Source organism: Streptomyces sp. NPDC035033 (genome assembly GCF_040636735.1).
Lineage (GTDB): Bacteria > Actinomycetota > Actinomycetes > Streptomycetales > Streptomycetaceae > Streptomyces.
The window spans coordinates 56,552-114,222 of record NZ_JBEZUZ010000005.1 but is presented as its reverse complement, the minus strand read 5'-3'; the positions used below and the strand labels follow the sequence as shown (position 1 = coordinate 114,222).

Here is a 57,671-nt window from a genome sequence, read left to right as displayed (position 1 = left end):
GAAGCTGGTGAACGTCGAGTCGGCCATCGACTCGGGCCGCAACGCCATGGAGATCCACGCCGCCGCCGGCCTCTTCACCGACCGGCCCGTCGAGCGCTACCTCCGCGACGCGCACCACATCTTCGCCCCGGCCGGCACCTCCGACGTCCAGCTCCTCCGGCTGGGCGAGGTCGCCCTCGGCCAGGGCAAGGGCAGTTGGTCGGAGCGGCTCTCCGAGGTGGTCCGCACCCCGGCGCCGGAGCCCGTCCACGCCTGACGGCAGCCGTGAGGGCCCGTACGGCGGGTGCCGTACGGGCCCTCACGGCCGCGCGGACGCGGGTCAGAACACGCCGTCCTCGCGGCGGTGGATCTGCTCGACCAGCTCCGCCGCCATCGCCTTGATGGTCTCCAGGCCGGACCGGCCCCACGGCCGGACGTCGGTGTCGACCACGCAGATCGTGCCGAGCGCCACGCCCGTGCGGTCGATCAGCGGCGCGCCCATGTACGAGCGGATGCCGATCTCGTCCACGACCGGGTTGCCGGCGAAGCGCGGGTAGTCGCAGACGTCCTCCAGGACGAGCGCCTTGCGCCGGACGACCACGTGCGGGCAGTAGCCGTGGTCCCGGGCCATGAACCGGCCGACGCCGCCCGCGCCGGCCGCGGTCGCGCCGAGGTCGCTGCCCGCGTGCGAGCCGCCCGGGGTGTGCAGACCGGCGAAGAACTGCCGGTTCTCGTCGATGAAGTTGACCATCGAGTAGGGCGCGCCGGTCATCTCGGCGAGCCGGTGGGCGAACTCGTCGAAGGCCGGGTCCGGCCGCTCCCCGAGGCCGAGTTCGCGCAGCCGCCGGACCCGGTCCGGGGCCTCCTTGTCGATGGGGGTCAGGAGGAGGTGACCCGTCGGGTCGTAGGTCATGGGGTGGCTCCGAAGCTCGGCTCGCTGGCCGGGGTCGAGTTGAGGAGGTGCTGGACGAGGGTCAGGAGCGTGCTGATGCCGGAGCTGGAGATCCGGGCGTCGCACAGGACGATCGGCACCGCGGGGTCGAGGTCGAGCGCCTGCCGGATCTCGTCGTGGTCGTAGCGGAAGGCGCCGTCGAACTCGTTGACCGCCACCACGAAGGCCATGCCGCGGCGCTCGAAGAAGTCGATGGCGGAGAAGCAGTCCTGGAGGCGCCGGGTGTCGGCGAGGACGACCGCGCCGAGCGCCCCTTCGGAGAGCTCGTCCCACATGAACCAGAACCGCTCCTGGCCGGGGGTGCCGAAGAGGTAGAGGACGTTGCGGTCGTCGAGGGTGATCCGGCCGAAGTCCATGGCCACGGTGGTGGTGGACTTGTTCTCCACCCCCTCCAGGCTGTCGGTGGCGGCGCTGACCGAGGTCAGCAGCTCCTCCGTGCTGAGCGGTTCGATCTCGCTGACCGCGCCGACGAAGGTCGTCTTGCCCACGCCGAAACCGCCCGCCACCAGGATCTTCAGCGCGGCGGGGAAGGGGTCGGCGGGAAAACCGTCATGGCGTTCAGAGCCGCTGTCGTAGGCCATCGAGCACTGCCTCCAGCAAGGAACGGTCGGATGGATTGGCGTGGAAGCGCGGGGCGCGCGCGGTGAGGGCCCCGCAGTCCACGAGGTCGGAGAGGAGGACCTTGGTGACGACGGCGGGGAGCCTTAAGTGCGCCGCTATCTCGGCGACCGAGGTGGGCCCGTCGCACAGCCGGAGGGCCAGGCTGTGCTCGGGGCCCATGTGGGGCTGCGGGGCGGAGCCGGTCGCCATCACCAGGGAGAGCAGGTCGAGCGAGGCGGTGGGCCGGGTCCGTCCGCCGCTCACGGTGTAGGGACGGATCAGCCGGCCGGCCGCGTCGTCGAGCCAGGGCCCTTCCTGCGGGGGAGACGCGTTCACTGACCGGCGCCGCCCGCCGCCGCTGCCGCCTGCCGGGCGGGCGTCACCAGGTACGGGCGGACGCTCTTGACCAGCATCGCCATCTCGTAGCCGAGGACGGCGGCGTCGGCCTCGCGACCGGCGAGGACGGCCAGGCAGGTGCCGGAGCCCGCGGTGGAGACGAAGAGCAGGGTGGAGTCGAGCTCCACGACGACCTGGCGGACCTCTCCGCCGTCGCCGAACCGGACGCCGGCGCTGCGGCCGAGCGAGTAGAGCCCGGAGGCGAGGGCCGCCATGTGGTCGGCCGCGTCCGGGTCGAGCCCGTGGACGGATTTCACCAGACCGTCGGAGGAGAGCAGGACCGCGCTGCGGGTGTAGGGGACCCGCTGGACCAGACCGCTCAGCAGCCAGTCGAGATCCGAGGAATGGCCGGTCGGCACATTGCTCGCCATTGTGTGTCTACTCCTTGTGCGCGTCGCCGTGACGCAGCGACTCCTGGGGGGTGGGCTGGGATTCGGCGAGGCCGATCCCACGCTGGAAGGCGGCCATCAGGCCGGGGTCGTGCAGGGCGTGCTCCTCGGCCTGGCGGGCCTGCGGCTCGTCGCGCAGCTGCGGGACGAGGTGCTCCTGGGCGCGCCGCTTGGGGAGGTCGGGCCGGCCGGGGGGCTCCGCGCGGGGCACGGCCGGGCGCGGCGCGGCGCCGGGGCCGAAGCCCTCGGGGGCGGCGCCGTGCTCCGGGTAGCCGTGCGCCGCTCCGTCCCGGACGGGGACGAAGGGGTTCGGGGCGGGGGGCTCCGGGGCGGCGGGCGCGGGGGGCGCGACCGGCGCGGGAGCCCGGTGGGGGTACGCGGCCAGGGCCGGGGCCTGCGCGGGTACGGGGGCGGGGGCGGGGCTCTCGGGGCGCGGGAGCGGCGCGGCGGGGGCGCCGGCCCCGGGGTGCGCCGGCCGGTCGTGCGGCTGCGGGGGATGCGGCTGCTGGGGGTGCGGCTGCTGGGGCAGGAGCGGGATGCCGCCGGTGGCCTCGGCGGGCTGCCGCTCCTGCGGGGCGAGGCCCTCCGGGTCGGCGCCGAGGAGGCCCTGCGGGAGGACGAGGACGGCCTGGATCCCGCCGTAGATGTTCGACTGGAGGCGGACGGCGATGCCGTGGCGCCGGGCCAGCGCGGAGACGACGAAGAGGCCGATGCGGCCGTCCTGGAGCAGATGGGCGACGTTGACCTGGTCGGGGTCGGCGAGCAGGGCGTTCATCTTGTTCTGCTCGGCGACGGGCATGCCGAGTCCGCGGTCCTCGACCTCGATGGCCAGGCCGGCGGTGACGTACTGCGCGCGCAGCAGCACCGTGGTGTTCGGCGCGGAGAACACCGTGGCGTTCTCGACGAGTTCGGCGAGGAGGTGGATGACGTCGGCGACGGCGTGGCCGCGCAGGGTGCCGTCGATCGGCGGGACCAGCTTGACCCGGGGGTACTGCTCGACCTCGGCGATGGAGGAGCGCAGCACCTCGGTCATGGTGACCGGGTTCGACCACTGGCGGCGGGAGATGGCGCCGCCGAGGACGGCGAGGTTCTCGGCGTGGCGGCGGATGCGGGTGGCCAGGTGGTCGACCTGGAAGAGGCCCTTGAGCAGGTCGGGGTCCTCGACCTCGTTCTCCAGCTCGTCGAGGAGCTGGATCTCGCGGTGGACGAGGGACTGGAGCCGGCGGGCGAGGTTCACGAAGACCTCGACCTTCTGCTCGTTGCCGACGCTGCTGGAGAGCCGGGAGGCCTGGACGACGGCGGCGACGGCGGCCTCGTGGGAGCGGGCCAGTTCGGCGCCGAGCCGGTCGAACTCGTCGCCGCCGGCGTCGGGGAGGGCCGGCCGGGGGGCCGGGTCCTCGCCGCGGCGCAGCTGTTCGACGAGGGCGGGCAGTTCGGCCTGGCCCCGGGCGGTCTCGCGGCGCAGCGCGGCGACGCGGTCGAGCACGGCCCGGGCGGCGCGGTCGGCGCCGAGGGCGGCGGCGGTCACGGAGGCGACGGTGAGCGCGGCGGCGCCGGTGAGCGCGGCCCAGAGGCCGGGCGTCGGGGTGGTGCCGGTGGAGCGGAGGGTGAAGAGGACGGCGGCCGCGCCGCCGAGGGCGACCGCGACGGCGGGGAGGACCGAGGTGCGCAACAGCTGGGGCCGTATGCGGACTTCGGCGGGGGCGGCCGTCGCGGGCCTGGCCGGGGAGGTGCCGGTGGTCGTGGTGCGGGCGCCCGAACGGCCGTGCCGCCCGCCCTCGCGGCGGTCGGACCGCGGGGCGGGTGCGCGAAGTTGTGACATGGGTGTCCTTGGTACGTGCCCGGAAAACGGCGTACTGAGGGGAACTTTGGGGTACGGGGGGCTGGGGGTGTGCGGGGAGGGTACGGGTGGGGACGGCAGGTGCGATGAGCCTACCGATGATCACCGACCACACACTGTAGTCGTCAACCGTTCGTGTGGGGTGCGCAGTTGGCAAACTTGCCCGTAGACCTGGGAAGTCTGGTATCGGCGACGGCATGACCGGCCGAGATCGATTGGCTGAAAGTCGCCGACATGGCGAGAGAGCGGCCGGGAGCGGAACCGTACGAAAGAGGGCGGAGGCGCCCATCGGCCCCCTCCCCCTGCGGAAATCCCTCCGGCCCGCCCAGGACCGGAATCTCCCGGCGGGGTGCGCTCCGGCCGTTTCCGCCGCCCTCCGTCACGGAGGGTGCGCGCCCTCCGGCGACCCGCCCCCGCCCACCCGGCCCGCGGACGGGGAGCCCGGCCGGGCCCGAACCGTAACCGTCGGTAAGACCGGAACCGGCCACGCCGACCGGTCCGCCGCCGGGCTGGGATCCTGGGGGCATGAACGCTGAAGACCCGGCCTCCCGTCCACTGCTCCTCGTGGACGGGGCCAACGTCGTGGGGTCGGTGCCGGACGGCTGGTGGCGCGACCGGCGCGGGGCCGCCGAGCGGCTGCGCGACCGGCTCGCCGCGGCCGGCGGCCCGGCCGACGGCCCGTACCCGGGGCCGTACGAGATCGTGCTGGTCGTCGAGGGACGGGCCCGGGGCGTGGCCTCCGTGCCGGGGGTGCGCGTCGAGGAGGCGCCCGGCAGCGGCGACGACCTGATCGCCGGGCTCGCCCGGGAGGCTGCCGGCCGGCCGTGCCTGGTGATCACGGCCGACCGCGAGCTGCGCCGCCGGGTGGAGGAGGCGGGAGCCCGCTGCGCGGGACCCCGCAGCCTCCCCGCACCGGCCGACCGGGAGCGGTGACCGGCCGGCCGGAGGCGCCGGGCCGACCGCCGCAGCACGGGGGCGGCGACGCCGGGACGACCGCCGCGGCACGAGGCCGGAGGCGCGGCACGAGGCCGGAGGCGCCGGGCCGACCACGCCGGAGCCGATGACTCCAAGACCGATGTCTCCAAGACCGATGGCACCGGAGCCGACGACGCCGGGGCCGATGTCACCGGGGCCGGTGACGCCGGCGCCGGCGGCCCTCGGACGGTCGCGCTCCACCGAAAGTCCCGTGGCGTCCCACGGGCCCCGGCCGTCCCGGGGTTGTTTGGGCCGGGCGCCGGCGGTGAAGCGAAGCCCATGGAGAACCTGCTGCGACTGATGATCGCCCTGAGCGGCTCGGCGCTGATCGCCTACGCCGTCGTGCGCGCGGCGGACCTGACGACGCGCCAGGCGCACGCCCGGCGCCCCGGTACGCCCCTGTGGGAGCTGCTGCGCCGCTGTCGCACCCCCTTGTTCGTGGTCCTGTTCACCCTCCTGCTCGGGTGGGCGGTGCGCGCCACCGGCTGGACGCCGGCCCAGGACCACGCAGGGCCCGTCGACCGGATCCGGGTGCTGTGCCTGATCGGCAGCGGCGCGTGGCTGACGATACGGGTCGCCTCCGCCCTGGTGGAGTCCTCGTACGCGCGCTACGCCGGGCGCACCCTCGACCGGGCCCGGGTCCGCCGGGTGCGGACCCAGGTCACCCTGATCACCCGGGTCGTGTCGGTGGCCGTCGGGGTGGTCGCCGGCGCGGTGGCGCTGGTGACCTTCCCGTCCTTCCGGGCGCTCGGCACGTCGCTGCTCGCCTCCGCCGGCATCATCGGCATCGTGGCCGGCGTGGCGGCGCAGTCGACGCTCGGCAACCTCTTCGCCGGCTTCCAGATCGCCTTCGGCGACATGGTGCGGATCGGCGACACCGTCGTCGTCGACGGGGAGTGGGGCCTCGTGGAGGAGATCACCCTGACCTTCCTCACCGTGCGCACCTGGGACGAGCGGCGGGTCACGCTGCCGGTCTCGTACTTCACCTCGCGCCCCTTCGAGAACTGGTCCCGGGGCGGCGCCGAGATGACGGGCACGGTGTTCCTCCACTGCGACCACGCCACACCGGTGCCGCGGCTCCGGGCGCACCTGCGCGCCTTCCTCGACGAGTGCCCCGGCTGGGACGGACGCGGCTGGGACCTCTCGGTGACGGACACCTCCCCCACCGGGATCACCGTCCGGGCGCTGGTCACGGCCAAGGACCCGGACGAGCTGTGGACCGTGCGCTGCGCCGTGCGCGAGGAACTCGTCCGCTGGCTCGCCCGGGAGCACCCGGCGGCCCTGCCCCGGATCGTCACGGCGCCGGTCCCGCGGCAGGCCGAGGGGCCGCCGCCCGTCGCCGGGTGACGGCCGCCCCGGCCGCGGGGGGCGCCTCAGCCGCGGCCGTCGCCGCCGTCCTTCCGCTCGTCGGGGGTGGACCAGGAGTCGTCCCGGGGCGCCCCGGGCTGCGTCCGCGTGGGGTCGCCGACGGGCCGGCGGCGGTGCGCGACCCGGCGGCTGCCCCACCAGAAGGCGGCGAGCAGCAGGACGACGACGACCGCGCCGATGACGAGGCCGAAGCCCAGGGCGTTCGATCCGGCCGACGCGAGGACGTGCTCGGCCGCGGGCGGAAGGGAGGCGGAGGAGATCATGGTCGCCTTTCGTTGGGACGGACGGTCGGCCGGACGGGCGTCGGCACGCCGGCCCGCGCGACCCGCGCGGGTGAGGCCACAGGACGCGTCTGTCCCCCTCCGCCCGCCCCAAACGCCCTGATTGATCCTTTTCCTCCGGCCCACCGCGACGGGTTCGGGCAAGCTGGGGGCATGAGCGACCTGCACGGCGCCGCCGTCGTCCTGCGCCCCTCCGTCCCCGAGGACGTGCCCGCCCTGGCCGCCGTCCGCGCCACGCCCGAGGTGCGGGCCCGGTGGCGCGGCGGGGACGACCTGGCCGGGGAGGTCGCCGCCGACCTGGAGGATCCCGCCACCCACTGCCTGACCGTCCGGCACGAGGGCCGGGTCGTCGGCATGATCCAGTGGTACTCCGAGGAGGAGCCCGACTACCGGCACGCCGGGATCGACCTCTTCCTCGACCCGTCGGTGCACGGCCGGGGCCTGGGCACCGACGCCGTCCGCACCCTCGCCCGGCACCTCGTCGACGACCGGGGGTACCACCGGCTGGTCATCGACCCGGCCGCCGACAACGCGGCGGCGATCCGCTGCTACGAGAAGGCCGGGTTCCGCCCGGTCGGGGTGATGCGCCAGTACGAGCGCGGCGCGGACGGCACCTGGCACGACGGCCTCCTGATGGACCTGCTGGCCCCGGAACTGGTGCGCTGACCCGCCGCCCGCCACGACGGGAACGCGCGACCGCCCCGGCCCGCTGAGGACCGGCCCGGCCGCGCGTACCGCCGCCGCCCGCCGTCAGCGGTCTCCCGCGAGGTCGAAGTGGGCCCGCAGGCCCTCGGCGGGGGTCATGTGGATGTCGAGCCAGAAGCCGTTCTTGATCCTTGAAGCCAACAGAGACCCAACGGCCCATCGGCGGGTACCGATCCACCGCTCCTCTTCGCTCCCTGAGCGCGTTCTCGCGAACTCCCGTCCGACCCGTCGCGAGGCGACCGGATACAGTGCGCGAGACAGCAGCCAGGTCGGGGAGGGAAGCGTGACCGACACCAGCGACGCCCGTCCCGCCGAAGACGAGGCGCGAGTGCCGCGGCAGAGCCGCCTGCACCGCCTGATGCGTTACGTCCCCCTGATCGCCCCCGTCCTGCTGTGGGCCGTGCCCTGCTGGGTGCTCCTGTACGGCGGCCAGCACTGGCCACTGCCCGTCAACCTGCTCGGCACCGCTCTGTTCGTCCTCGGTCTCGTCGGGATGCCGTTCGCGATGGCGCGCGGCCACGGACGGCGCCAGCAGGATGGGGCGGCGATCATCGGCGACACCCTGCTGGGCGCGAGCTGGGTCCTGTTCACCTGGTCCGTCCTGCTCGGTGCCCTCCTGCGGCTCGTCCTGACCGTGGCCGGCGTCGGCGAGGGCCAGGACCGGGCCCGGATCGTCACCTGGGCCGTCCTCGGCGTCACCACCGTGCTGCTCGGCTGGGGGTACGCCGAGGCCCGCCGCGTGCCCCGCGTGCGCCGACTCGACGTACCGCTCCCGCGGCTGGGTCCCGGGCTTGACGGCTTCCGCGTCGCCCTCATCACCGACACCCACTACGGCCCGCTGGACCGGGCCCGCTGGTCAGCACGGGTGTGCGAGACGGTCAACACCCTGGAGGCCGATCTGGTCTGCCACACCGGTGACATCGCGGACGGCACGGCCGAACGCCGCCGCGCCCAGGCCGCACCGCTCGGCACCGTGCGGGCGACCCGGGCCCGGGTCTACGTCACCGGCAACCACGAGTACTACAGCGAGGCCCAAGGCTGGGTCGACCTGATGGACGAACTGGGCTGGCAGCCGCTGCGCAACCGCCACCTGCTGCTCGAAAACGGAGGCGACACCCTCGTGGTCGCCGGCGTGGACGACGTCACCGCCGAGTCCTCCGGTCTGGCAGGCCACCGCACCCACCTCGCCGGCGCCCTGGACGGCACCGACCCCGACCTGCCCGTGCTGCTCCTGGCCCACCAGCCCAAGTTCGTCGATCAGGCAGCGGCCGCCGGCATCGACCTCCAGCTCTCCGGCCACACCCACGGCGGCCAGATCTGGCCCTTCCACCACCTGGTCCGCCTCGACCAGCCCACCGTCGCCGGCCTCAGCCGGCACGGCGCGCGCACCCTCCTCTACACCAGCCGCGGCACCGGCTTCTGGGGCCCGCCGTTCCGCGTCTTCGCCCCCAGCGAGATCACCCTGCTCGTCCTCCGCTCCCCGCACCCGCCCACCTGCTCGTAGCACGGAACGGGCCGAACCGTCCGCCAGGACGGAGCGGGCCGGAGGATCCGCACCCGGGACGAAACGGAGGACCAGGGACGCCGGCACCCGACGCGGCACCGACACCCCTTGTCCCCTCTCCCCCTCGCCCGTCAGCCGGGGCCCGCGGGCCTCCGCACCAGCGCCCAGGTGAAGGCCATGGTGAGGCTGCCGGGTCGACCGGTGGAGATCCATTTCTGGGGGGTGGGGATGGTGCGGCTCATGAAGCGGCGGATCGTCTTCCGGTCGTCCGGCCTGATTCGGCGGGAAAGCCGGGTGCGGGAGGTGTGCTGGACGGGGTGGAGCCAGTGAAGGAGTCGCGCGCAACAGGAAGGGCCGCACCCCTTGCAGAGGTGCGGCCCTCGTCACTGCGCGAGCTCCTGATGCGTCACGTCACCAGGTGCCGGGCGCTGCGTACCAGCCGCGGATCCCGGGGTTGATCGTCCCCTCAGCGTTGCCACGGAAGGTGAACACACGCGTCTCGCCGTTGCCGTAGTTGTAGGAGACGGAGATGTCAGGTCGACCGTCGGCGTTCGTGTCGCCCGTGACCAGGTTCCCGGTGCTGTTGACGTACCAGTCTCCCGGGTCGGTGGTGTACGGAGTCGTGAAGGCGTCGAAGCCGCCGTCCGGGCGGGCATAGGAGAGCCGGAACTCGGTGCGCCCGTCGTCGTGCCCGTACGTGATCGCGAGATCGTCACGGCCGTCCTGGTTGAAGTCGCCCGTGGTCAGCTTGCCCCGGCTGCGCTCCCAGGCGCCGGCCGGAGCGGACCAGGAGCCGACGTACGAGTTCAGGTGACCATCGGCCTTCGCCGTGAAGGTGAAGAGCCGGGACTCGCCCGTGCCGTAACCGTAGAAGGCGACGATGTCGTCGCGGCCGTCGCCGTTCGTGTCACCCATCGTGTAACTGACGGAGGACGTGTACCAGGAGTTGACGCCGGTCTTGAACGACAGCACCGGGTTCTCGAAGGTACCGTCGGCGCGGGACAGCGCCCTGAAGACGCCCAGGACGCCGTCGCCGTAGTCGTACAGGAAGGTGAGGTCGTCGCGGCTGTCGCCGTTGAGGTCGCCGGCGAGCATCGTGCTCCTGGACCAGGTCCACTGACCGGTCGGCAGGTCGATGCTCGTGCGCTGAACGGGGCCGCCCTTGGCCTGGCTCAGGAAGGTGAACGCCTTGACCCGTCCGTCCGCGTAACCGTAGAAGCCCACGAGATCGTCACGGCCGTCCCCGTCGAAGTCACCGGCTGCCCACTTGCTGCTGTCGTAGTACCAGTCGCCCGGGTCGTCCGTGACGTAGTACGCCTTGGGCGGGGTGTGCGCGTTGTCGGCGTTGGCCTTGGAGACGTAGAGGCCCATGCCTCCCTTCTCGTAGTCGTAGACGGTGAACATGTCCGTCCTGCCGTCGCCGTTGTAGTCACCGGCCAGGTCGGTGCGCAGGTGCGCGGTCCGGTCGGTGAAGGCGTGATCCGCGATGTGACCGGTCTGCCGGTTCCAGCGGATGTACCCCTTCTCGAAGTTCGTGCGCTTGCCGCCGTAGACCTCGTACTCGATCGAGGTCGGAGGGCCGAGAGGCCCGCTGTAGCCGCCCGTGCTCAGCCAGTGGGTACGGATGGCGTTGGAGACGGGCCAGACCACGGCGCCACGAGCGCCGAGGTAGCGGTAGAAGGAGTGGTTGTCCGTGGTGGAGTTGCCCGAGCGGAAGTGCTGGGCGAGCGGGCCCAACGACCCCACTACCGCTTCGTCGCCGGTCGGGTAGCCGTAGACGGCAGCCCCGCCGAGCCTCACGTACTTGTCGTATATGGCACCGGTGATCGCCTGGTACCCGAGGCCACTCCGCCAGTAGATGGCGCTGGAGACATTCCCCTTCCTGAAGGTGATGGAGTAGCCGCCGTCGACACCGGTCGGACGCTCGTCCGAGGTCGGGTAGCCGAGGTACCCGAGTTCACGGCCGTTCGCGTTCCATTTGCTGAATGCCCCCCGGGTGATGGACCAGGCACCGGTGTTCTCGCTCCAGGAGATCGCACGGTCCGTCACCGTCGTGCCGGGGGCGGCAAAGTTGACGTACCGGCCGCCGTCGCTGACAGTGACCATGCCTGCCACGGGCTTTCCGAACTCGGGGCCGAGCGACTCGTACTTGCCGCGGATCGGTCCACAGAGCGAGACGGTTCCGCTGCCGGACGCGGCGGGGAAGCCCTTGCAGTCGGTCCAGTCGTAGCCGGTGGTGGCGAGGGCGCGCTCCAGACCGAAGGCCGAGCCATCGGTGTAGGTGCGACCGGGGAACTCGACCGTCCGACCGGCCCCGTCACGCGACCAGAGGTCGGCGTGGCCGTTGCCCTCGAAGTCGCCGGACGAGGTCAGGTGCGGGTACGTCACGCCCTTGAAGCCAGTGGCGATGGAGGTCTGGCGGACCGCCGCGTTGCTGTACACGCTCAGGTCGGCCAGCATCGTGCTGTCCCGCTCCGATTCCGGCAGCAGGCGGCTCGTGTACTGGTGGATCGTGCCCTTGACGGTGTCGCGGGCCCAGACCTCCGGCAGACCGTCGCCGTTCACGTCGCCCGGGGACATGATCGTCATGTCCTGCCAGTCGGCGTTGCCCAGCTCGATCGCCGGTCGGCTGAGGTCGACGAGGTCGAGGTATTCGCTGCCGCGGGTGCCCAGGTAGAGGTAGAGCCTGGAGCCCTCCTTCACGAGCAGATCCGGGTGGTCGTCCATGGTCGACTTGCCGTCGCGAACCTTGCTGAGGTAACTGCCGTCGTCGTTGAAGCTGCCGACGGAGACGATCTGCGTGGCGTTACGCCAGTGATTGTCCTCGCTTTCGGCGACCTTCAGCAGTCGTCGCCTGTCGACCGTGGTCTTGATCGATCCATTGCCGTCACCCTTGTAGGCCCACAGCTCGAAACCGCCTTCACCGGCGGGCGCCGGCTGCAGGGCGAGGACGTCCTCGTAGTAATCCGACGCGTCCCAGTTGCCACCGTTCGTCACAGGACCGGCGGCGAAGGATCCCCTGCTCGCCAGCTCGCCCGTGCCGAAGGTGCCGTCCCCACGGCCCGGATAGGTCCAGAGGGCCCCGGTGCCGGGGTCGACGGTCACCAGGTCGATGGTGTTGTCGCCGTTCATGTCGCCGGGCCTGTCACGGGTGGCGGAACGGGTCGGGAGGAACTGGTACGCCCTGATGGAAGAACGGTTGTTGGCCGCATCCTCGCTGCGCACGTAGAGATACTGCGGGCCGGCGTTCAGCGGCCTGAGGCTGACGGTGACCGAGCCGCCGGTCGCCGAGGGCCGGAGCGATCTCTCCTTGGTGTCGAAGTCGGTCCAGTACACGTACTCGACCACGTCGTTGGCCGTGCCGGTGAGGTTGGACTCGAACTTGAAGGTGCCTGTGGTGCGGGCGGGCATCACACACGTCCCCGTGGGCTTGCCACCCGCACAGCTCTGCTCGACGTCCTCGGGAAACTCGAAGGAGCTCACCTTCGGCGGCTTGGCCGGACCGACGCGGTCATAGGTGAAGTAGCAACGCCCCGCCTTCGGGCTGTCGCCGACGCCGTCGTCGACGGTCGCCTCGTACCAGTACTGAGTGGACGGCAGGGTCGTCCCTGCGGGGATCCGGAGCTGCGCGACCCCGCCGCTGCTCGCGTCCCTCGTGACCGGTGTGGCGCCGGTCTTGCCGACCTGACCGTACTTGAACTCGACCCTGAGGTCGTCGTTCTCGTCGTCCTCGAACCCGAACGCCTTCAGGACGATCTCGTCGGTCGTCCCGATGACACCACCCGCGCAGGGAAGCGACGGGTCGATGCTGAGCCGAGGCCTGGTCGGAAGGGTGTTGTACTTCGTGGAGAGCCGCGCGGTGTCCGGATCGAACTTGCGCCACGAGACGTCGACTTCGGACGACTTGGCGGTCAGCACGAAGACCCAGTTGCCCCAGCCGTCGGCGACGGCGTCGGAGATCGCGCCCTTGACGTCGAACTCGACGAGGTTGGCCGTGCTGTCAGGGCAGTTGCGGCCTCCGAAGGACGCGCCGGAGGAGTCCGCCAGGGCGCCCCATGCCGGCTGGTTGTTCCAAGTGATGTCCTTCGGCAGAGTCTTTCCGACGGTCTTCACCAGGACGTTACCGGAGTTGCAGGACCAGGACCCGGCGTGCGTCTGCTTGATGCGCAGCGTCGATTCCATGATCTGCTTGCCGGACAGGTTGTTGATGGGGATCCGGAAGTAGGTGTTGGCCCGGACGGTCCCGCCGTTCTGCTCGTCGGTCGCGACGCCGACACGGGCCTCGTCCGTCAGAGTGCCGCTGTTGTAATAGACGGTGTCGCCGGTACCCGGGTACGCGGAGTGCTTGTAGGCGATCGACCAGGCGTTCTTCCAGGCGTCCGGGCCCCACACGGGGTCGATGACGACGGGGTACGTGGTCTTCGGGTCGTCCAGCAGGCCCGCGTCCGGGACGAGGGTCAGCTTTCCGTCGCCCAGCTTCACACCCAGCTTGGCCTGCTTGCTTCCCTCTACGGCGCCTTCCAGCGTGTCCTGGAGCGAGCGCGCGGCCGACGGCATGGCGTTCTTCGGCGTCTTCGGGTCGATGGCAGCGCTGTGCTCCGAACCGGAAGAATCCCACATGCTCGGCTGCGGAGCGACGAAGACTGCGGCACCCGACGGCGTCTCGGCATGGATGTCACCGGAAGCGGCCCGGGTCATCTTGAGGCCCTTGGCCCTCAGGCCGAAATCAACGGACCGGACGGCCGGGTTCTTGGCCGCTGCGGGCGTCTTGACGACGAGCGTGTGCGAGAAGGTGACCTCGTCCGCCGTCGCCGTCAGGTCCACGCCCGGAAGGACGTTGGCGTAGGTGGCGGTGTTGCCCTCCACCTTGGGCTTCGGGAGCTTCCCGTGCGGCCAGGTGAGGTCCACGTTGCGGCCGTCGCGGACCATGGTGGCGAAGACGTCGTCGCCGCCCCCGGAGAATGAGACGGACATCGCCGAGGCCTTGGGGGCGATCCGGCCGTCTGAGCGAGTCGCCAGGTCAGGGTTGATATCGACGAGTTCGCTGCCCTGGTAGACACGTACCGGCAGGATCGCACGGTCGACCCTGGCCGTGCCGTCCGGGTTGACGAAGACCTCGTCGGTCTCCGTGCGCCAGGACGTGAGCTCGACGGGCTTTCCGCTGCGCTTGGCCTCCTTGAGGGCCTTCTTCGTCTCGGCGTCCGGTCCCGGCTGGGGGTCGGCGGCCACCTCGGCGGCCGTCGCCTCGTCAGCGGCGAGGCTCGGGTGCGCCATGGCAAGGAGGCCGGGGAGCATCGCCGCGGCGGCGACTGCCGAAATCCCTCTGCGCACGACCCCCCCGGGGTCAGTCCTTCTGGACCTGATCTGTCTCATGGAGTGAGATCCATACCATTCTCGATCGCGAATTCCAGGACGTGAGACCGCCCCTCCGCCTCCGACTTGTGGAGACAAATCCCCCTCGGGCGGCATCACCGAAATTCGAACGTAATCATTCAGGCTGCTTTCTAGCAGGCCTCAGTGACGTGCAGTCAAGTCACCATGTCGACTTGACATACTCGGACCTCCTCCACCGGAAAAAATCCTCGGCTCGGCACCGGAAACCCGGCTTCGGCGTGAATTGCCGCGCAACCTCACTCATTGCGCTTGGACGCCTTGACTAATATGCGCCAGCTCACGTGATCAACGATTTAAGGGGTGGGGGTCAACGTGCCGCTTCGGCATGCTCAAAAACTTTCCAGACATAGATCTCGAACATGGCGTTCCGGACTTTCGGCGCTTGCGCTGGCCATCGTGGCATCAGGGGCGTCTCTCTCCCCCGTCGCCGCCCAGGCCTCGGATTCACGGAGGCTGCCGGAGCTCCAGAAGGTCACGGACGTCCCGGCGGCTCCCACGCCGCCCAGAACGCCGGTTCCGTCGCCGGACACGAACAGCCGACCCGCGGTGAAGCGGGTTCCCAAGGTTCGCTGGCCGGACCCCGCCACGGCTGTAGCGACCGTGCCGAAGGCCACGGCCGCCCGCTCCTCCGCATCCGTCGCCCTGGGGATACCCGGCAACCGGGGCAAGGCCGCCCCGGCCGGTCCCTCGGCGCGCGCCGGTTCGCTCCCCGTCCGGGTCGCCTTCGGCGACAAGGGCGCCGTCAAGGGAGCCGTCGCTCCCAAGGCCGACAGCCCCGCCGTGACGGCCAAGATCTCCCTGCACAGCCAGGCGACCACGCGCAGGGCCGGTGTCCGGGGCATCCTGCTGACCGTCCAGCGCACCGACCTGGGCAAGGAGGCCAACCCGCTCTCCGTCGAGCTGGACTACCGCTCCTTCGCCGACGCCTACAGCGCCGACTGGGGATCCCGGCTGCAGTTCAGCCAGCGCCCCGCGTGTTCGCTGACGACGCCGCAGAAGCCCGAGTGCCAGGGCTCCATCCCCCTGCCGAGCACCAACGACGCCGAGACCGGCACGCTGACCGGCACCTTCGCGGCGCCCGCTGCGAGCAGCGGGGCTGTCGTCCTCGCCGCGACGGCCTCGGCCTCCGGCTCCAAGGGCACCTACACGGCGACCTCCCTGAGCCCCACGGGCTCCTGGTCGGCCGGCGGCTCCACCGGTGACTTCTCCTGGACCTATCCGATCGAGGTTCCCCCGTCGCTCGGCGGACCCGGCCCGTCCACGGCGATCGGGTACAACTCGGGCAGTGTCGACGGCCGCACGCTCGCGACCTCGCAGCAGCCCTCCTGGATCGGCGACGGCTGGGACACCGGGTCGAGCTTCATCGAGCGCACGTACGTGTCGTGCGCCGAGGACCGCAAGGCGGGCAGCGGGTTCAACAACCCCACGACCCACCCGACGGGTGACCTCTGCCAGGGCCCCCCGATGGTCACGCTCTCCCTCAACGGCTCCTCCACCGCGCTCGTCCTGGACGACAACCCCGACCCCAAGGTCAAGAAGTGGTATCCGGCGAACCATGACGGCTCCAGCGTCGAGCTGAAGACGGGCACGGTCAACGGTGACAAGGAGGGGGAGTACTGGGTCGTCACCAACACCGAGGGCGTCAAGTTCCACTTCGGTCTCAACCGCCTGCCCGGCTGGGCGGACGGCAAGAGGGAGACCAACTCGGCACTGAACGTTCCGGTCTACGGCAACCACGCCGGCGAGCCTTGCCATGCCGCCACCTACGCAGCCTCGGTCTGTGATCAGACCTACCGGTGGAACCTCGACTACGTCGTCGACCCGCGCGGCAACGCCCTCACCTACTGGTACGAGAAGGAGCGGAACTACTACGGCTCCAACGTCACCGCCACCGGCACCTCCACCGCCCGGCTCTACGACCGCGGCAGCTACCTGAGGCGCGCCTCGTACGGCCTGCGCTCGGACAACCTGTTCGTGATCTCGCCCGCCGAGGTCGGATACAGCACGCGTGAACGCTGCCGGGTCACCGAGACGTTCGACTGCGCCGAGGGCAAGCTCACCTCCACGGCCTCCAGCGACATCGCCGCGAAGTGGCCCGACGTGCCCACCGACCAGATCTGCGACGCCGGCGAAGTCTGCAAGGACCGGTACTCGCCCACCTTCTTCACCCGCAAGCTCCTGCGAAGCATCACCACCAAGGTCCTCAAGGGAGGTGTCCACGTCCCCGTCGACGTCTGGACCCTGGACCAGGACTTCCAGTCCACCGGTGACGGCGCCGTCAGCGGCGAGTACCCGCTCTGGCTCAAGAGCATCCAGCGCTCCGGCCAGAACGGCACGGCGATCGACCTGCCCGCCGTGACGTTCGTCGGTACCCAGCTGCCCAACCGCGTCGACAACAACGACGACGGCAATCCGCCGTATCTCCGCTGGCGCGTGAAGCAGATCAACACGGAGACCGGCGCCCGCACGGTGGTCAAGTACGCGCCCACCGAGTGTTCCAGCGTTCCGGGCGCCGTCAATCTCCCCGCCTCGCCCGACACCAACGGCCTGCGCTGCTTCCCGGTCGTCGTCGAGACGAACGACCCCACCGACCCGACGGGTCTGAAGAAGAAGTACTCCACAGACTGGTTCCACAAGCACCGTGTCGACCAGGTCCGCGAGGAGGACAAGAACGGCACCTCGCCGACCAGCGAGGTCAACTACACCTACATCGGCAGCCCCGCCTGGGCCTACGACGACGCCAGCGAGCTGACCAACAAGCCTGCCCGCACCTGGTCCGTCTACCGCGGCTACTCCAAGGTCAAGGCCGTCCACGGCGTCTCCCCCGACGTGCTCACCCGCACGGAGACCCTCTTCTACCGGGGCCTCGACGGTGACCTCAAGGCGGACGGCACCCGCCGCTCGGAATCCATCGTGGCCTCTGACGCCAGTTCGGTCGCCGACCACCGGATGCTCGCGGGGCAGGTCAGGGAGACGCAGTATTTCAACGGGGTCTCCGGCCCCCTGAGCTCTGCGACCATCAACACCCCTTACCTGAAGGGCCCGATCGCCTCCCGCGACCGCTCGGCCACCGGGGCCTCGGCCCTCGAGTCCTGGATCCAGGGACAGAAGTCGACGTCCTCCCGCACGATCCTGTCGGGAGGCCGACCGGACCGGAAGACCGCCGTCGAGCACGCATACGATGCCGAAGGCCGGATCACCTCGACCTGGTCCAAGGGGGACACGTCCGTCGCCGACGACGACACGTGCACCCGGTACGAGTACCTCGACGATACGGCGAAGTGGTTCAAGTCCCAGCAGACCAGGGTCCTGACCGTCGCCGCGACCTGTGACCCCGACATCGTCGTGGGACCCGACAACGTCATCTCCGACGCCAAGGTCCAGTACGACGCCGTGGGCAACGTCGTGAAGACGGAGTCGCTCTCCGGCTTCACCAACGGAACCCCGCAGTACACCACCCAGGGCACCTCCACCTTCGACGCCAACGGCCGCATCACCTCCGCGACCGATGTCTACGGCAAGGTCACCGAGACGGCCTACACGCCGGCCACCGGGGCCGTCGTGACCAAGATCGTCACGACCAACGCACTCGGTCACACGGCCACCACCGAGCTCGACCCCGGGCGCGGTCTGCCTCTCGTGCAGACCGATGCCAACGGCCGCGACACCGTGATGCAGTACGACGCGCTGGGCCGGACCACCAAGGTCTGGTCGCCCGACCGCGACCCGCTCACCATGACGCCGGACGCGGAGTTCACGTACACCGTCGGCCAGAACGCACCGGTCGTCATCACCAACAAGAGGCTCCTGGAGGACGGTTCCTACCGCGTCTCCTACGACTTCTACGACGGTGCGCTCCGCCTGCGGCAGACCCAGAACCCCGCGATGAACGGCGGCCGGGTCATCACCGACACCTTCTACGACAGCCTCGGCCGCGTCTGGAAGGAGAACGCGGGCTACTACAACAGCACCAGCGGCCCGGTCGCCACGATGTTCGATCCGGACGACAACGTGGTTCCGTCCTCGACGGTGACCAAGTACGACGGCGTCGGGCGTCCTGTCGAGACCATCGCGCGCCACAAGGGCAACGAGACCTGGCGGACCACGACCACCTACGGCGGTGACTGGACGGCCGTCGATCCGCCGTCCGGCGACACGCCGACGATGGCGCTGATGGACGCCGCGGGCCGCAAGACCGAGCTGCGCCAGTTCAAGGGGGACTCACCCACCGGCGCCTACGACAGGATCATCTACAGCTACGACCGCAAGGGACGGCTGGAGAAGGTCACCGACCAGATCGGCAACGAGTGGTCGACGACCTACGACGTCCGCGGTCGTGTGAAGACGACGACGGACCCCGACAAGGGCACGTCCACGATGGTGTACGACCAGGGTGACCGGGTCGTCTCCGTGACGGACGGCCGGAGCCCGGCCCGGACGATCGCCATGGCCTACGACGCGCTGGGCCGCGTCACGGCCACCCACGAGGGCTCGCTCAGCGGCCCGAAGCTGACGTCGCGGACGTACGACACGGTTCCCGGCGCGCTGGGTCTCCCGGCCTCCTCGACCCGTTACGTCGGCACCAACGCGTACACCCAGGCGGTCACCGAGTACGACACCGAGTACCGCGTCAAGAAGACCGCGGTGACGATCCCGGCCAGTGAGGGCAAGCTCGCGGGCACGTACGCGTACAGCAACACGTACACCCCGCGCACCGGTCTCCCGCAGACCATGACGTCGCCGGCGGTCGGTGATCTTCCCGCCGAGCGGGTGTCCATCGGTTACAACACCCTGGACACCATCGACACCATGGCGGTCGGCACCACCACCTTCGTGGCGGGAACCGAGTACACCTCCCTCGGTGACGTGGTGCGCACCCGGGTCGACGACGCGGGCAGGCAGCTGATCACCAGCAACCTGTTCGACGAGCAGACCCGCCGGGTGATCCGCACGACGCACCACCAGGAAGTCGGCACGGTCGACACCGTCACGCTCAACGACGTCCTCACCGACTACGACAACGCAGGAAACGTCACCCGCATCACGGACAAGGCCGGCAACACCCCGACGGCCGCGACCACCGACGTCCAGTGCTTCGCCTACGACCATCTACGGCGGATGACCGACGCCTGGACGGCGTCCGACGCATGTGCGCTGAAGCCCGGGGAAACCGGTCCCGGATCGGCGCCGAAGGTCGGCGGTCCCGACGCGTACTGGCACTCGTACACGTTCGACGCCGCCGGCAACCGTCTCAGCGAGACGAAGCACGACCCGCTCGGCAACACCGCGAACGACGTCAAGCGCACGTACACGTACGCCGAAGACCTGGCCACGAAGAGCCGTCTCGCCAAGGTCTCCACGACGGGCCCGCAGGGCGCGAGCGAGGAGACGTACGGCTACGACGACGCGGGCAACATGACGTCCCGTACCTTCCCGACCAAGACCCAGAGCCTCCAGTGGGACGTGGAAGGCCATCTGGAGAAGGTGACCGCCGGCACGGATCAGTCCTCCTACGTCTACGACGCGGGCGGCAACCGTCTCATCGAGCGGGAGGCCGGTGGGACGACCCTCTACCTGCCGGGCACCGAGCTGAGGCTCAACGCCTCGGGCGCGGTCGAGAAGACCACCCGCTACTACAGTCACCCGGCCGGCCCCACCATGGTCAAGGTCGCCGAGAAGGGCACGGTCAAGACGTCGTTCCTCCTCGCGGACCGCAACGGCTCGTCGACGACGTCGGTCGACGCGGACACGAAGACGGTGACGCGCCGCAAGTTCACGCCGTTCGGCGAGAACCGCGGCACGGCCCCGTCGGTGTGGCCCGACGACAAGGGCTACCTGGGCGGTGCGAAGGACGCGACGGGTCTGACGCACCTCAACGCCCGCGAGTACGACCCGGCACTGGGCCGGTTCATCTCGGTCGACCCTCTGATGGACATCGCCGAGTCGCAGACGATGAACCCGTACGCGTACGGGAACAACAGCCCCATCACGTTCTCGGACCCGTCGGGCCTGGCCTCGTGCGACGGCAAGGGCGGCTGCGGCGCGCCCATCCAGACCGAGGGCAAGGACTCGCCCGAGGAGGTCTACGAGGACTACGAGACGCACCAGCTCGGCTACACCCTCGACACCACCCCGCCGCCGCCCCCGCCGACCACTTCCACCAGTGAGGGGGAGGTCAAGAAGGCCAAGCAGCTGCTGAAGAAGTCCAAGACGGACGTCGTCCTCGAGATCGCACTGACAGTCGCCAAGGGGATCAGCGGCTTCGACGACATCAAGGCCTGCCTCGGCGGCGACGTCTGGGCCTGCGGATCGCTCGCCCTGGACGCGGCCATGCCGTTCGCAGGAAAGGCCAAGCGCACGGTCAAGGCGCTCGAGGCCGCCTGGAAGATGTACAACCGCTGGGAAGACGAGGTCCGCTGGGCCGTCGACGTCATGCGGCGGGCGGACGAAGACGCCGTGGCGATGGCGAAGTACGCCGAGGAGTACGCCGCTTGGAGGAAGACCGCCGACGCGGCGATGGCCGCGTCGAAGAAGGCCGACGAAGTGGCGGCCGACGCGGCGAAGAAATCCGGAGGCGGATCGGGGTCCTGCCCCATCAGGAACAGCTTCACCCCGGAAACCCGGGTCCTCCTGGCCGACGGCACCACCAAGCCGATCAAGGACCTGCAGCCGGGCGACGAAGTCCTCGCGACGGACGAGAAGACCGGCGAGACGGCGGGCAAGGACATCACGGCGACGATCGTGGGCGAGGGCGAGAAGCACCTGGTCCGCGTCACGATCGACACGGACGGCGACAAGGGCGGGGCCACGGCCACCCTCACGGCCACCGACGGCCACCCCTTCTGGGTTCCGGCCCTCGACAAATGGATCGACGCCAAGGACCTGAAGCCCGGCCAGTGGCTCCGCACGAGCGCCGGCACCCACGTCCAGGTCACCGCGGTCCGCGCCTGGACCCAGCCGGCCAGCGTCCGCAACCTGACGGTCGCCGACTTCCATACGTACTATGTGCTGGCCGGAGCCACGCCGGTCCTCGTCCATAACTGCGGCGACGGAGTGGTGTCCAATAGCAAGCCGGATGATCTGCCATTCGAACAAATGGCAGCCGATTTCGAGGGGGTGTCCGCAATGGCGGCTGGCTCTGCCGAGTTCTCGCAGGCAGTCGCAGGCGGCGGCAGGTACCTCTGGACGGTTGGGCAGCAAGGTAACCTGAACATCGTTCGCGACTTGCCTGGCATCCATCACACGATAGCCAGTGGCGGGTCTCCGGTCGTCGGTGCTGGGCAGATCACCTTCGGAAGTGGCGGCAGAGTCACTTCGTTTGACAACTGGACGGGCCACTACACACCGCCGTGTGCCCGATGCGCCGCTTCGTTCATCAACCAGGGGGTTGACGCCTTCGCTCAAGCTGGCATCAGGATTCCGTTCGCGGTTATTCGAGACGCTGGCGGGAGGGCGCCGTAAATGAGAGTGGATTCCGATCTCCGCGAGATGCGGGGCGTCCTTCAAGGGAAGCTTGCCGACTGGGTATGCCGTCGCTTCCCTGACGGCGCTTCGTCGCAGTGGTGGCTATCAATCTTCGAGTCCTTGGAGGCCAGCGCCTCTCCCTTCCGAGAGTTGGCCCCGGACCGACGCGCAGAGGATCTCAATCTTGCCGCAGAGGCCATACTGGTGGCTGTCAAGCTTGGTGGTGTGAGGAGCGCGATCGGTGCCTACTGGATGCTCAGAGTCGCAGCACTATCCCTGCGACTCGATCCTCCGGTCGCCGATCTTCCACAAATCCTCACGCCGGACGGTTCTGCAGCGTGGGCGCTGCGACAGATTCCCCTCACACGTGAACGCACGATCGAAGAATCGGAGACTCGAAAGAGCGAGCACCTTAACGCCGGCAAGGAGTTCTATGCGCCCGTCGGGGGTGAATTTACTCTGACAGGCGAGGTAGCGTTCTCTGGACTGCAAGATGTAGAACTCATCCTGTCCGCTCTCCCGTGGGTCTGCTCTCACCTCAAAGACAAAGAGATTGAAAGCAACGTTCACTCCTGGCTGGAAATCCGGGGGAGCTTGTAAGGATTAAGGTCCCTCTCGGGAAGGTCTCCTGTTCCGCCCGGTTAGGGAGCGGATTCCGGACATACGGAGAACTGCCGCTGGCCAGACGCCAGCGGCAGTTTCTCTGTTTGACGGCACGTCAGCGGACGCCAGCAGCAGCGGGCGGGCCACTGAGGTCGCCATAGGTCGGATTCAGGGCGACGCCCAGGATGTCGATGGCTTGGCGTTGGATGCGTAGGCGTAGACGCCGATGTGGGCTCAACCAACAGCTCCTTGATCACGACGAGGTCGACGCCCTGCTCCAGAAGCAGGGTCGCGGTCGATTGGCGCAGATCGTGAACGCGGATGCCGGAGTCCGACACAGTCGAGAAGGCCGCGGAAGCGGCGGGGGAAGTCGGCCGGGTCGAGGGAGCCACCAATCGGTGTGGTGAAAACCAGGCCGTGGTCTCTCCAGGCTGACGCTGCTGTCTCACGTTCCCTCGGCAGAGCGATGCGGCGTTCGTTCGCCGGAGAGATCGCACGTGCGGGGCGTTGGAGGGAGCGTTGGACTCGGGCCGTTCCGGTCGTGAGGTCGAGGTCTTCCCAGTGAAGGCCAAGCGGTTCGCCGTTACGGGGGCCGGTACGGATGGCGACTTCGTCCTTTTTGGCAATCAACGCACTCGTCTCGCCCTCAAGCGAACCGCTCCGCGCCTGAAGCCGTCGCGCGGCGCGGAACTGCTGCCGTTCGGCGGTCAGTCCGCCCTTTGTGGATGCCGCAGCATCCGACCAGCCCTCTGCCTCTACGACACCATGAGTTCGACCTCAGTCGCGGTCACTCGCTCGCGCCGTGTTCCAGCCCACCAGTTCCGTGGCCTTGTCCGTGATGATGCCGTCCACGCCCAGATCGGCCAACTCGCTCCAACGCTTCGGGTCGTCGACCGTCCAGACGTTCACCTTCACGCCCGCGGCGTGAAGATCCTTCACCACCTCGGGGCGCGTCTTCAGGGCCTCGTCGGAGACGTTGTACGCGATCACGTCGAGGTCCTTGGCCACCGCCACCGGGTCCGCGTCCAGCTTGCCCTGCAGGAAGGCCATCGGGACCTGCGGGGCCAGCTTGCGGACGTGCTTCAGGGACTCCGGGAAGAAGCTCTGGACCATCACCCGGTCCATCATCCCCTCGTCCCTCACGGTCTGGATGATGCGCTCGATGTCCGCCTTGCCGCGCGTCCCGGTGATGTCCAACAGGAGTTTCCCGCCCCGCTCCCGCAGGTCCGCGAGCTGGGCGGCCAGTGTCGGTATCCGGGTTCCTTTGTACTGCGGCGCGAACCAGGAACCCGCGTCCAGGGCGTCGATCTCCGCCGAGGTCAGCTTGCCGATGTTGCCCTTGCCGTTGGTCGTCCGGTCCACGGTCGCGTCGTGGAGCACGTAGAGGCCGCCGTCCCGGCTCGGCCGGACATCGTTCTCGATCCAGTCGGCTCCGGCCCGGCGCGCCACCTCACCCGCGACCAGGGTGTTCTCCGGGGCCACGGCAGAGGCTCCCCGGTGAGCGATCACCTCTGGTACAGACGGTACGGAAGCGGTGGCGGACGCCGTGTCTCGGTCGGTCACCAGGAATGCGGCAGTCACCGCCGCGGCAAGAGCAGCGGCGGATACGGCTGCGACGCGACGTCGTCGGCCTCGTATAGGAGTCACGCTGGCGGACCCTAACACGGTGCCGGAGCCGGCCATGTCCGAGGCCGATTCCGTTGGCGGACGCGGGGCCCTTCCCGGATCAACTCGCCTCGGCCCCCTCCTGGAACCCGAGGGCGGCACGCGACCCGCCCGTCACCCAGCGGCTTGTCGCGCGAGGCACCGCAGCGGCACGGCGCGACCCGGTTCCGCACCTCGTACGCGTGCCCGTCGGCGCCCGTCTCCTGGACCCCGCCCACACCCGACGGCCTCCGGACACGCCTTGCACGGAATCCTCGGCCACGGCGATGGACGGCGAGATCCCGGCTCCTCACGCCACCCGTCCGGCACCATGACGCGACCAGCGCCGCAGCGCCCGCCGTCGCAGCTGTTGCCAGTTCTTGAGGCACGTCCTCTCCGGTCCCCTCCATCGGTGACAGCGACCGGCCCCATGCGTTCCCCTCACCCCCCGCCCTCATGACCACGGAGCGAAACAAGGATGCAGAAACCCCGTCGGCGAACCGGCGAGGCTCCTTCCGGCGCGTGCTCAGGAACCCACGATGTGTGTACGGGCAACAACCGAGGACGAACCCGCTCTGGTCGGCGAGGGCACAAACCGTGGGGCTCTTACCGAAGGCTCCCGCCGAAGCGGACCGTCCGGAGCACACAGCACGTGAACACGCTCCTCGTCCGAGAGACGAGCCGGCAGGACCACGACCCTGCCCAGCTCGTCCTCGCCCGCCGTCAGCGGTCTCCCGCGAGGTCGAGGTCGGGCGTACGGGGCCCGGCGGCGCCCCGCGCCGGCCGGGGGTCGCGCCACGGGCGGTCCAGGGGCCGGGAGACCACCCGCCACCACGGCTCGGCCGGCACCTTCCCCGCCGGCTCGAACGGCTCGCCGGGCCGCGGCAGCGGCACCGTCTGCCCGGCCTCCTCGGCCACGTCCTTCGTCCACTCCCCCGGCTCGGCCCAGGGGTGCGGCGCCAGGTTGAAGGTGGCCCAGTGGACGGGCAGCAGCACCCCGCCGGGCGCCCCGCCCTGGAGGTCCAGGTGGGCCCGCAGGCCCTCGGCGGGGGTCATGTGGATGTCGGGCCAGAAGCCATTCTTGATTCTTGGAGTCGACAGAGGCCCGACGGGCCGCCGTTTCGCGGCTTCGCCCCCCAGCGAGATCGTCCTGCTCGTCGTCCGCTCCCCGCAGCGCTGAACGGGCCGGCACGTCCGCCGGGCCGGAGCGGGCCGAAGGATGCGCCCCCCCCGGGACGAAAGGGGCCGACCCGGGCACAGCCGTCATGGGGCGGGGGCATAACGCACGATCGTCGTCCCACATGCCTCCGCGTACACCTTCAATGCGTCCGCCATACCGGCAACACCCACCACGGAACAGGTACCGCCAGCAGCGGCGACGATCTACGAGCACGGGGGCTCCGGCTCGTCGGCCTCCTCCGCGCCTCCGGTCTCACCGCCTCCCTGACCTCCGTTCCCGCTGCGGAAGGTCCCCTCTTCACTCCGTTCTGCCACGCCCGCGTCGAGGCCCAGCAGCGCCTCCCGCTCGGCCTCATCGGCGGCCAGGTCCCAGCGCAGCTCCGTGCCGGCCCCAGGTCGCGGCGTGGGTGCAGTGGTAGGTGTCGTCCGACGGCAGCCGCTCGGCCGGGTCCTTGTCGGCCTTCGAGCGGTTCGGCGCAGCGGTGACCGCGATCGGTGCGTCGGGGCCGCCCTGGTCGTTCGCGTACGCCTCACCCCGCTGCGCATCCCGGTCCGAGGCCTCAGTTGGCAGGGAGTGTCATTCGAACCGTGCGGGACTGCCGTCAGAGGACGACTGGGTTTCGCTTCTGGGATCCGGGCTTGTCGAAGCCGGTCTTCACCCGTTCGGCGGGCTGCGTTCGCCGTGGCGCGTGGTGGCGGTGAGGGTGGGGGCGAGGTCCGGGGCGTCCTGCCCGGGCTGGGCGTCCTGGGTCGGAAGGCGGCGACGTGGTGGAGCGGGTGGAGTTTCGGGGCGGGTATCCGGTGGCGGAAAGCGTCGTGGAGTCGTACGAGCGCAGTGACCGGCACCGGGCGGTGGAGGCGTACCGGTTCTTCTACCCGGTGGTCTCCCTGGAGGCGATCCTGCGCGGGACGCGGGCGGCGGGGGCCGTGGACAACGTCTCCGCGCCGATTGTCGTGGCTCGCCCGCACCACGTGGGCTTCACGCTGAACTCGGACACCCCGTACCTGGGCGGAGGGCTCGACCTTCGCGCGAGCGGGCCGCTGGTGATCGAGCTGCCGCCGGGTCCGCTGGTGGGTCTGGTGGACGACCACTACCACCGCTGGCTGGTCGATCTCGGGCTGCCGGGCCGCAACGGGCCGCGCGGCGGGAAGGTCCTGCTGCTGCCGCCCGGCTACGACGGTGAGCTGCCGTCCGGGTCGGACGGGTACGAGGTGGTGCGCAGCGACACGTGGCAGGTGCTGTGCGCGCTGCGGGCGCTGCCGCTGGGCGGTGACGTGGAGGCGGCGAACAGGCTTCTCGGCTCCGTCCGCTTCTACCCCCTGGCCGAGCGGAACGATCCGCCGGCGTTCACGGTGCTGGACCGCAATGAGCAGCCGATGGACAGCACGCCGCTGGCGTGGGAGGACAACCTGGAGTTCTGGCGGGTCCTGCACTCCGTCGTCGACGCGGAGCCGCCGGTCGACGAGCTCAGGCCGATGCTGGGGCTGCTGGCCGAGCTGGGCATCGAGGCGGGCCGGCCGTTCGCGCCGGACGAGCGGATGGAACGGATCCTCACCGAGGCGGCGCGGCAGGGGCGGGACGAGCTGCTGGTGTCGGCGTTCGCGTCGCGGCGGGCGGACCGGACGGTGTGGCCGGACCGGGCGTGGGAGTGGGTGGGGCTGCGGCCGGAGAACGGCACGTTCGAGCGGCCCGGTTCGCTGGACGTGGAGGCGCGGGACCGGTGGTTCGCGCAGGCGATCGTCACCTCGCCGGCGATGTTCCGGCGCGAGATGGGCGCGGGCTCGCTGTACTGGCTGGGGCTGCGCGACAAGACCGGAGCCTACCTCGACGGCGGTCGCGCCTACCGGCTGCGCGTCCCCCTGCCCGTGCCGCAGACGCTGTTCTGGTCGGTGACCGTCTACGACGCCGCGACCCGCTCCGAGGTGGTGGCCGAGCAGGGGAAGGCGGCTCTGCGGTCGCTGTTCGACAAGCTGGAGCCGACGGGCGCCGACCACGTGGACCTGCACTTCGGGCCTACCGAGCCGGCCGGGGCGGAGGGCCGGTGGATCCAGACCGTGCCCGGCCGCGGCTGGTTCGCCTACTTCCGCATCTACGGCCCGGAGCAGGCCGCCTTCGACGGTTCGTGGCGGCCGGCCGACTTCGAGGCGCTGGACTGAGAGCTCCGTAGCTGTTCGCGGCGGCCCGCCCGGATGCCGGTCCCGGCATGGGGAGGCACGCGGGGGGGGCCGTTTCTCGCGGAAGGCGGGGAGCAGGGGCTCAGGGGATGCGGCAGATGCGGGTGGCGAGGACGGCGATGTCGTCTTCGGCGCCGGCGGGGAGGTAGCGGGTGGCGATCTCCAGGCCGGGGTGGGGGGCGGCGGGCAGCCCGTTCATCCGCGCCAGGGCCTCGTTGACGTACACGTGCCGCAGCTCGGGGTCGGGGAACGCGACCCCGGCGCCGGTCGTGCCGAGCGGTGTGAGCAGGTCGGCGGGGTCCGTACGAGGGCGGGGTGCCGGCGGACACAGGGGTGCCTCCGGGGCCTGATGCAGCCAGGCGGGCGGGGGTCGTTCCGGTCCGTGCTCCGCCCAGGCAGGGGCTGGCAGCGGGCTTGTGCGGACGGAGGTCGTTGGGGGCACGGAGTGATGGTGGCGAAGTCGATGCCGGTTCGTCGGGGGATCCGTGAGGGCGGGCGAGGACTGCTGGGTCTCCTCCGTGGCCGATTTCGGCGGGATCGGTTTCCCGGGCGCCGAGCGCTTCCTTCTCGGCGGCCGCGTGGCTGCGGTTCTTGTCACGATGCCCCAGGTCAGCGACCTGGGGCATCGTGGTTGCGTGGACCGGGTGATCCAGGTCCGAGGGGCAGAGCTGGCGCTCGACGGCCGTCAGGGGGTGACGATCGGGAAGTTCCGGTCGGGCTTCGAACGGTGGGCGAGGAGCCGGGTGATGAGGGTCGGGTCGCCTTCGGTGCCGATGCCGAGATCGTCGAGGCTCTTTCCGGCGAGCAGGCCGAGGAGCTGGGCCTTGCCGAGGGTGAGGGTGAGGCCGGCGGGGGTGCGGGGCGGGGCGGTGGTCTCGCGGTGGGTGAGGGCGCCGTTGTGGAGGGTGAGCCGGTGCCGGGCGCCCCCGTCCGTGGGGCCGTCCGTGAGGACCAGGTCGATGACGAGCTCGTCGTCCCAGGCCCGGGGGCCGTCGATCGCGATGGCGATCGAGTCGAGCAGCATCGGGACGGTCAGCGCCATCACCATCTCGGGATTGGACAGGTCGACGACCTCCCCGGTGACGCCCTGCCGGAGTTCCTGGGCGCCGCGCAGGTAGAAGTTGCGCCAGGTGGCGTTCTCGGCGCCGTACCCGAGCCGCTGGTACACCCCGGCGAGCGTGTCCTTCGCCTCCTGGTCGTCGGGGTCGGCGAAGACCAGGTGGTTCAGGAGGGTGGCGGCGAAGCGGAGATCACCGTCCTCGGCGTAGGCGCGGGCCTTGGCGAGAGCGTCGGCCGGGCCACCGAGGGCCTCCACGTACCGCTGGGCCAGCTCCACCGGCGGGTGCTCCCACAGGTGGGCGGGGTTGCCGTCGTACCAGCCGAGGTAACGCTGGTAGATCGCCTTGGTGTTGTGGCTGAGCGAACCGTAGTAGCCGCGGGCGTGCCACGCCTTCTCCAGAGCGGGCGGAAGCTCGATCCGCTCGGCGATCTCGACGCCCGTGTAGCCCTCGTTGAGAAGGCGGAGGGTCTGGTCGTGCATGTAGGCGTAGAGGTCGCGCTGCTCCTCCAGGAACGCCACCACGTTGTCGTGGCCCCAGGTCGGCCAGTGGTGGGAGGCGAAGCCGACGTCGTACTGCCCGTGGAAGTACTCGATCGCCTCGTCGAGGTAGTGGGCCCAGATCCGGGAGTCGCGCACGACCGCGCCGCGCAGGGTGAGCACGTTGTGCATGTTGTGGGTGGCGTTCTCGGCCAGGCACAGGGCGCGGTGGTCGGGGAAGAGGAAGTTCATCTCCGCCGGGGCCTCGGTGCCCGGCGTCAGCTGGAAGACGATCCGCACCCCGTCGACCGTCTCCTCCTGCCCGGTCTCCGTGATGTCCACGGTCGGCGGGATCAGGCTGATGGTGCCGGTGGAGGTCGCCTGGCCGAGCCCCACACCGATCTGCCCGTCGGGGGCGATGGGGAGGCCGACGCCGTACATGTAACTGCCCCGGCGCCCCATCGCGTTGCCCACGTACACGTTCTCGCTGACCGCGTGCTCCAGGAAGCCGGCGGGGGCGAGGATCGGGACGCCGTCCTCGGTGCCGTGAGGGAGGACGCCGCGGACGCCGCCGAAGTGGTCGCCGTGCGAGTGGGTGTAGATCACGCCGGTCACCGGCCGGTCGCCGCGGTGCTCCTTGTAGAGCGCGAAGGCGGCGGCCGCGGTCTCGACGGAGATCAGCGGATCGATGACGATCACGCCCCGCTCGCCCTCGACGAGCGTCATGTTGGAGATGTCCAGGCCGCGGACCTGGTAGATGCCCTCGGTGACCTCGTACAGGCCCTGGCGGGAGGAGAGCTGGCCCTGGCGCCACAGACTGGGGTGGGCGGTGTCCGGGCAGTCGGCCTTCAGGAAGGCGTAGGCGTCGTTGTCCCAGATCACCCGGCCGTCGTCGGCCTTCACCACACCCGGGACGAGGGCGCCGAGAAAGCCGCGGTCGGCGTTGTCGAAGTCGGTCGAGTCCTCGAAGGAGGGCAGGGTCTCGCTCATTGCCTGATGCTCCGTTCCGCACGCGCGTTCTGTCTGCCGGCCCATCTGAACATCAGTCTCAAACTAGCGCATATCGGACCCTTGGTGAGGCGGTCGAGACGTCCACTCGCGCGCGGCCGTCCACGCTTCCTCCAGCCCGCCGAGGAGCTCGGGGGTGGCAGGGACGATGCCGCCGGCGCCGAGACGGTCGGCGATTCCGGAACGGCGCAGGAGGCGTTCCAGCGGGGGCTGGACGCCGCACAGGATCAGACGGCCCCCCTGGTCGGCGAGGCGCTTCGCGTACCGGTCGAGGAGTTTGAGCACGGCTGAGGACGGCACGTCGGGCAGGGCACGCACCACCAGGATCAACACCGCGCCGCGCGCCCCTTCGGGGCGGGGGAGCCGGGCCTCGATGCGGGGCAGTTCGGCGAAGAACGACGAGCCGGCGTAGTCGAGGACCGTGACCGTCCCCGGCGCCAGGGCGGCCGGAGGCGCGGTGGTCTCCCACCGGCCCGGGCCGGCGGGCCGGTCGGGCGTCCGGCGCAGGGCGATGAGCTTCGCCTGGCGGGCGGCCTGCGCGCAGTAGAGGAGGAGAGAGAGGACGGCGCCCAGGACGATGGCCTGCTGGAGGGGGAGCTGGGTGGTGGCGAGGAAGGTGAGGACCATCGCGCCGGCCGACGTCCACGAGGTGCGCAGCACCAGCAGGATGTCGTGCCGCTTGCCCCAGATCAGCTCGCCGCCCACCACCAGGACCAGGCCCCCGATGACCGGCATGGGGATGCGTTCCGCGAGCGAGCCGCACAGCAGGACGACGAGAGCGAGGAAGACGCCGGAGACCACCCCGGCCCAGCGGGTGCGGGCGCCGGCCGAGACGGCGACGCCGGTGCGGGACATCGAGCCGCCCGAGGGCAGCGCCTGGAACAGGCCGCCGGTGAGGTTCGCGTAGCCCTGGGAACGGAAGTCGCCGTTGATGTCGGAGCGGGTGCCGTCCGGGTTGGGCATGGAAGGGGCGATACCGGCTGCTTGGGCGAGGGCGACGAGGGCGACCGAGACCGCGCCCCAGACCAGGTCCGGGGCGGCCGCCAGGTCGGGGGCGGTGAAGGACGGCAGGGCGGCGGGGATCGAGGCGATGTCCCGTACGAGTTCCACGTCCGCCGCCAGCAGCGCGACGGCCACGGACACGGTGACCATCGCGATCAGCAGCGCTACCGGTTCCAGGCGCCTGACCGCGCGGGCCGCCGCCCACACCCCGATCGTCGCCAGGGCGGTGAGGGTGGCGGCGAGCCGCCAGTCCCCGATGTGCCACAGCCAGTTCCCCAGCTGGTACAGCTTGTTGTGGCCCTCGGGCTTGTAGCCGGTGGCGTCCTTGAGGACTCCGGTGATGATCTGGAGCGCGATGCCGGTGGAGAAGCCGGTCATCACCGCGTTCGACACGAAGCTCATCACCGCACCCAGCCGCAGCACGCCCATCAGCAGCATCACCGCGCCGACCATCACGGTCAGCAGGGCGATGTTCCCGGCGTCCTTCACGTCGAGCCCGGCGTCCGACAGCACGCTCTGCGAGGTGAGCGCGATGGCGCTGGTCAGGGTGGTGACCATCAGGACCGTGCGGGAGGTGAGCGAACCGACGATCGCCGGGACCACGCCCGCGTACAGGCCGGCGACCGGGTTGAAACCGGCGATCGCCGCGTACGCCATCCCCTCCGGAATCGAGAACAGCCCCGTCACCGCACCCGAGGTGACATCCGAGCCGGTCGGCCGTCCCAGCCTTTTCAGCCGCACCCGCACCCTCACTCGGCTCCCCTTCCCGCACCCCCGGTCACCCGGTGTCTTGATCACCGAGCCTGACCGCAGGCTCCCCCGCGCACGAGTGGGGTTCGGCCGTCCGGGTGAAGGACCGAAGGCGGGCTTTCCGCTGCCGTGCGAGGTTGGGAACGGTTCGTTCCATTACGCAGAGGGGCTGGCACATGGGTGACGCGATTGGGCAGATGCTGACCTCAGCCGTCGGCATCGCCATCAGTCCGCTACCGCTGATCGCCGTCATCCTGATGCTGGCCACCCCCAAGGGCCGGGCCAACGGAATCGCCTTCACCGCCGGATGGATCCTCGCCGTCGCCGCCGTGGTCACCGTCGTCGTCCTCGCCGGCTCCGGCGCCGACGCGGCGGGCGACGACGGACCGGCCACCTGGACCCTGTGGCTCAAGCTCGCCCTCGGCGCCCTCTTCCTGCTCCTCGGCGCCAAACAGTTCAAGGACCGGCCTCGCGAAGGCCACGAGGCGACCACCCCCGGATGGATGAAGGCCATCGACACCTTCACCCCCGCCAAGTCCGCCGGCCTCGCCGCCGCCCTGGTCGTCGCCAACCCCAAGAACCTCGTCCTCGCCATCGGCGGCGCCGTCTCCATCGCCGGCTCCACCGCCACCGCCGGCGGCAAGACCGTCGCCGCCGCCCTCATGGTCCTCATCGCCTCCCTCTGCACCCTCCTCCCCCTCGCCGTCTACCTCGCCGGAGGCACGAGGTCCGCGAAGGTGCTCAGCGGCTGGAAGGCATGGATGGCCCGCCACAACAGCGCCATCATGACCGTCCTCCTCCTCGTCCTCGGCGTGAAGTACATCGGCGACGCCCTCGGCGGACTGACCACCTGACCAGCAGCAGACGCACCTGCCCCGTAGGGCAGAAAATCAAGCCCCACTGGCCAAGCGCCTACGACATCGGGCCGTAGGCGCCGAATCACGCCCGGACGCATCGACAGGAGTCGGCGCCTGCTTCGGCCGACTCCACGGACGGGCGATCGTCTGGGACACCCCACGCCACCAGGCATCCGCGGGCAGCTTCCCCGTCGGCTCGAACGGTCGCCGTCCCACGCCGCCGGGGCGTCGTCGTCGGGACCGGCAAGGACATCGAGGTCGTGCTTCAGGGCCCTGCGCGCGTCGGCGAGCTGAGGACTGTGCTCCAGCATGGCCCCGTACGGATGAGTGGCCACCTCGATCGAAGGCTCCCGGACCCTGGTCCAGAGGTCATCCTCATGGGCGGCGGCGCGCAAGGAGCGGGCGGCGGCACGGCGGCCGGAGGGGGCGAGGTCTTCCGGACAGGGCTCGGCGGCCACGGGGCGCGACCACTCGCCGCCGGTGTCCGCTCCTGGACCACCTCGTGGTCCAGGAGGCCCTCGCCGAACTGTGCGAACCGCCGCTCTCCAGCACGTTGCTGCCCACGGGGTGGACATCGTCATCGGCTCCGGCGACTGCGGGGGGGGCGGCACGTGTGTGCGTGCCGCCCCACGGTGGGTGCCGGGATTCAGTTGAGGGTCAGGAAGGTGCCCGCCCCGTTGCCGTACTCGATCCAGGCGCCGGACCGGGTGTCCGCGGGGACGCCGGACCAGGTGGCGGTCAGGTCGGTCGGCACGCCGGGGGTGACGCGGGCCCGGTCGGGCGTGACGGTGACTTCGCCGGTGACGGGGCTGTCCGCGGTGATGTGGTTCGCCTGGTAGGTGTACGGGGTGACGGTCTCGTCGTCCGTCCCCATGGCGACCAGGGACACGAAGAGGGCGTCGGCCGTGGGATGCGGCACGGTGATGGTGACCACTCCGTCGCTGTCGGGGACGGCGACGTGGAGGTCCTGAAGGACCCCGTCGGCCTTGTTGCCCCACAGGACGCCCGTGATCGTGTCGTCCGCCGCGTCGAAGCGGACCGTGATCTGCGACGCCTTGGTGCCGGAGGGGATCTCGGCGTCGTAGGAGATCTGCTGCGTCGAGGTCAGGGTGCCCCCGGTGACCGGCGAGGTGACCGGTCCGTAGGCGGTGGCCGTCAGGGTGCCGGTGGCCGGGGTGACCGGGAACGTGGTCGAGCCGCTGGAGCCGGAGCCCTTGATCTCGGCGGGGGCGCGGACGATCTGCGGGGTGACGACGATCGGGCTGCGGACGGTGGTGCGGCCGGAGGTCCAGGTGAGGGCCCCGGTGGCGGCGCGTCCCGCGGGCGCGGTGGTCACGTCCAGGGTGACGGTGAAGGTGCGCTTCTGGCCGGGGTGGCTGAAGCGCAGTACGGACGGGCTCACGGTGGCCTTGATGCCGGGGAGGTCCACCCGGGCGCGGTAGGTGCCGGCCGTGGTCGCGGTGACGGTGCGGGTGACGGTCTGCTTGCCGAAGAGGTCGCCGATGGCTATGGACGGGTGGTTGAGGTCGCTCGGGTCGATGGCCTCGACGCCGGTTCCGGTGTCCACGCCGGAGCCTTCGAGGTACGCGAGCCAGTCCCGCTCGCCCGAGTCGTAGACGAGTCCGGGCCGCAGCATGGCCCGTGCGTCCACCTCGCCGGCGCCCTGCGCGAAGGCGTCGTCGCTGTTCCTGCCGTCCGCGGTCTTCGTCGGCGTGGCGGTGGTCATCATGGCCGACTTGATGCTCATCGGGGACCGGGTGGGGTGCTCCGAGAGGTGGAGCGCCGCCAGGCCGCTGATGTGCGGGGTGGCCATGGAGGTGCCGGAGTAGTAGTCGAAGGCGCGGCCCTTGTTGCCGTCCGGGGACACGGCCGCGAGGATCGTGACGCCGGGCGCGGTGATGTCGGGCTTGAGCAGGTCGCCGTTGCCGGTGAGCGAGGGGCCGCGCGAGGAGAAGCCGGCCACCTGCGGGTAGACGTCCGAGGCGCCTCCCTCGGTGAGGGTGGCGGTGGCTCCGTCCGTGGCGGCGTAGGCGCGCACGGGGGCCGCGTCCGCGTTGTCGAGGTGGACGGCCGGCACGCTGTGCAGGTCGCCGTCCGTGCTCTCGTCGCCGGGGTTCACCAGGACGAGGCCGATGCCGCCGGCCCGCTTGACCTCGGCGGACTTGTCGGCGCGGGAGTTGTGGCCCCGTTCGCAGACGACGATCTTCCCGGTCGTGCGGGCGGGGTCGAGGGAGTCCGGCATGCAGTGGTCCGCGTAGAGGTCCACGGTGTCGGGAACTCGGACAGCGGAGCCTTTGACCAGCGGGGCGGGGCCGACCTGCCGGTGGACAGTGGTGCTGATGCCGGTGTAGCTGGAGCCGTTGCCGAGGGTCACCGTGCCGGTGTGCGACTTGATGGTGCCGGCGGCGACCGTGGTGGTCCAGGGCGCGGTGTTGGAGAGGCTGGACGCCCCCGGGCCGGAGTTGCCCGCGGCGGTGGCGACGAAGACTCCGGCCGCGGCGGCGTTGCGGAGCGCGACCTGCGCCGGGTCGTCGTACGTGCTCTCGAACGCGGCGCCGAGCGAGTAGTTGATGACGTCCACGCCGTCGGCGACGGCCTGGTCGATGGCGGCGACGAGGTCGCTGGTCAGACCGCCGTCCGCTTGGCCGTCCTTGCTCTGCCAGAGGGCTTTGTAGACGGCGACGGTGGCTGCGGGGGCCACGCCGGAGACGGTGCCGAGGTCCTCGCCGCCGGCCGTGGCGCGGACGTCGGCGTTGCCGGCCGCGGTGGCCGCCGTGTGGGTGCCGTGGCCCTGGCTGTCGCGCGGGGAGACGTATCCGGCCCGGTTGGACTCCGGGACGGCGTCGAGCCATGCCTTGCCGAAGTAGCGGGCGCTGATGACCTTCTCGTTGCAGGCCGCGGCGGTGAAGCTGTCGCCGGTCTGGCAGGTGCCCTTGAAGGTGGCGCCGTCCGCCTTGTGCATCACGGTGGTCGTGCCCACGCGGTAGGGGCGGTGACGGTCCTTCGTGCCGGGTCTGCGGGAGCTCAGGGCCGGGGCGGCGAAGGAGGGGTTCTCGGGCCAGATGCCCGTGTCGATGTCGCCGATGACGATGCCCTTGCCGGCTTCGGCGGTTCCGCCGAGGGCCTTCCACAGTCCCTTGCGGCCGGAGAGTCCGAGGAAGTCGGTGGAGTTCCGGTCGTCGGTGGCGTGGTGGAAGCGGTCGGGGGCGATGTGCACGACGTTCCCGGTGCGGGCGAGGCGCACCAGTTGGCGGGCGTCGAGCCGGGCGCTGAAGGTGTTGGTGGTGACCGCGTAGTGCTGCCGGACGGTGGCGCCGACCTTCTTGGCGACGCGGTTCTGCTGGTCCGTCAGGTGGGTGCGGTACCGCTTGGCGGCGGCCGAGGCGACATCGAGCTTGCCGCCCTCGGCGGGCTTCGTGGCGGGGAGGTCGCCCACCCCGCCGTCGTAGGTGGCCAGGGGCTCGCCGGCGAGGGTGACCAGGTAGGTGCCCGTGGCGGATTCGGCGATCGGAGCGGCGGCGGGGACGGCCGTGGCGGTCGGGGCGAGGGGAAGGCTGAGCGAGGCAAGGGCGGTGGTGAGCAAGCCGGCGAGGCCGGCTCGCCGGTTGCGCGATGTTCTGCGCGGCAGGGGTGACACGGACTCTCCTCATGGATTTCCACGCATGCCGGAGAGACGAGCGCGGGGCTCGCCTGCGGTGTGCGCTGGGGGCGGGAATCTCCGAACCGTCTGGCACCAGGGGTGTCTGACGGGTGGTCCGGGATGAGTGAACGCCGCGCGAATACCGACTGTCCAGATAATGTGATGGCGTCTTTGGCGTGGTGACCAAACGCGCCACGCGGGGGAAGACCGGTCGGCCCCGCACCGGGGCATGGGTCTCCCGGCGCTGTCTTCTCGTGTGGCAAGGAGGGCCGGCTGTGCTGGAAGCCGTGGGCGTGAGCCCGTTCGACGAGACCGTGTACCGGGCGGTGCTGTCGGGGCAGCGGCGCACGGTGGCCGATCTCGCGGAGAACGCGGGCGCCGGAGTGGCGCGTACCGGGCAGGCGCTGAAGCGGCTGGCTGACCTCGGCCTCGTGCGGCGGGTGGGCCGGGGCCGCTGGGAAGCGGCGAGCCCCCGGTCGGCGCTCTCGGCCCTGCTGCACCGGCGTCGGTCCGAAGCGGAGGCGATGTACGGCGAGGTGGAGGCGGGGCTCTCGGCACTTCATCGCCTTTACTGGGCCAATCAGCTGCAGTCGGACCCGGAAGCCCTGGTGGAGGTGCTCTCGGACCCGGAGACGGTCGCCAGGCGGATCGACGAGGTGAACCGGTCCGTCACCACCCATTTGTGGACGCTGGACAAGCCGCCGTACCTGGACGCGGTCGGTCAGCCGCACTTCCACGAGCAGGAGAGGACGACCACCCGCGCATGGGTGGAGCGCGGCGTGGACATCCGGGGCGTGTACTGCCTGGAGTCGATCGATCCGCCCGGCCGGATGGAGACCGTCCTGCGGCTCGCCGCGCTCGGCGAGAAGTCACGGCTGCTGCGTCATCTCCCCTTCAAGGCGCGGATCGTGGACCGCAGAGTGGCGATGGTGCCGCTGACCGGTGGCAGCAAGGAATCCATCGTCCTCGTGCATCCGTCGGGACTGCTGGACGGGCTGATCGAGCTGTTCGAGGCGTACTGGGAACGCGCCGAACCCCTGCTCGCCCCTCAGGTGGAGGAGGTGGAAGCGGGGCCCAGCGAGGAGGAGCTGGTGCTCGTGCGTCTGCTGCACGCCGGCTTCAAGGACCAGGCGATAGCCCGACAGTTGGGGGTCAGCGTACGCACGGCGACGCGGCGGGTGGCGGCTCTGATGCGCACGCTGGACGTCGATACGCGGTTCCAGGCGGGGGTGCGGGCGCGGGAGCGCGGCTGGATCTGAGCCCGCCCGACCGTTGCCCGGCCTTCACCGCCTCGCGCGTCCGGTCCTCGGAAGCCACCTCATGTGGCCGGCTCGGTAGCTTCGGTGCCCGGCCGGCCCCAGGATGTGGGGCCGGCCGCGGGGTGCCGGGGATACCCGCGCACCTGTCACCTGGTCGGAGTCCGCACCGTAGGGGTTGGCCGGCGCGAGCCTCCTGCCGGGGATCACCCGGACACCACGACGATGGCAGGACGGCGGTCCCCGGGCGACAGGCCGGGCATCATCACGCACATGTCGAGCGTGGTTCACTCGATCCGCAAGGAGCAGTGGAGCTTTCGGCGCGCGACTCATGCGTGGCGCGCATGATTCGGGGAGTGGGCCGTGGACGCGATCGACCGCCACATACTGAACATCCTCCGCAAGGACGGGCGAGCGCCCGTGTCGGAGATCGCACGTGCTGTGGGCCTCTCGGCGGCCCCGTGCGCCCGCCGCATGGAGCGCATGGAGAGGGCGGGGGTGATCCGCGGCTACACCGCGGTCATCGAGGACAGCCGGGCAGGCATGCTTCAGGCGTTCATCGAGATCCGCCTGCTGGGCGCGACCGACAGCGACGAGATCCAGGGCATCGCCGAGAGCATCCCGGAGATCGAGGAGAGCCACAGCATCGCCGGCACCTCCGACGCCCTGCTCAAGCTCCGGGTCCAGGACGTGAAGCATCTTCAGCAGGTGATCAACGCCGTACGCCGGACCGGCAAGGTGGAGGGCACCAAGACCTTCATCATCATGAACACCTGGACGCGGGCGACCGAGCAAGCCGTTACCCCGTGACCGCGAAACGGCATCACGCCGAGGACCGGATGCCTTCCGCCTGCCGACGGCAGGCTTGTTGAGCCGAACAGGGTTCCGTCGCCACGCCTCGGGTCCGGGACAGAGTGGCAGGTCGCCCGGGCCACGGCTGAACCCGGGCGGCTCCCGCAGCCGCCCGGGTGGCTCACCCGCGTGCCGGTGTGACGGTGTGCGCGAGCTGGAAGCGTGAGTGCAGGCCGAGTTTCCGGTAGACGCGGGTGAGGGTCGCTTCGACCGTCTTGACGCTGACGGTGAGGGCGGTGGCGATGTCGCGGTTGCTCGCTCCGGCGGCGGCGAGTTCGGCGCAGCGCTGCTCGGCGAAGGTGAGGCGGGGGTGGGCGTTGTCGTCCGCGGGGGCGGCTTCCAGCCGTCTGAGGGTGTGCGCGGCGGTTTCGGCCCAGGGGTGTGCCTGGTGGGCGGTGAAGAGGTCGATGGCGCTGTGCGCGGCGGTGCGGGCGCTGGCGCGTCGGCGTCCACGCCGTTCGGTGTGGCTGAGCGCCAGCAGGGTCCTGCCGCGTTCGAGGGGGAGGTGGCGGAGGTGGCCGGCCGCGTCGGTGAGGCGCCGGGCCGCGGTGTCGTAGTCGCCACGGGCGGCGTCCAGGAGCGCCTGGGCGCGTTCGAGCGGAGGAAGGACCGTGTGCCTGCCGAGATCGATCGCTGTGCGGCGGGTGTCGTCCAGCAGGCTCTGCGCCTGGTCGAGGCGGCCGAGGGTGACGAGCGTCTCGGCGAGTTCGGGATGCCAGCGCAGGACGGAGGGGTCGCGTACCTGCTGGAGTCCCTCCAGGTCCCGCACCTCTTCGAGAGCCTCCAGGGCTTCCTTGGGGCGGCCGGTGGCCAGGAGGAGGTGGCCGAGGGCGAAGAGGTTGCGGGAGAGGAAGACCTTGTTGTCCTCCTGCCGGGCGGTGTCGACTCCGCGGCGTGCGTGGAGGAGGGCGAGGTCGGTGCGACGGGCGGCGCCCTCGACGAGGGCGGAGGTGTAGCACGCCGGTGCGGGTGACAGGGAGGCTTCGTCGGTCAGCGCCTGGGCGCGGTGGGCGTGGTCGAGTGCTCTGGCGCACCGTCCGGCGCGGAGTTCGGCCTCGGCGAGGCTGCGCCGGATGTCCACGGTCGCCTCCGTGTCTCCGGTGCGCTCGGCTTCGACGAGGAGGGGAAGCAACGCGGTGCGGGCCTCCTCGGGGTGGTCGTCGAAGAGGGCGTGCCGGGCGGCGAGGTGCTGGGGTGTGCCGTTGGCCGGGATGGAGGCGGCGCGTGGCAGGGACAGGGCGCGGCCGAGGGTGGTCTCGGCGTCGGGGTGGCCGAGGACGCGCTGGAGGCGGGCCTCCATCGTGAGGGCCATGGCGGTGGTGGTCGTGTCGCCGGCGGTCTCGGCGAGGGCGGTGGCCCGGCCTGCCAGGTCGCACGCCCGGTGGGGGTCGCCTTCGTTGACGTTGGCCCAGACGGACTGGCGGATGAGGAGCCGGGCCGTGAGGTCGGGTCGTCCGGCCGCCGCGCGGAGTGCGGCGGCGAACAGTTCGTCCGCGCTGTGCAGGTGCCGGCCGCTCGCGTCGATCAGGGCGACGAGGGCGTCGACGCGCTGGTCGGGGGTGGTGTCGTGGCCCAGGACGAGGCGGGCGGCGGCCCGGGTCCGGGGAAGGTCGCCGTAGTGGGCGGCGTCACGTACGGCGGTCAGGGCCCGTTCGGTGAGCAGGTCGCCGTCGTCGTGCGGTGTGCGCTGGGCGGCGAGGAGGGAGAGCTCTGCCGCGAGCGCGTGGTCGCCGCGCTGCCGGGCGCGTACGGCGGCACCGGCGGCGCGGAGGGCCGACCGCGGGTCGGCGGCGTCGGCCGCCAGCACGGTGTGCCGGTCGCGGCGGACGCTGTCACGGCTGGCCTCGGCCAGGCGGGCGTGCAGGCGCCTGCGCTCGTGGCCCGGCAGCCGGGCCACGAGTTCGGTGCCGATCGCGGAGGCGGTGAACCGCACCGTCCCGTCGGACTGTCCGGCGTCGAGCAGCCCCGCTGCCTCGGCCTCGGCGAGAAGGGCCTCGGCCGCCGGGCCGGCGAGGCGGCCGAGCAGTTCGAGGTCGGGCCGGTCGTCGAGTGCGGCGAACGTCAGCAGTTCCTGGACCTGGGCCGGTACCTCGTCCAGCCACTCGCCCACCAGCCGGCGGGCCGTCGACGGCAGGGCCGGCTCGCCGTCACCGTCCCGGTCCGGGAGCGGGCGCGCGGAGTCGGCCAGCGCCAGGGCCAGGGCCGGGTTCCCGCCGCTGCGAGCGTGGACGCGCGTGACTTCGCGGGCGGCGAGCCCGTACGGGGACAGCAGCGTCGCGACCTGAGGGGCCGTCAGGGGCGGGATGCGCACCGCGCGCGTGTCCTCCCCGCACCAGTGGCAGCCGGCCTGCGGGCGCCGGGTGCGCTCGGCCGCGATGACGGGGAGGTCCGGGGTCAGGCGCAGCGCCCAGCCCAGGACGGCCGCACTGCCGGCGTCCAGCCACTGGGCGTTGTCCACCACCAGGGTCATGGGCGGTGCCTCCTGCAGCAGAGCGGAGGTCAGGCGGCGCAGCCGAAGTGCCCGACCGGCATCGTCCGGGGAACCGGACCGGCCGGCGGTCTCGTCGAGTGCCGCCGTCAGCTCCCGCGCGGCGGGCAGGGCCGATAGGGCCAGCGCGAGTTCGAGCAGCCCGGTGTACGGGATCCCGGTGTCCTGTGGGCCAGGGGCCAGCCGCAGGACGGGCAGTCCCAGCCGTCGCCCCAGGGTCTCCGCCGCGGTGGTCTTGCCGCTTCCGGGCGGCCCGAACAGGACCACCCGGCGGGTGCCGTGCACGTCTTCCGGCATCACCGGCAGCACGGGACCGGCCTCGTGGGACGCGTTCATCCACGTCGCAGAGTCTTGCATCGGGCCATGGTGCGCCCGCCCGGCCTCCCCGTCCAGATCAAGGGATCGCCCCGATGCCGGCCGCCCCTCGCGTCCCTAGCCTCATGGCACAGCCGAGCCAACCGCTGCCGAACGCCCCCCGTACTTCAGATGACGTTCCGCGGCGTTTCCCCGACGAGGCCCGGCGGAAGGATTGCGATGAACCGCAAGAACGCCCTGGCGGCCGGTGTCGCGGCAGCCCTCGCCCTGGGCTCCGTGACCATGGTGGCCACCCAGTCCACCGCGGCCCCCCGGCCCGCCGCGGCCGCCGGCACCTCCGCCGCCCAACCCGGCGCCGGGTTCCGGGCGATGACGGCGGACGCGCGCAGCGAGGCGATACGCACGGCCGGCCGGAACGCGGCCGCGACCGCCCGCGAACTCGGCCTGGGCCCCGACGAGCGCCTGGTGACCAAGGACGTGCTGATCGACGCCGACGGCACCCGGCACGTGCGCTACGACCGCACGTACAGCGGGCTGCCGGTGATGGGCGGCGACCTGGTGGTGCACCTCGCCGGGGACGGCACGATCACCGGCTCGGACCTGGCGCACCAGGGCGCGATCCGGATCGCCGGCACCACCCCGAAACTGACGGCCGCCGACGCCTCCGCCAAGGCCGTCAGGCACGCCAAGCACGTGAAGAAGGCGAAGGCCGGCAGCAAGGACAGCACCCTGGTGGTGTACGCGGTCGGCAAGATCCCCGTCCTCGCCTACCGCTCGACCGTCACCGGCGAGGGCGAGACCGGCCCCACCTCGCGTGAGGCGGTGATCGTCGACGCGATCAGCGGCGCGCCGCTGGACCAGTACGAGCTGCACCAGAGCGTCACGGGCACCGGCAACGGCGTCACCGTCGGCCAGGTCTCCCTCGAGACCACCCAGACCGCCGGCGGCTACACCCTCACCGACCCGGCGCGCGGCGGCACGATCGTCTACGACTCCTACAACAGCCCCCAGTCGAACCCCCGGCAGAACGCCCGGGCCTTCTCCAAGACCACCAACTCCTGGGGCAACGGCACCACGTCCAGCCGCGAGAGCGCCGCGGTGGACGCCTCCTACGGCCTGGCGAAGACCTGGGACTACTACAAGAACTCCTTCAACCGCTCCGGCATCCGCAACGACGGCCGCGGCGCCCGCGCCTACGTCCACGTCGACACCAACCTGCTCAACGCCTTCTACGACGACAACTGCTTCTGCATGTACTTCGGCGACGGCTCCTCGCAGAACGGCAACACCCCGCTCGCCACGCTCGACGTGGGCGGCCACGAGATGACCCACGGCGTCACCGCCGCCACCGCCGACCTCACCTACTCCGGCGAGTCCGGCGGCCTCAACGAGGCCACCAGCGACATCTTCGGCACCATGGTCGAGTTCTCCGCCGGCAACGCCGGCGACCCGGGCGACTACTACATCGGCGAGAAGCTCAACATGTCCGGCGGATACATGCGCCGGATGGACAACCCCGCCGCCGACGGCAGATCGCTGTCCTGCTGGAACTCCGGCGCCGGATCGGCGGACGTCCACCACTCCTCCGGCATCGGCAACCACTTCTTCTACCTGGCGGCCGAGGGCACCGGGGCGAAGACCATCGGCGGACGCTCGCACACCGGCACCACCTGCAACAACGACACCTTCGCGGGCATCGGCAAGGACAAGGCCGCCGCGGTCTGGTACCGCGCGCTGACCGCCTACATGACCTCCACCACCAACTACGCCGGCGCCCGCACCGCCACCCTGCAGGCCGCCGCCGACCTCTACGGCACCAACTCCCAGGAGCGCTACCTCGTCTCCAAGGCGTGGGCCGCCGTCAGCGTCGGCACCGCCCTGCCCGACCCCGGCACGGGTACCCCCACCCCCTCCCCGACCGACCCGACTCCTTCGCCGACCACGCCCCCCGGCGGGAACGCACTGGCCAACGGCAGCTTCGAGCAGGGCACCAGCGGCTGGACCCAGAGCGACAACATCATCACCAACTCGTCCCTGCAGGCCGCGCGCGACGGGTCCTGGTACGCCTGGATGATGGGCTACGGCGCCGACACCGTCGAATCCCTGTCCCAGTCGAACATCGCGGTGCCCTCCACCGGCGCCCCGAAGCTCACCTTCTGGCTGAAGGTCTCCACCCAGGAGTCCGGCTCCACCGCCTACGACACCCTCAAGGTCAACGTCAACGGCACCACGCTGGCCACCTACTCCAACGCCGACGCCGGCTCCGGATACGTCCAGAAGACCGTCGACCTGTCCGCCCACAAGGGGCAGACGGTGAAGCTGGAGTTCGCCGGTACCGAGGACACCTATCTGTCGACCATCTTCCTGGTCGACCAGATCGCCATCGGCTGACCGGTCCAGCTCACCGCCAGTGCTCCTGCGGCCGGAACCCCTCCTCGGGCGCTCCGGCCGCAGGAGCCACCGCGCGCGGGGCGGCCCGGTTCCCGCTCCCCGGGCCCCGGCCCGGCCCGCCCGCACGTGCGGAGCCGGGCTGAAGGTGGCCCGGTAGATCGGCAGAAGCACACCCGACGGAGCGCCTCCCCGCAGGTCACGGTGGGCCCGCACCCCTTGCGCGGGCGTCATGAACGTCAAGCGGCGCCACCCTCCCCTGACGACCCGCATCCGTCGGGTCGGCCGCCGTCACATGTTCTTCATGCCGTGTGCATGGTCCCGGCGCGGCTCTCCCGTCCAGGATCGGCAGCACACCCGCCCCTGTCCCGAGGAGCCGTCCGCCATGCCCAGCCGCCGTACCTTCCTGGCCGGTTCGACCGCCGCCCTCGGTCTGGCCACCGTCACCACCACCGGTTCGGCGCTCGCGGCGCCGCCGGAGACGGTCCCGGACGCCGCCGAGGCCGCGGGCACCCGGCCGCCGAACTTCGTCATCGTCCTCGCCGACGACCTCGGCTACGGAGAGCTCGGCGCCTACGGCCAGAAGCTGATCACCACCTCCCGCCTGGACCGGCTCGCCGCCGAGGGGCTGCGCTTCACCGACGCCTACTCCACCGCCGCCGTCTGCGCCCCGTCACGCTGCTCCCTGCTGACCGGACTCCACACCGGCCACTCCACCGTCCGTGCCAACCCCTCCTCCGGCGGCCAGGGGTCGCTCACCGCCGACGACACCACCTTCGCCGAAGTGCTCCGGGCCCGCGGTTACCGCACCGCCGTGATCGGCAAGTGGGGCTTCGGACCGGAGGCCACCGGCCAGGACAGTCACCCCTCCGCCCGGGGCTTCGAGGAGTTCTACGGCTACATCGACCACAGCCACGCCCACCAGTACTACCCCGCGTACCTCTGGCACAACGACGTCAAGGAACCCATCCCCGCCAACGCCGGCGGCGTGAAGGCCGTATACGCCCCGGACCTCCTGGAGCAGCGCGCCCTGGAGTACATCGGCGACCACGCCTCCGAGCCGTTCCTCCTGCTGCTCACCCCGAACGTGCCGCACGCCCCCAGCGACATCCCCGACTCCAGCGCCTACGCGGACCGAGCCTGGACGGCCGCGAACAAGGGGCACGCGGCCCAGGTCGGCTCCTTCGACTCGCTCGTCGGCAAGGTCGTCGACCGGCTCCGGGAGCTCGGCCTGGAGCAGGACACCATCGTCCTCGTCACCAGCGACAACGGCCCCCACGAGGAAGGCGGGGTCAACCCCGACCTGTTCGACGCGAACGGCCCGCTGCGCGGCTACAAGCGCAATCTCTACGAGGGCGGCGTACGCGTCCCCCTCATCGCCTGGGGCCCCGGTCGGGTCCGGCAGGGCACCAGCGACCGCCCCACGCCGCTGACCGACGTGCTCCCCACCCTGGCCGAGCTCGCCGGCGCCCCCTCCCCCACCGACGTGGACGGGCTGTCGGCCGCTTCCCTGCTCGTCGGCGGCGCCGACGCGGCACGCCACGGACACCTGTACTGGTTCCGCGACGAGCGGGGCGTCACCAGCCGGGCCAACGCGCAGGACGGCGGGCGTGCCACCTGGCTCGCCGAGGCGGTCCGCAGGGACAACTGGAAGGCCCTGCGCTTCGCCCCCGAGCGGGACCGCACCCTCCCCGACGAGCAGTGGCAGGTGGAGCTGTACGACCTGGCCACCGATCCCGGGGAGACCGGCAACCTCGTGGACCGGCACCCGGCGAGGGCCGCGGAGCTGGTGGCACTGATGCGCTCCTCCTGGAAGGACGCGTATCCGCGCATCCCGTTCGGGGCCCGTGTGACCCTGCCCGGACTGGCTGTCCCGGGACAGGCGTTCACCGTGACGGCCACGCTCCACAACGGCTCCTCCCGCCCGTGGACCGCGGCCGCGCTCGCCCTTCGCGCCCCTGGCGGCTGGTCCGTGACCCCCACCTCCCCGACCACCGCGGACCAGCTCGCCGTCGGCGGCCGGCTCACCGCCTCCTGGCAGGTCACCCCGCCCTCGACCACCTCCCCCGCGGCCAGGTGGACACTGACCGCGGAGGGCAGCGCCCTCACCCCGGGCGGCCCGGTCCGCTACCCGGCCACGGGCACGGTCACGACACCGCCCCCTGCCCCGATCCGCGACGCGTACCTCTCCGACCTCACCTGGATCAGCGCCACGAACGGCTGGGGACCGGTGGAACGCGACGCCTCCAACGGCAAGAACGCCGCCGGCGACGGCCCGCTGATCTCCTTCGGCGGTACGGCCTACCCGAAGGGTCTGGGCGTCCACGCGCCCAGCGACATCGCCTTCCATCTCGGCGGTGCCGCACTCCGCTTCACGTCCCTGGTCGGCATCGACGACTTCTCCGCCAGGCAGAGCGGCCTCGGCGCCACCCGGGCCAAGGTCTACGGCGACGACCGCCTGCTCCTGACGACCTCCACGCTCACGGCGGCCACCGGCCCCGTCCAGGTCGACCTCGACGTACGCGGCGTCCGCGTCCTCCGGCTGGTCGTCGAGGACGCGAACAACCGCACGTCCTTCGACCACACCTCCTGGGCCCTGGCCCACGTCACCGTGGAGTGACCTCCCGCGTTCATCACCACGCACGAGGCCGTTTCCGCAGACTCGGAAACGGCCTCTTCCACGGCGGACCCCTGGTCGGACTACTCGAAGGCCGAGGCCGCCTCCTTCAGGGCGGCGGCGACCGCGTCCGGGGCGTCGGGTCCGGGCGGGCCCGGGCGGTAGGTGACGGAGCGGATGCCGCCGGTGTGACGGAAGGAGCGCCGGCGCTCGTACAGGGGCCAGGAGACCGGGGACTTGCGGTCCACGCCGACGCTGATGCCCTGGAACGGGGCCATCCCGATGAGCTGGTGCACGCTGTCGGGGGCGACCCGCTCCTCGCCGTCCACCGCGACGGTGAAGCTCCAGCGCAGCCCCTCCTCGGCGGTCGCGGCGAGCACGATCTCGTGGGGGCCCGCGGCCAGGGGGCCGGCGTCGGTCTCCTGGAGCCGGCCGTACTCGTTGTAGGCGAAGGTCAGCCGGCCGTCCTCGACGTACAGGCTGTAGCCGCCGCCCTGGTCACCGTGGGAGACGAGGACGCCCTCACCGGGTTCGTCGAGCAGGACCTCGACGGTGAAGGAGCGCAGGGAGACGAGCCTCGACGAGCGGTAGCGCTCCAGCTCGGGCGTGCCGGGCAGCAGGGTGAGGGGACGGGCGAGGCGCTGTTCGGCCGGGTTGCGGCGGGCGAGGGCGCCACTGCCGTCCGGCAGCGGGAAGACGCCGTTGCGGCGGGCGGCCTCCTCCCACGCCTGGGACAGCTCCTTCACGAGGCCGGGCCGCTCGGCCGCCAGGTCGTGGATCTCGGTGGGATCGGTGCGGATGTCGTAGAGGGCCCACTCCTCGTCGTCGTACGGAGTGCCGGGGCGGTGCAGGGTGACGAGTTTGTGGCCGTCGCGGTAGTGGCTGCGGTTGCCGGTCATCTCGCAGTACTGCTCGGGGTGGGTGGAGTCGTGGGCGGGGTCGGCGAGAACGGGGGCGAAGCTGGTGCCGTCGGGCTCCTGGACCGGGACGTGCCGCCGGCGCTCGGGGCGTTCGATCCCGGCGAGTTCGAGGAGGGTGGGGGTGATGTCGGTGACGTACTGGTACTGCGGACGGATGCCGGGGGCGAGCCGGCCGCTGCGCACTCCCTCGGGCCAGGAGAGGACGAAGGGGACGCGGACGCCGCCCGCGTAGGTGTGCCCCTTGTAGAGGCGGAAGGGAGTGTTGGAGGCCATGCCCCAGCCCCGCGGGTAGTGGACGAGGCTGCGCGGGCCGCCGATGAGCTCCGGGTCGCGGTCGACGTCCGGGTCCCAGTCGGCGGGCAGGCCGGGATGGTGGACGAAGCGGCTGAAGTACGAGCGGGTGCCCTCGCGCCCGCCCTCGCCGGTGCCGCCGTTGTCGGAGGTGAACACGATGACGGTGTTGTCGAGTTCACCGAGGGCGGCGAGCGTGTCGGTGAGCCGGCCGAGGTTCTGGTCGATGTTGTCGACGAGCGCCGCGTACACCTCCATGTAGCGGGCGTAGAGCCGCTGTTGTTCCGCGGTGAGCGAGTCCCACGGGGGGACGTCGAGTCCGGCCTCGGCGTTGCGCGCGGGCAGTTCGGTGCCGGGAGGGAAGAGCCCCGCGGCGAGCTGGGCGGCGAACCGGCGCTCGCGCAGGGCGTCCCAGCCGTCGTCGTAGCGGCCGCGGTGGCGGGCGATGTCCTCGGCTTTGGCCTGGAGGGGGCCGTGGACGGCGTTGTGGGCGAGGTAGAGGAGGAAGGGCTTGTCCGGGTCGTGGGCGCGGAGCGACTTCACCATGGCGATGGCCTGGTCGGTGATGTCGTCGGTGTAGTAGTAGCCGTCGGGGAACTCGTCGATGTCGAGGGGGCTGTTGTCCCGGACGAGCTGGTGCGGGTGGAAGAGGCTGGTCAGTCCTTCGAGCACGCCGTAGTACTGGTCGAAGCCCTTCTGCAGGGGCCAGTTGGCGCGGTCGTCGGCGGCGTTGGAGGCGGAGTCGCGCACGAGGTGCCACTTGCCGACGGCGTAGGTGGCGTAGCCGGCGTCGTGGAGGAGCTCGGCCAGGGTGGGGATGGAGTCGGCGATCTCCATGCCGTAGCCGGGGAAGCCGGGGTCGGAGTTGGCGACCATGGCGTAGCCGACGCGGTGCGGGTTGAGGCCGGTGAGCAGGGCGGCGCGGGCGGGTGAGCACAGCGGCATGGTGTGGTAGTTGCCGAGCCGTACGCCGTCCTCGGCGAGCCGGTCGAGCACCGGGGTGGGGATCTCGGAGCCGAAGGGGCCGATGTCGCTGAAGCCCATGTCGTCGACGAGCACGACGACGATGTTGGGGGCTCCGGCGGGCGGGGTGGTGCGGGGCGGCCAGGCCGGTTCGGACTCGGCGAAGGTGCGGCCGACGCGGCCGGGGAAGCCTTCGTACGGGTCGAGGCGGGTGCCGGGGCTCATGGGTGGCGGGGTCCTTCCGTGGGGAGCGAGCGGGCGCAGCGGAATCCGCCGTGGCCGGTCGAGGAATCCGGGGTGTTGCGGGAGCGGGCGGCGACGCGGTAGCGGTTGCAGTACGAGGCGTGGCACAGGTAGGAGCCGCCGCGGATGACGCGCTCGCGCCCGTCCCGGTCCCAGCCGTCGGCGCACCATTCCCACACGTTGCCGGAGACGTTGTGGAGCCCGTACCCGTTGGGCGGGTACGCGGTGACGGGCACGGTCCCGGTCGCCCCGGCCGGACGGGCGGAACGGTGGGGGAAGTCGCCGAGCCAGGTGTTGCACATCTCGCGGCCGCCGGGGGTGAGGTCGTCGCCCCAGGGGTAGCGGGCTCCGTCGAGTCCGCCCCGGGCCGCGTACTCCCATTCGGCCTCGGTGGGCAGCCGGAGTCCGGCCCAGGCGCAGTAGGCGAGGGCGTCGGAGTGGCTGACGTGCACGACGGGGTGGTCGGCGCGGGCCTCGATGCCGGATCCGGGCCCTTCGGGGCTGTGCCAGGTGGCTCCTTCGACGGCAAGCCACCACGGCGTCCGGGCGACCCGGCCGAGGACGTGCGCCGCGGCGGCCGGGTGGAGGAGGGTGTGGAAGACGAAGGAGGAGCCGTGGCGTTCGGCGTCCGTACGGTGGCCGGTGGCCTCGACGAAGACGGCGAAGCGGGCGTTGGTGACGGCCGTCGTGTCGATCGCGAAGGGGGCGACGGTCACCTCCCGTACCGGGCCCTCGTCGTCCGCCGGGTACCCCTCGCCGAAGGCGTCGCCCATCCGGAAGGTGCCGCCCGGCAGTTCCACCATGGGGTGGGGCGGCGGGGCGGTCCGCACGGTGGGTGGAGGCAGCGGCGCGGGGTCGGCCCGGCGGTCGGCGGCGCACGCCCTGCCGGGGGTGCAGCAGGCGCTCATGCGGCGACCTTCTCGGTGGAGGCGGTGGCCGGCACGGGTTCGGGTACGGCGGCGAGCAGGGTGCGCGTGTACGGGTCGCGGGGGTTCTCGCACAGCTCGTCGGCGGCGCCGGTCTCCACGATCCGGCCCTGGTGCATCACGGCGATGCGGTGGCTGACCTGGCGGACGACGGCGAGGTCGTGGGCGATGAACACGAGGGCGAGGCCGAGTTCGGCCTGGAGGTCGGCGAGCAGTCCGGTGATCTGGGCCTGGACGGAGACGTCGAGCGCGGAGACGGGTTCGTCGCAGATGAGGACGGCGGGTTCGGGGGCCAGGGCCCGGGCGATGCCGATGCGCTGGCGCTGTCCGCCGGAGAAGGAGCGGGGCAGGCGGTCGGCGCCGGACGGGTCGAGGCCGACCAGCCGGAGGAGTGCGGCGACGCGGGCGGGCCGTTCGGCGGCGGTGCCGATGCCGAAGGCACGCAGCGGTTCGGCGACGATGTCGCCGACGGTCATGCGCGGGTCGAGCGAGGCGTACGGGTCCTGGAAGACCATCTGGACGCGTCGGCGGACGGAGCGCAGGGCCGTGCGGTCGGGGCGGGTGACGTCCTGGCCGTCGAGGAGGATCCGGCCGCCGTCGGCGGGGTGCGCGTGGGCGAGGATGCGGGCGAGGGTGGATTTGCCGGAGCCGGACTCCCCGACGATCCCCAGGGTCTCCCCCGCCCGGAGGGTGAGGGAGACGCCGTCGAGCGCGGTGAGGCGGCGGCGCCGGGACCGGTAGGTCTTGCGGAGCGTCTCGGCCTCCAGGACGACGGAGCCGGGTGCGGGCCGGTCGACGGGGGCCGGCGGTGCGGGCCGGGGCAGCGGTTCGGCCCGTTCGGCGGCGGGGTGGCAGGCGGCGCGGACCGTGTCGGTGAGCTGGGTGAGCGCGGGTGCCGAGGTGTCGCATCGGTCCTCGGCGAGCGGGCAGCGGGCGGCGAAGGCGCATCCCGCGAGCGGCAGGCGCAGGTCGGGCGGCGTGCCGGGGATGCCGGTCAGGCGGGTGCCGGAGGGGGTGGAGAGCCGGGGCACGGCGGCCAGCAGGCCGGCGGTGTACGGGTGGCGCGGGCGGGCGAGGACTTCGGAGGTGGGCCCTTCCTCGACGACGGTGCCGCCGTAGAGGACGAGGACGCGCTCGCAGGAGCGGGCGACGACGCCCAGGTTGTGGGTGATGAGGACGACTGCGGTGCCGGTGGTACGGGTGAGGTCGCCGAGCAGGGTGAGGATCTGGTCCTGCACGGTGGCGTCGAGCGCGGTGGTGGGTTCGTCGGCCACGAGGACGTCCGGTTCGCCGGCGAGGGCCATGGCGATGAGGATCCGCTGGCGCTGGCCCCCGGAGAACTGGTGCGGGTGGTCGTGGAGGCGCCGTTCGGGGTCGGGGATCCCGACGAGGCGGAGGAGTTCCAGGGCACGGGCCCGGCGGGCGGGCCGGTCGCGGCGCCGGGTGCGGGACTCGTGGGCGCGGAGGACCTCGTCGAGGTGGCGGCCGATGGTGAGGACCGGGTTGAGGGAGGTCATCGGGTCCTGGAAGACCATGCCGATCCGGGTGCCGCGCACGGCGCGCAGCTCGTCCTCGCCGGCGGCGGTGAGATCCGTGCCGTCGAGGAGGACGGAGCCGCCGGTGATCCGGCCGGTGCCGGGCAGCATGCGGGGCAGGGCGAGGGCGGTGGTGGACTTGCCGGATCCCGACTCGCCGACGACGGCGAGGGTCTCGCCGCGGCGCAGGCTGAAGGAGACGCCGCGGACGGCGTGGAGGTCCGTGCCGTCGGGGGTGGTGAAGGTGACGTGCAGGTCGCGGACGTCGAGGAGCGGGGCGGTGGTCATCGGCGTATCTCCCGGTTCAGTGCCTCCGCGACGAGGGAGAGGCCGAGGACGAGCGCGGTCACGGTGGCCAGGGGGCCGGCCGCGAAGTGCGGGGCCTCGGCGAGGTGGGGCATGGACTGGCTGAGGACGGCGCCGAGGGTGGGCTCGGGCGGCCGGACACCGACGCCGAGGAAGCTCATGGCCCCTTCGAGGAAGACGGCGATGGTGAGGGAGACCGCGAACTGGACGACGAGCGGGTCAGCGGCGTTGGGCAGGACGTGCCGGGTGAGGATCCTGGTGCCGGAGGTGCCGCCCACGCGGGCGGCGGTCACGTACTCGCGGCCGCGCTGGGTGAGGATGCCGGTGCGCAGGAGCCGTCCGAAGACGGGGATCTCGGCGAGCGCGACGACGAGGATCACGGGCAGCCGGCCGGGGCCGAGGACGGCGGTGACGGCGAGCGCGAGGATCAGGCCGGGGAAGGCCAGGACGAGGTCGAAGGCGCGCTGGACGACGGTGTCGACGGCCGGGTGGAGGGCGGCGGCCAGGGCGAGCAGGCAGCCGAGCACGGCGCCCAGCGGGACGGCGACGGCGATGATGCCGAGGTCGGCGCGGATGCCGTACAGCAGGCGGGCGAGCAGGTCGCGGCCGAGGTCGTCGGTGCCGAGCGGATGGCCGGGGGTGCCGACCGGGGCGAGGGCGAGACCGCTCTGGTCGGTCGGCGAGTGCCCGGCGAGCACGGGGGCGAGGAGCCCGGCGAGGACGACCACGCCCACGAGGGCGAGGCCGGTGCGGGCCCGGGCGGAGGACAACGCGGTCCGGTAGGGGTGGCGGCCCTTGCGGGCCGGTGTCGTGCGGGGCTCGGGTGTGCGGGCCTCGCGCGGTGCGGACGGGGCTGAGAGGGCTGTCATGGCGGTCACTCCCACCTGATCCGGGGGTCGAGCCAGGCGTGGACGAGGTCGGACAGGAGCTGGACGAGGACGAAGACGGCGACGAGGAGCAGCAGGAGGTCCTGGACGACGGGGTAGTCGCGCCGGACCAGGGCCTGTTCGGCGAGCTGGCCGAGGCCGGGCCAGGCGAAGATCGCCTCGACCAGCACGGCGCCGCCGAGGAGGTGACCGGTCTGGATGCCGAGCAGGGTGACGACGGGCGGCAGGGAGTTGGGCAGGGCGTGGCGCCACAGGATGCGGCGGGGCGCGATGCCGGCGGCCGTGGCGGTGCGGACGTGGTCCTCGTCCAGGACCCGCCGGATGCTGTCCTCCAGGTACCGGCCGAGGACGGCGGCGCTCGGCAGGGCGAGGCAGAGCGCGGGCAGCAGCAGGTACTGCACGCCGAGGTCGGGGGCGGTGAGCAGGGAGACGTAGCCGCCGGGGGGCAGGATGCCGAGGACCACGGCGAAGAGGAGCACCAGGAGGACGCCGCTGACGAAGGGCGGTACGGCGAGGGCGGCGGTGGTGACGGCACGGACGGTGCCGCGCACCCAGGGGCGCCGGGCCGTGGCGCCCAGGATCCCGAGGGTGCCGCCGATTCCGGCGGCGAACAGCAGGGCGCCCAGGGTGAGTTCGGCGGTGGCGCCGAGGCCGTCGGCGATGAGGTCGGCGGTCTCGCCGCCGATGACGTACGAGGGCCCGAGGTCGCCGGTCAGGAGGCCGCCGATCCAGTGGAGGTACTGGGCGGGCAGCGGGTCGTCGAGGCCGAGCCGGTCCCGGATGGCGGCCTCGACCTCGGGTCCGGCGTCGGGTCCGGCGAGCACGGCGGCGGGGTCTCCGGGGACCAGTCGCAGGACCGCGAAGGCGAGGACGGACGCGGCGAGGAGGACGATGAGGGCGGAGGGGACTCTCCGCAGCAGGTAGGCGCGCATCTCATCCCGCCAGGTAGGCGTTGTCGAGGTTGAGGTAGCTGAACTTGTTGAGGGTGGCGCCGTGCAGCCTGTTCGAGGCCACCTGGACGCTGCCGCGGATGACGAGGTCGATGACGAACGCCTCGTCGAGCAGGGTGTCGGTGATCCGCTGCCGCAGGGCGTTCGCCTCCGCGCCGGTCACCGGGCTGGTCCAGGCCTCGCGTACGACCCGGGTGTAGGCCGCGGAGCGGAACCGTGAGGTGTTCTTGGCCTCGTTGAAGGGGTAGGCGCTGACGGCGAGGGTGGAGGGCTGCACCTGGGCGAAGCCGTGGCCCATGGCCCAGAGGGCGGGCATGGACTGGGAGATGAGGCGCTTCTGCGCGGTCGCCGGGTCGGTGGGCTGGAGGGTGACGTGGACGCCGATCTGCTTGAGGTCGTACTGGATCGCTTCGGCGAGGGCCGTCTCGGACGGCAGGTTGACGTGGAGCAGCGGCAGGTCGAGGCGGGTGTGGCCGGCGGACCTGAGCAGTTCGCGGGCCTTGCCGGGGTCGTGGCGGTAGTGGGTGCGGCCGGCCTCGGTGTAGGCGGGTGAGGACTTGGGCCAGGGGGTGGCGGAGGCGAGACCGTATCCGCCGAGGACCTGCTTCAGGATCCGCTCGCGGTCCACGGCCCAGGCGAGAGCGTGGCGGACGGTCTTGTCGCCGAGCGGGGCGACGGAGGTGTTGACGCCGAGGTAGGAGGCGCCGCCGCCGGTGGCGTACTCGCTGACGGTGAGATCGGCGGCGCCTTCGATGACGGGCAGATTTCTGCCGGGGACGGAGTAGGAGAGCTGCGACTGGCCGGTGCGCAGGGAGGACACGAGCGCGTCGGCCTGGGGTATCACCCGGATCTCGACGCCGTCGAGGTGGGGACGGTCCGGCTGCCAGTACTTCTCGTGGCGCTGGAGGCTGAGGCCGGCGCCGGGGCGCCATTCGACGAGCCGGAAGGGGCCGGTGCCGTTGAGCTCCTTCCCGGTGACGGCCGCTTCGACGCTGTGACGATCCGTGATGATCATGAACTCGAAGAGGTCGAACAGGTTGTTAACGCGGTGCGCGAGACGGAGGACGAGCTCGTGGTCGCCGCGCTTCTCGAAGCCGCTGACGGCGGCGGCGGTGGCCCTCAACTGGGCGGCACGTACCGGGTTCTGAAGGTTCTTCACCGCGAAGATCACGTCGTCGGCGGTGAAGGGGCGTCCGTCGTGGAAGACCACTCCGGCGCGGAGTCTGAGGGTGATGCTCCGGCCGTCCTGGGCGTATTCCCAGGAGGTGGCCAGCTCGGGCTGGGGTTCCAGGTCGTCGTCGTAGCGGGTGAGGGTGTTGTAGATCAGCCGCTGCTGGAGGGACTGGCCGCTCTGGGCGAAGAGGAGACTCGGGGTGAAGTCGGTGTTGACGGCGACGGTCAGGGTGCCGCCCCGCTTCGGCGGCGCGCCGGCGCCGCCCGCGGGTTCCGTCGACTCGGAGACGGCCGAGCGGCAGCCGGTCAGGCCCAGGCCGAGGAGCAGGGCACCGCCGCCGGCGGCGCGCAGGGTGGTGCGCCGACTGGGGGCGGTGGGCGTGGAGGGGTACAGCTCGGTCATGGAAGCCTGCCTGGAGAGGGTCGGGTCGCTCGGCGAAACATTTCTTCCGCTGCGAGAGGAATGAAGCGGGGACGCGGGCACTCCGGGCACGCGTCCCGGGGTGCCGAAAGCAGACGGGGTGCGGTGAAGGTCGTGCGCAGCGCACCCCCGGCGGGTCGGCGCTGCCCGGTGGGGCGGTAGGCGGTCAGGGGCCGGGACGAGGTCCCGGGGCCCGGGTCCTGTCGTCACACTCCCGCCGTCGCCCGGAGGGCGGCACCGCGGCACCGGGTGCGTGCTCTCGGCGTGCCGGGGGCAAGCCCTCGTACGGGGACGTACTCGGGTTTGCGCCCGGTGCGGCGAGAGCGCGTGCAGGGCGCCGCGGGGCAGGCGGGAGTTCGGTGACAGGGCCTCGGGGCCGGAAGCTCGCGACGGGCTGCCGCGACCGACCGACGGATCGCCCGGAATCAACGAGGGCGGCGGGTCCGTGGACCGCGCCGGATGTCAGACGCGGACGGCACAGACCGCGCTGGCGAGCCGACAGAGGTCGACGTGCCTGCGGGAGATGAGGCGCAAGTCCGGATTCACGGCAGCAATATGACAGCGGCTTCGCGAGACGGTCAACCGGCCGTGCCCGGATTCTGAGACGAACTCACCCCAGCACCTCGGCGGGCCGCAGCTCCTCCATGGTCTCGATCGGCCTCCTGAACAGGGAATTCAACAGAACCGTGCCTGCGGCCACGGGCAGCGTGGCCGGTCCGGCATGTGGACTGACGATCCGTTCGGGGTCGTCACACACATGCGAGAGGTCGATCGCCGCGCCCCGGATCTCCTCCAGGTAGTCCGGTTCGAGCACGCTCGCCTGCTCGGTGACCACCACCAGATCGGGGTTGAGGACGTCGAGCAGGAGGGCCACGGCCCGTCCGACCGCCCTGGCCCGCTCGCGCAGGAGGCGGTCGGCTCGCCGGTCCCCGGCCGCCGCCGCGTCCACCACCAGGGAGGTCTCGGGTTCGGGCACGATGCCCCGCCGCACGGCGGTCCGCGCGAGGGCGGTATTGGAGGCCGTCGCCTCCAGGCAGCCCGAACGGCCGCACGGACAGGGGACGGTGGAGTCGGGCACGGGCAGGTGGGCGACATCGCCGGCCGCCGCCCCCGGACCCTGGTGCACGACCCCGGCGAGACCGACAGCCGCGTCGACGACGTTGCCCACGAACAGATGCACCAGGCTCCGGCGCGCGGCGGGCCGCCCGAACAGGATCTCCGACTGGGCGATCGAGCGGGCGTGGTTGTCCAGGCGGACCGCCACCCCTCCCAGGGACCGGGAGAGTTCGGCGGCCAGGGGACGCCTGCGCCAGCCCAGGGCGTCGTGGCGGACGACGACTCCTGTGGTCGGGTCGACCCAGCCGCCGATCGCGGCCCCGACCCCGAGCAGGGGCCGGCCGCCGACGTGCCGGCCGAGAAACGCGCGCAGCTCCGCGCCGACCGTCTCGGCCAGACTCCTGGGCCCGAGCGCCACGTGCGGGTACTGGTGCCGGGCGAGAACCCGGCCCCGCAGGTCCACCACCGCGAACGTCGAGCCGGGCACCCCGAGGTGCACCCCGGCCGCGACAGGCCCACCGGTGGGGCCGACGTGCAGGTCGACGGGGATCCGGGGCCGCCCCACCCCGCCGCCACCCGTCGGTTCGGGCAGGTCCCGCAGCAGGCCGAGCCGTGTCAGGTCGGTGGCTTGGCGCGAGACGGCGGCGGGGCTCAGGCCGGAGAGCCGGGCGACGGCGCCGCGGGAGACCGGGCCGTGGTCGAGGACGGTCCGCAGCACGGTCGCGGCGTTGGCCTCGCGCCGGCCGTCGCCCGCCATCCGGGGGCCAGGGGAAGTGCTCGTCATCTCTGCCTTTCCGATTGCCGGTGCCGCTCGGCGCTGGAGGCCGTCCGGCCCGTCGGGTGGGTGGTCGTCGTGCAGGGCCGCTGGTGCCCCGTCCCGCGGTGAGGTGACGGAGCGGCCGTGCGGCCCGTTCCCGGTCTCCTGTTGCGGCGATATGAAATCGCCGGCGGCCGGCGCGGAACGTCGGGACGGCCGGCCACGCCCCTCGGCCTCTCGCCGTCCGAGTCGGTGACATCGCAGGTCGACGCAGGTTTCCGCCGGACATCGACCGTGCTGAACGGGGCCGGGCAGGCGCCGATTCAACCACTGTCGGCCGGTGCCCGGAGAGCCGGCGGGTTCTTGACGCCCGCCGCCGGCGCTGCCAGGCTCCGGGCCATGTTCGCGACCTCCTCCTGTCCGGCCGTCACCGCCGTCTGACGCTCGCGACCCCCCGAGGGCCCAGCCGTCCGTCCCACCCGCCACGCGCCCGCCGCGTCGCCGCCCGGTTCCGGGCCCCTCGACGCACACAGGGCTCCAGGGCACATCCGGGGCTCCGCACGCCGTCATTATTTCCGCTCCGGAATTAATCGGCTCCGCCGCGTCCCGCGCGTCCCGCCGGCCTCTCTCAAGCCGCCCGTCCCGCCTGCCCGCACCGTCCCGCCTCCCTCCTCTCGCCCTCGCACGTTCGCGTTCCCGCTTCACCGAGGGCACGCACACCGAAAGGAACCCGTCATGACGACCGTGACCACCTCCACCCCCGCCCTCACCGTCCAGAAGCTCGGCGGCCGCCTCGGCGCCGTCATCTCCGGCGTACGCCTCGGCGGCGATCTCGCCCCTGAGACGGTCGCCGAGATCCGCTCCGCGCTCCTCGCCCACAAGGTCGTCTTCTTCCGCGGCCAGGACCACCTCGACGAGGAGGCCCACGAGGCGTTCGGCCGGCTGCTCGGCACGCCGGTGGCCCACCCCACCGTCCCCTCCGCCGACGAGCGTTACTCGTTCCCGATCGACTCGGACTACGGCGGCCGCGCCAACCAGTGGCACACCGACGTCACCTTCGTCCCGGCCTACCCCGCCTTCTCCAT

The 57,671-nt window shown here is 71.7% G+C and carries 35 protein-coding genes and 2 pseudogenes (2 of these 37 running past the window's edge); 14 read left to right on the top strand and 23 right to left on the bottom strand.

The genetic code is table 11. From position 1 onward, the window contains the following. Positions 1-256: the 3' portion of an acyl-CoA dehydrogenase family protein gene (locus AB0E83_RS04395; protein WP_362105663.1), read on the top strand. It extends 953 nt beyond the left edge of the window; the window shows 256 of its 1,209 coding nt (coding positions 954-1,209); its start codon lies beyond the left edge, outside the window; it ends in the stop codon at positions 254-256. Positions 257-319: 63 nt separating this feature from the next. Here AB0E83_RS04395 and AB0E83_RS04390 read toward each other — a convergent pair whose 3' ends face one another. Genes AB0E83_RS04390 through AB0E83_RS04370 form a run of 5 tightly spaced genes read right to left on the bottom strand, consistent with a single transcriptional unit; the run spans position 320 to position 4,138 of the window. Further along, on the bottom strand, positions 320-892 hold the full coding sequence (locus tag AB0E83_RS04390; protein ID WP_362105661.1) for a GAF domain-containing protein: 573 nt from the start codon (positions 890-892) through the stop codon (positions 320-322). After that, complete coding sequence (locus AB0E83_RS04385) at positions 889-1,512, bottom strand: ATP/GTP-binding protein (RefSeq protein ID WP_362105658.1); 624 nt, start codon at positions 1,510-1,512, stop codon at positions 889-891. The genes AB0E83_RS04390 and AB0E83_RS04385 overlap by 4 nt, the downstream gene beginning before the upstream one ends. Next, the gene (locus AB0E83_RS04380; protein ID WP_362105655.1) at positions 1,490-1,867 is read right to left on the bottom strand and encodes a DUF742 domain-containing protein; all 378 of its coding nucleotides are present in this window, start codon (positions 1,865-1,867) and stop codon (positions 1,490-1,492) included. The genes AB0E83_RS04385 and AB0E83_RS04380 overlap by 23 nt, the downstream gene beginning before the upstream one ends. Continuing rightward, positions 1,864-2,298, bottom strand: coding sequence for a roadblock/LC7 domain-containing protein (locus AB0E83_RS04375; RefSeq protein ID WP_351105369.1), 435 nt, complete (start codon positions 2,296-2,298; stop codon positions 1,864-1,866). Before AB0E83_RS04375 ends, AB0E83_RS04380 begins: the two co-directional genes overlap by 4 nt. Positions 2,299-2,305: 7 nt before the next feature. Next, the gene (locus AB0E83_RS04370; protein ID WP_362105651.1) at positions 2,306-4,138 is read right to left on the bottom strand and encodes an ATP-binding protein; all 1,833 of its coding nucleotides are present in this window, start codon (positions 4,136-4,138) and stop codon (positions 2,306-2,308) included. 543 nt (positions 4,139-4,681) lie between these two features. Between AB0E83_RS04370 and AB0E83_RS04365 the strand changes: the two genes are divergently transcribed. Continuing rightward, positions 4,682-5,089, top strand: a complete 408-nt coding sequence (locus AB0E83_RS04365; RefSeq protein ID WP_362105648.1) for an NTP pyrophosphohydrolase — start codon at positions 4,682-4,684, stop codon at positions 5,087-5,089. A 321-nt stretch (positions 5,090-5,410) separates the two neighbouring features. Beyond that, positions 5,411-6,478, top strand: a complete 1,068-nt coding sequence (locus tag AB0E83_RS04360; RefSeq protein WP_362105646.1) for a mechanosensitive ion channel domain-containing protein — start codon at positions 5,411-5,413, stop codon at positions 6,476-6,478. A gap of 26 nt (positions 6,479-6,504) precedes the next feature. Here the strand turns inward: AB0E83_RS04360 and AB0E83_RS04355 are convergent, their stop codons facing one another. Then, positions 6,505-6,762, bottom strand: coding sequence for a DUF6479 family protein (locus AB0E83_RS04355; protein WP_362105643.1), 258 nt, complete (start codon positions 6,760-6,762; stop codon positions 6,505-6,507). 171 nt (positions 6,763-6,933) lie between these two features. Between AB0E83_RS04355 and AB0E83_RS04350 the strand changes: the two genes are divergently transcribed. Both AB0E83_RS04350 and AB0E83_RS04345 read left to right on the top strand, forming a co-directional pair. Next, positions 6,934-7,446 carry a GNAT family protein gene (locus AB0E83_RS04350; RefSeq protein ID WP_362105640.1) on the top strand — a complete coding sequence of 171 codons (513 nt, stop codon included), beginning with the start codon at positions 6,934-6,936 and terminating at the stop codon, positions 7,444-7,446. 322 nt (positions 7,447-7,768) lie between these two features. Continuing rightward, complete coding sequence (locus AB0E83_RS04345) at positions 7,769-8,989, top strand: metallophosphoesterase (protein ID WP_362105638.1); 1,221 nt, start codon at positions 7,769-7,771, stop codon at positions 8,987-8,989. Between the two features lie 411 nt (positions 8,990-9,400). On the opposite strand, the gene AB0E83_RS04340 is transcribed toward AB0E83_RS04345, so the two are convergent. Next, positions 9,401-14,263: an FG-GAP-like repeat-containing protein gene (locus AB0E83_RS04340; protein WP_362105635.1), complete on the bottom strand. Its 4,863-nt coding sequence runs from the start codon at positions 14,261-14,263 to the stop codon at positions 9,401-9,403. A 720-nt stretch (positions 14,264-14,983) separates the two neighbouring features. On the opposite strand from AB0E83_RS04340, the gene AB0E83_RS04335 reads away from it, so the two are divergent. Together AB0E83_RS04335 and AB0E83_RS04330 are read left to right on the top strand one after the other, a co-directional pair. Next, positions 14,984-21,844: a polymorphic toxin-type HINT domain-containing protein gene (locus AB0E83_RS04335; protein WP_362105632.1), complete on the top strand. Its 6,861-nt coding sequence runs from the start codon at positions 14,984-14,986 to the stop codon at positions 21,842-21,844. 6 nt (positions 21,845-21,850) lie between these two features. Continuing rightward, positions 21,851-22,447 (top strand): hypothetical protein, encoded by a 597-nt coding sequence (locus tag AB0E83_RS04330; protein ID WP_362105629.1) that lies wholly within the window; start codon positions 21,851-21,853, stop codon positions 22,445-22,447. A 118-nt stretch (positions 22,448-22,565) separates the two neighbouring features. Here AB0E83_RS04330 and AB0E83_RS04325 read toward each other — a convergent pair. The 3 genes and pseudogenes from AB0E83_RS04325 to AB0E83_RS04315 all read right to left on the bottom strand — a co-directional run. Next, positions 22,566-23,062 (bottom strand): annotated as a pseudogene (locus tag AB0E83_RS04325) (tyrosine-type recombinase/integrase); the annotation flags it as partial. A gap of 165 nt (positions 23,063-23,227) precedes the next feature. Next, on the bottom strand, positions 23,228-24,133 hold the full coding sequence (locus AB0E83_RS04320) for a glycerophosphodiester phosphodiesterase family protein (protein WP_362105626.1): 906 nt from the start codon (positions 24,131-24,133) through the stop codon (positions 23,228-23,230). A gap of 684 nt (positions 24,134-24,817) precedes the next feature. Beyond that, positions 24,818-25,168 (bottom strand): annotated as a pseudogene (locus tag AB0E83_RS04315) (MBL fold metallo-hydrolase); the annotation flags it as partial. Between the two features lie 921 nt (positions 25,169-26,089). Here AB0E83_RS04315 and AB0E83_RS04310 point away from each other — a divergent pair. After that, on the top strand, positions 26,090-27,430 hold the full coding sequence (locus tag AB0E83_RS04310; RefSeq protein WP_362105623.1) for a DUF1254 domain-containing protein: 1,341 nt from the start codon (positions 26,090-26,092) through the stop codon (positions 27,428-27,430). A 100-nt stretch (positions 27,431-27,530) separates the two neighbouring features. On the opposite strand, the gene AB0E83_RS04305 is transcribed toward AB0E83_RS04310, so the two are convergent. The 3 genes from AB0E83_RS04305 to AB0E83_RS04295 form a co-directional block, all read right to left on the bottom strand. After that, positions 27,531-27,674 (bottom strand): hypothetical protein, encoded by a 144-nt coding sequence (locus AB0E83_RS04305; RefSeq protein WP_362105621.1) that lies wholly within the window; start codon positions 27,672-27,674, stop codon positions 27,531-27,533. A 459-nt stretch (positions 27,675-28,133) separates the two neighbouring features. After that, positions 28,134-29,975, bottom strand: a complete 1,842-nt coding sequence (locus tag AB0E83_RS04300) for an alkyl sulfatase dimerization domain-containing protein (RefSeq protein WP_362105618.1) — start codon at positions 29,973-29,975, stop codon at positions 28,134-28,136. A gap of 63 nt (positions 29,976-30,038) precedes the next feature. Continuing rightward, entirely contained in the window at positions 30,039-31,736 is a 1,698-nt protein-coding gene (locus AB0E83_RS04295) for a SulP family inorganic anion transporter (protein ID WP_362105615.1), read from the bottom strand. A gap of 185 nt (positions 31,737-31,921) precedes the next feature. Between AB0E83_RS04295 and AB0E83_RS04290 the strand changes: the two genes are divergently transcribed. Beyond that, positions 31,922-32,599, top strand: a complete 678-nt coding sequence (locus AB0E83_RS04290; RefSeq protein ID WP_362105612.1) for a GAP family protein — start codon at positions 31,922-31,924, stop codon at positions 32,597-32,599. Positions 32,600-33,248: 649 nt separating this feature from the next. Here the strand turns inward: AB0E83_RS04290 and AB0E83_RS04285 are convergent. Continuing rightward, positions 33,249-36,239, bottom strand: coding sequence for a S8 family serine peptidase (locus tag AB0E83_RS04285; protein ID WP_362105609.1), 2,991 nt, complete (start codon positions 36,237-36,239; stop codon positions 33,249-33,251). Positions 36,240-36,517: 278 nt separating this feature from the next. On the opposite strand from AB0E83_RS04285, the gene AB0E83_RS04280 reads away from it, so the two are divergent. Continuing rightward, complete coding sequence (locus AB0E83_RS04280) at positions 36,518-37,501, top strand: transcriptional regulator (RefSeq protein WP_362105607.1); 984 nt, start codon at positions 36,518-36,520, stop codon at positions 37,499-37,501. 360 nt (positions 37,502-37,861) lie between these two features. Continuing rightward, positions 37,862-38,308 carry an Lrp/AsnC family transcriptional regulator gene (locus tag AB0E83_RS04275; protein ID WP_362105604.1) on the top strand — a complete coding sequence of 149 codons (447 nt, stop codon included), beginning with the start codon at positions 37,862-37,864 and terminating at the stop codon, positions 38,306-38,308. 163 nt (positions 38,309-38,471) lie between these two features. Here AB0E83_RS04275 and AB0E83_RS04270 read toward each other — a convergent pair whose 3' ends face one another. After that, the gene (locus AB0E83_RS04270) at positions 38,472-41,195 is read right to left on the bottom strand and encodes an AAA family ATPase (protein ID WP_362105601.1); all 2,724 of its coding nucleotides are present in this window, start codon (positions 41,193-41,195) and stop codon (positions 38,472-38,474) included. 177 nt (positions 41,196-41,372) lie between these two features. Here AB0E83_RS04270 and AB0E83_RS04265 point away from each other — a divergent pair, with 177 nt between their 5' ends. After that, positions 41,373-43,544, top strand: a complete 2,172-nt coding sequence (locus AB0E83_RS04265) for a M4 family metallopeptidase (RefSeq protein ID WP_362105598.1) — start codon at positions 41,373-41,375, stop codon at positions 43,542-43,544. Between the two features lie 382 nt (positions 43,545-43,926). Further along, a complete protein-coding gene (locus AB0E83_RS04260; protein WP_362105595.1) occupies positions 43,927-46,161 on the top strand; it encodes a sulfatase-like hydrolase/transferase in 2,235 nt (744 codons plus the stop codon). A gap of 80 nt (positions 46,162-46,241) precedes the next feature. Here the strand turns inward: AB0E83_RS04260 and AB0E83_RS04255 are convergent, their stop codons facing one another. The 8 genes from AB0E83_RS04255 to AB0E83_RS04220 all read right to left on the bottom strand — a co-directional run bounded on the left by AB0E83_RS04255 (position 46,242) and on the right by AB0E83_RS04220 (position 56,613). After that, positions 46,242-48,557, bottom strand: coding sequence for an arylsulfatase (locus AB0E83_RS04255; RefSeq protein ID WP_362105592.1), 2,316 nt, complete (start codon positions 48,555-48,557; stop codon positions 46,242-46,244). Beyond that, positions 48,554-49,378, bottom strand: coding sequence for a formylglycine-generating enzyme family protein (locus AB0E83_RS04250; protein ID WP_362105701.1), 825 nt, complete (start codon positions 49,376-49,378; stop codon positions 48,554-48,556). Before AB0E83_RS04250 ends, AB0E83_RS04255 begins: the two co-directional genes overlap by 4 nt. A 101-nt stretch (positions 49,379-49,479) precedes the next feature. Then, entirely contained in the window at positions 49,480-51,324 is a 1,845-nt protein-coding gene (locus AB0E83_RS04245; RefSeq protein WP_362105589.1) for an ABC transporter ATP-binding protein, read from the bottom strand. Beyond that, positions 51,321-52,211: an ABC transporter permease gene (locus AB0E83_RS04240; RefSeq protein ID WP_362105586.1), complete on the bottom strand. Its 891-nt coding sequence runs from the start codon at positions 52,209-52,211 to the stop codon at positions 51,321-51,323. The genes AB0E83_RS04245 and AB0E83_RS04240 overlap by 4 nt, the downstream gene beginning before the upstream one ends. A gap of 5 nt (positions 52,212-52,216) precedes the next feature. Further along, positions 52,217-53,161 carry an ABC transporter permease gene (locus AB0E83_RS04235; protein WP_362105583.1) on the bottom strand — a complete coding sequence of 315 codons (945 nt, stop codon included), beginning with the start codon at positions 53,159-53,161 and terminating at the stop codon, positions 52,217-52,219. Between the two features lies 1 nt (position 53,162). Then, entirely contained in the window at positions 53,163-54,755 is a 1,593-nt protein-coding gene (locus AB0E83_RS04230) for an ABC transporter substrate-binding protein (protein WP_362105581.1), read from the bottom strand. Between the two features lie 480 nt (positions 54,756-55,235). Beyond that, entirely contained in the window at positions 55,236-55,319 is an 84-nt protein-coding gene (locus AB0E83_RS04225) for a putative leader peptide (protein ID WP_362105698.1), read from the bottom strand. A 64-nt stretch (positions 55,320-55,383) separates the two neighbouring features. After that, the gene (locus AB0E83_RS04220) at positions 55,384-56,613 is read right to left on the bottom strand and encodes an ROK family transcriptional regulator (RefSeq protein ID WP_362105578.1); all 1,230 of its coding nucleotides are present in this window, start codon (positions 56,611-56,613) and stop codon (positions 55,384-55,386) included. Between the two features lie 708 nt (positions 56,614-57,321). Here AB0E83_RS04220 and AB0E83_RS04215 point away from each other — a divergent pair. Further along, positions 57,322-57,671, top strand: the 5' end (the start) of a protein-coding gene (locus AB0E83_RS04215; protein ID WP_362105575.1) for a TauD/TfdA family dioxygenase. It continues 601 nt past the right edge of the window; the window shows 350 of its 951 coding nt (coding positions 1-350); it begins with the start codon at positions 57,322-57,324; its stop codon lies off the right edge, out of view.

What these genes read in the sequence shown, in the direction of transcription:
- AB0E83_RS04390 (WP_362105661.1), bottom strand. Translation starts at nt 892, where the DNA reads ATGACCTACGACCCGACGGGTCACCTCCTCCTGACCCCCATCGACAAG.
- AB0E83_RS04385 (WP_362105658.1), bottom strand. Translation starts at nt 1,512, where the DNA reads ATGGCCTACGACAGCGGCTCTGAACGCCATGACGGTTTTCCCGCCGAC.
- AB0E83_RS04375 (WP_351105369.1), bottom strand. Translation starts at nt 2,298, where the DNA reads ATGGCGAGCAATGTGCCGACCGGCCATTCCTCGGATCTCGACTGGCTG.
- AB0E83_RS04370 (WP_362105651.1), bottom strand. Translation starts at nt 4,138, where the DNA reads ATGTCACAACTTCGCGCACCCGCCCCGCGGTCCGACCGCCGCGAGGGC.
- AB0E83_RS04365 (WP_362105648.1), top strand. Translation starts at nt 4,682, where the DNA reads ATGAACGCTGAAGACCCGGCCTCCCGTCCACTGCTCCTCGTGGACGGG.
- AB0E83_RS04360 (WP_362105646.1), top strand. Translation starts at nt 5,411, where the DNA reads ATGGAGAACCTGCTGCGACTGATGATCGCCCTGAGCGGCTCGGCGCTG.
- AB0E83_RS04355 (WP_362105643.1), bottom strand. Translation starts at nt 6,762, where the DNA reads ATGATCTCCTCCGCCTCCCTTCCGCCCGCGGCCGAGCACGTCCTCGCG.
- AB0E83_RS04350 (WP_362105640.1), top strand. Translation starts at nt 6,934, where the DNA reads ATGAGCGACCTGCACGGCGCCGCCGTCGTCCTGCGCCCCTCCGTCCCC.
- AB0E83_RS04340 (WP_362105635.1), bottom strand. Translation starts at nt 14,263, where the DNA reads ATGGCGCACCCGAGCCTCGCCGCTGACGAGGCGACGGCCGCCGAGGTG.
- AB0E83_RS04320 (WP_362105626.1), bottom strand. Translation starts at nt 24,133, where the DNA reads ATGGCCGGCTCCGGCACCGTGTTAGGGTCCGCCAGCGTGACTCCTATA.
- AB0E83_RS04300 (WP_362105618.1), bottom strand. Translation starts at nt 29,975, where the DNA reads ATGAGCGAGACCCTGCCCTCCTTCGAGGACTCGACCGACTTCGACAAC.
- AB0E83_RS04290 (WP_362105612.1), top strand. Translation starts at nt 31,922, where the DNA reads ATGGGTGACGCGATTGGGCAGATGCTGACCTCAGCCGTCGGCATCGCC.
- AB0E83_RS04270 (WP_362105601.1), bottom strand. Translation starts at nt 41,195, where the DNA reads ATGCAAGACTCTGCGACGTGGATGAACGCGTCCCACGAGGCCGGTCCC.
- AB0E83_RS04265 (WP_362105598.1), top strand. Translation starts at nt 41,373, where the DNA reads ATGAACCGCAAGAACGCCCTGGCGGCCGGTGTCGCGGCAGCCCTCGCC.
- AB0E83_RS04260 (WP_362105595.1), top strand. Translation starts at nt 43,927, where the DNA reads ATGCCCAGCCGCCGTACCTTCCTGGCCGGTTCGACCGCCGCCCTCGGT.
- AB0E83_RS04255 (WP_362105592.1), bottom strand. Translation starts at nt 48,557, where the DNA reads ATGAGCCCCGGCACCCGCCTCGACCCGTACGAAGGCTTCCCCGGCCGC.
- AB0E83_RS04250 (WP_362105701.1), bottom strand. Translation starts at nt 49,378, where the DNA reads ATGGTGGAACTGCCGGGCGGCACCTTCCGGATGGGCGACGCCTTCGGC.
- AB0E83_RS04245 (WP_362105589.1), bottom strand. Translation starts at nt 51,324, where the DNA reads ATGACCACCGCCCCGCTCCTCGACGTCCGCGACCTGCACGTCACCTTC.
- AB0E83_RS04240 (WP_362105586.1), bottom strand. Translation starts at nt 52,211, where the DNA reads ATGACAGCCCTCTCAGCCCCGTCCGCACCGCGCGAGGCCCGCACACCC.
- AB0E83_RS04235 (WP_362105583.1), bottom strand. Translation starts at nt 53,161, where the DNA reads ATGCGCGCCTACCTGCTGCGGAGAGTCCCCTCCGCCCTCATCGTCCTC.
- AB0E83_RS04230 (WP_362105581.1), bottom strand. Translation starts at nt 54,755, where the DNA reads ATGACCGAGCTGTACCCCTCCACGCCCACCGCCCCCAGTCGGCGCACC.
- AB0E83_RS04220 (WP_362105578.1), bottom strand. Translation starts at nt 56,613, where the DNA reads ATGACGAGCACTTCCCCTGGCCCCCGGATGGCGGGCGACGGCCGGCGC.